We start from the raw sequence: 56303 nt of genomic DNA on the forward strand, positions 1-56303 counted from the left end.
GGATAAACAGCTCATCAGACGTGCAAGCGCGTGACGGAGTACGCCATCCGATGAACAGTCAGCGCCGTGTTGTGTCGCTTCCCGGCATACACAACAGTTTTCGGCCTGCAGTACGCCGTGTCCGACATCGGTCCCGGTTCAGTTTCAGTAAGCATCACCGGCAGGGGGTTGGTTCTTAGCCGTACAGCCCTAACACCGCAGTACAGGAACACCAGATGGATATTGTTAAAGAACTGTTGAATGCACTCTGGCATCAGAATTTTGACGTCCTGGCTAATCCCAAACTGGTCTGGACAATTTACATTATGCTGTTTTTGATCTTGTTTATGGAAAATGGCCTGCTGCCCGCGGCGTTTCTGCCGGGCGATAGCCTGCTGATTCTGGTGGGCGTCCTGGTCGCCAAAGGCACCATGAATTACCCTTTCACTATTGTACTGTTAACCAGTGCGGCCAGTCTGGGATGCTGGATGAGCTACCTGCAAGGTAAATGGCTGGGAAATACGCGCGTTGTTCAAGGATGGTTGTCACATCTTCCTGCACACTATCATCAACGGGCACACCGGTTGTTCCATCGTCACGGACTGTCTGCCTTGTTGATGGGCCGGTTTCTGGCATTTGTGCGCACATTGTTACCCACGATTGCCGGGTTGTCTGGATTGAATAACGCTCGTTTTCAGCTCTTCAACTGGATGAGCGGTTTTTTGTGGGTCACTATTCTGGTTTCTCTCGGTTTTGCGCTGGGGAAAAGCCCGGTATTTCGCAAGTATGAAGACCAGTTAATGTCCTGTTTGATGCTGTTACCGCTCGTATTGCTGTTAGTGGGGTTAGCGGGTTCTCTGCTTGTTCTATGGCGGAAAAAACGCATGGTGCCTCGCGAAAAAGGAAATTAACGATGATCAACCGTCGGATGAAAACTGGATTTGTTTTCCATCTATTGCTGCTTCTGCTGCCATTGGTCGTGCTGGTGACATCATCTCGCCGTACAGCGGATGACGTCACGTTGCATATCATTCCACAGCATCAAGGCGCAGCCTTGCCGGACGGTTTTTACATCTATCAGCGCCTGAACGAACACGGCATCGGCATTAAAAGTATTACACCGGAAGACGACAGTATTATTGTACGGCTCTCTTCTCCCGAGCAAAGCCGTGCCGCCAGTGAGGTGCTAAAATCAGCGCTTCCCCAGGCCAGCGTGATAGCCCGGCAGCCCGACGCCATCCCGATCTGGCGCCAAAAATTAAGCCAGCAACCATTCAAACTAGGGTGAGTTTTTCAGCACATCAGCACATCAGCACATCAGCACATCAGCACATCAGCACATCAGCACATCATTTCCTTGCTTAGGCAAAAACTGCTATCAGTTAAATAAATTCATTATTTATTACAATGCGTTATCAGAATAATCCACACGCGCACTCCTTCCAGAGAGGAAAATTTACACTATAGTTGATGGTGATACTCACCAAACTAAGGAGCGTTCACATGGCACAAGAATCCGATTCAGAACAACTGCGTGCGGAACTCCGCTCGCTGGCCGACACTCTCGAAGAAGTGTTGCGATCTTCCAGTGAAAAATCCAAGGCTGAGATGGAAAAACTGCGTGACAAAGCCGAGGCAGTACTCAAAGAGTCACGGGAAAAACTGGATAACACTGGTGAACAAATTATCAACCAGACACGCGAAGCCGCCCAATCCACAGAGACCTATATTCGCACCAACCCCTGGACCAGCGTCGGGTTCAGCGCTGCAGTGGGCATCGTGCTTGGTCTGCTGCTGAGCCGCCGGTAATCCACGATGACGGAACCGCAACGCCAAGGGCCAGCCAGCGCAGCTATCGGATCGTTACAAAGGATCCTCTCTTTACTGGTCGGGATAGTAGAAACCAGAGTCAGGCTGGCTGTTGTTGAACTGGAACAGGAAAAAATTCTACTGGTTCAGTTGTTGTTGATGGTCGGTTTGACGCTATTGCTGGCGACCCTGGGTTTGATCAGTCTGGTCGCTCTGATTATCTGGAGCCTGGATCCAGCGTGGCGTCTGGTTGCGCTAGGGGGGATCACCGCCGCGTTCCTGATGTTGGCGTTAATCATCGGCGGCTGGACAATAGTGCGCGTGCGCCGCTCCACCCTGTTGCAGGCAACACGTAATGAACTGGCCGCAGACCGTTCCCTACTGGAGAACAAACCGGAATGAACCGACAACGGCAGCTTGCCACAGAGAAATCCTTACTGCTGCAAGCTATTCAGCAACAACGTCTGGAGCTGACGAAAGAAAAAAAACGCTATCTAACTATTACCGCGCCTTACGACTACTGCTGGCAGCGCTGGGAAAGAGTTTGCCGTTATTTACCGCTGGCGCTGCCGCTCTTGGTGCTGCTGGGGTTGCGCTCACCGCACCGGACATTACGCTGGTTACGGCGAGCCGGTAATCTATGGAGCACGATAAAACTGGTACAGCACTTGTTGCCCAGACCTTAAACACTCGCCTGCCGCCACAGACATCAATTTTTCTGACATAAAACAACAATTTTACTTGCTGGAACCCACTCTCCTTTCTCCATAACATGTGTGCAACCAAGATTAGTTACGCTGAATTAACGTAATTTTATTGCCATTTCCATTTAAGAGATGATTGGAGAAAATTAATGAAAAATTTTGAGAATGCCCTGTTACTGCTCGCTCGAATCCTGATGCCTATTCTGTTTATTGCCGCCGGGTACGGGAAACTCGGAGCATCTTATGCCGCGACACAACAATATATGCAGGCTATGGGCGTTCCCGGCGCGCTGCTACCGTTAACCATTCTGCTGGAACTGGGCGGCGGGCTGGCTGTACTGTTCGGCTTGCTGACCCGCACGGCTGCAATTGCTACCGCTGTATTCACTTTGCTGACCGCATTCATTTTCCATAGTGACTTTTCCCAAGGCGTCAACCAGCTGATGTTCATGAAAAATCTCACCATTGCCGGCGGCTACGTACTGCTGTTTGTCAGTGGCCCTGGCGCATTGAGCATCGACCGCTTACTCAACAAAAAGTGGTAATACGCCGCCAAGCTGTAATGCACCGATGCGGGTTCACCATGGTGATAACACGGTTATCACCACCGTCGTTTCCTAAAGGAGCTGAATATGGGATTACTGGTTGATGGCGTATGGCATGACGCGTGGTATGAAACGCAGTCCACCGGTGGGCATTTCAAACGCCCTCAGACGCTTTTTCGCAACTGGATCACTCCCGATGGAGCCCCCGGCCCTAGCGGACAAGGCGGTTTCAAGACGGAATCGGGACGCTACCATTTGTATGTTTCGCTGGCGTGCCCATGGGCACACCGCACGCTACTATTACGCTTGTTCAAAAAGCTGGAATCGCATATTGACATATCCGTTGTACACCCGCTGATGCTGGAGCACGGTTGGACGTTCGATATCAATTTCCCTCACACTACCGGCGACACGCTTTATCAGCACGAATTTCTCTATCAGCTCTACCTGCACGCCAAAGCAGACTACAGCGGCCGGGTAACGGTTCCAGTATTGTGGGATAAACAGCAACACACCATTGTCAGCAACGAGTCTGCCGATATTATCCGCATGTTCAACACCGCATTTGACCAGTGCGGCGCGGCACACGGTGATTTCTACCCACAGGCGTTACGCACGCAGATTGACGAGTTGAACGAATGGATTTATCACCAGGTCAACAATGGGGTGTATAAAGCGGGATTTGCAACGACACAAGCAGCTTATGATGATGCCGTTCATCACCTATTCACAGCGCTTGAACGACTGGAGATCATACTGAGTCGACAGCGTTATCTGACGGGGGAACGTTTAACAGAGGCAGATATTCGTTTATGGACCACCTTGATCCGTTTTGATCCGGTGTATCACACGCATTTCAAATGCGATCGTTATCGATTAAGTGATTACCCCAATCTTCATGGTTTTCTGCGGGAGATCTACCAAATGCCCGGTGTGGCGGATACCGTCTCAATCGAGCATATTCGTTATCACTACTACCGCAGCCATGGCACGATCAATCCATACGGCATTATCTCCACCGGCCCGGTAGCGACGCTGGATACGCCGCACGGCCGAGACGGATTCTAAGCCATTCCTGCACCGAGATGTTCACCAACCTCTGTCAGTATCATTACGAGATGCCAGTCGCCGTCCGACAGACGGCACAAGACATAACCGTTGCACCAGACACTACGAGCGTCAGGATGCATTGAAAATTCTGGGGATTTCACGTAAGAACCACGACTTGGCCTCACCCATACTATCCCGCCGCCACGCCATGATAATGTTGCTTTCAAACGTGCTTTCCGGGCTGACCACCCGCAGACGACCCGCAGCAATATCATCCACCACACGATCATAAGGCATCGTCGCAACGCCTTGCCCGGCCAACAACGCGCGGCGTTTGTCATCCATCGAGCTCACCGTCAGACGTGGTTGTTTATCCAACAGTTGAACCGTCAAAACCGGGCGTTCACGAGCAGTATCCGCAATTGCAATACCTCGGTATTTAACACGAGTAGTTTCCGATAATGGCTCAGGTTCATCATGAATCGGGTGATCTGGGCTAGCCACATAGACGTTCTTCATTGAGTAGAGTTTGCGGGTATTGATTTCCGAAGAAGAGCGAAAATGCATATCTGGGGCAATAACAATATCCGCCCGCCCTTGCTCCAGGCGCTCCCAAGCTCCCGCCAACACCTCAGTCAACAGCGACACCTGAGTATTGGCTTTCAGCGACAGTTTATCCAATAGAGGAAACAGACGTTCAGTCGGCACCAGCGCTTCCACCACGATAGTCAAATGGGTTTCCCATCCTCGCGCCAGCGCTTCAGCATCCGTCGTCAGTTTATCTGCCGCTTCAAGCAATATGCGCCCACGTTCCAGCAACATGCGACCAACATTGGTGAACTTGGTTCGATGGCCTGAGCGATCGAACAACACGACATCCAGTTCTTCCTCCAACTTCTGCATGGTGTAACTCAGCGCGGAGGGAACCCGGCCCAATTCATCCGCCGCTGCGGCAAAACTGCCTCGACGATCAATAGCGTCCATAACCCGTAAAGCTTCTAATGTTAATGCTCGTTCTTTTGCCATTTCTCCACTCATTCAGGATTTTTGAATGTACCCACCAGATTAACTGGCTAACAATCCATCGTCCAGCCAATTACCATCTCAGCATTAACAATTCCAAGGGTCTGAAATACCATGATCATTAGCAGAGTTGCTGAACAGTGCGGCCAGGCTGACTATGGCTGGTTACAGGCTCGTTATACCTTTTCCTTCGGCCACTATTTTGATCCTGATTATCTCGGGTTTGCGTCATTGCGCGTGCTGAACCAGGAAGTGTTGTCACCCAAGACCGCCTTTCAGCCGCGTACCTATCCACGTGTTGATATCCTGAATATTCTGTTGCAAGGGCGGGCCGAATACCGTGATAGCAACGGCGCCCACATCCGCGCCGATGCAGGCGACGTATTATTGTTGGCAACACAGCCGGGCATTAGCTATAGCGAACACAATATCGACGACACGACCCCGCTGACTCGTCTTCAGTTATGGCTGGATGCGTGTCCGACGCGCGAGAATTGCCCCCTACAGCGGCTGACGCTGCAAGCGTCTGGCAACCAGTTAATCGCCTCACCGGAAGATACCCCAAACGCCCTTCACCTTCGCCAGCAGGTCTGGATTCACCATGTGGACATGAAAACCGGCGAGCAGCAGACTCTGCCATTGAAAGGTAATAGCGGTTATCTGCAATCTATCTATGGCAGCATCCGCGTTTGTGGTTGCGCCGATGAGAGCCGGGATTTGCACTGCGGAGATGGCGCATTCATCAAACAGGAAAAGAGTCTCACTTTACAGGCCGACTCCGATACGCGGGCTTTACTGATCGACCTGGTCGTCTGACCTACCCAACACAACCTAAGGCAAATAGACGCTAAAGCGGCGCATTTCAGTGTTTTAACCCTGTCATGTTAAGATGACCGCATGATCCCAAACAGGCTTCAGGGTTATTGCCATGGATTCAGTCAATCCGGACAAACTTGTCATTCAGGCTGAACAGCTTTGTCAGCAGCGCAATGTGCGTCTTACACCCCAGCGTCAGGAAGTGCTGCGTTTAATCGCACAGCAAACCGGCGCCATCAGTGCATATGACTTACTCGATCTATTGCGTGCATCAGAGCCGCAAGCCAAGCCGCCCACAGTTTATCGCGCACTGGATTTCCTTCTTGAGCAAGGATTTATTCATCGTGTCGAGTCCAACAACAGCTATGTGCTGTGCCACCACTTTGAAGAACACAGCCATACGTCCGCGTTGTTCATCTGTGACCGGTGCGGACAAGTGACTGAACGCCAAACTGAAGGCGTGGAAGAAACGCTGCAGCAATTAGCGCAACAGTCAGGGTTCGTTATGCGGCACAGCGTTGTGGAAGCGCATGGTTTCTGCCGAGAATGCCAACAGGTGGAGTCCTGCGAACAGCGGGATAGTTGCAATCATGATCACAGCCTGATCGTGAAGAAGCGTTGAACATCGGCTACCTACGAGGTTCAACTTCGACCGTCACACATCAAAAGGGATTTTACAGGTCACGGCAGGCACTCATCGGTAAAAAAAGCGCCAGCCAGACTGTATAAGTAGTAGCAGGAATCAGAATCAAACTGGCGGGAAAAATCAGCTCCAGTCGCCGTTACGAATTACGCCGACAGCCAAACCTTCAATCGAGAAATTCTGTTCGCGCAAATCGACGACAATGGGCTCAAAAGCCTTGTTCTCTGCCAGCAGCTGCACAATATTCCCCTGTTTTTTCAGTCTCTTGACTGTCACTTCATCTTCAATACGTGCAACGACAACCTGACCATTACGCACATCTTGGGTTTTGTGAACAGCTAATAAATCGCCGTCAAGAATACCAATATCTTTCATCGACATACCGCTGACGCGCAGCAAAAAATCCGCGTTAGGCTTGAACATGGCGGGATCAACCTGGTAATGACATTCGATATGCTGCTGTGCCAGTAAAGGCTCGCCAGCCGCCACACGACCAATCAACGGTAGCCCTTGATCTTCTTCCTCCATCAGCAACCGGATTCCACGAGATGCGCCGGTAACGATCTCTATGACACCTTTGCGCGCCAACGCCTTAAGATGCTCTTCCGCTGCATTTGGCGAGCGGAAGCCGAGTTGATTTGCAATTTCAGCACGGGTCGGTGGCATCCCGGTCTGAGAGATATGATCGCGAATAAGATCATAGACCTGCTGTTGTCTGGTGGTTAATGCTTTCATCCCGCCCCCTGGTTGTTTATACAGTTTCGCTGTGAGTATATACAGGGATACCAGCAATGGGAACCCGGAAGAACGCTATTGCACGGAATTTTCTGCGAATATTCGAAGCCTCACGCAAAATGGCTCCACAGCAAGCTTCCCCACACACATGCAGCCAGTAAACAGGCAACAAACACCGCCGCCGAGCCAATATCCTTCGCCCTGCCGGACAATTCGTGGTAGTCCATCCCGACACGATCCACAACCGCTTCTATCGCGCTGTTAACAAGCTCAAACAGCACAATCAACACCACTGAACCGATGAGCAACAACCGCTCAATCGTTGAAACCGGTAGCCAACACGCAATAATAATCGCTGCGAGAGTCAGTAACGATTCTTGACGAAATGCCGCTTCGTGCAGCCATGCCTGTTTCAATCCTTGCAACGAGTACCCTGTTGCTTTGACGAGCCGGGTGAACCCCGTTGTTTTATTCATACTTGTTCCGCCTGTAATTTGTGATTGAACGCAATTTTAACGTGCCCGCACGAACGTATCACCACAGATATCCTGTCGGGTTTCTGGTATCCTTTCGGCGCGTTGCTAACAGGAGGCTTCTGGTTGTTATGTCAGGTTGGCGTAGAATTTACTATAAATTACTGAATATTCCCCTTAAATTCCTGGTGAAGAGTAAAGTTATTCCCCAGGATCCCGTTGCTGAACAACAGTTGGATCCGTCCCGGCCGATTTTCTATGTGCTGCCCTACAACTCCAAAGCGGATTTACTGACTCTGCGCACCAAGTGCCGCGAGCTCGGTTTGCCAGATCCGCTGCAGCCACTCCATATTGATGGCAAGACGTTGCCAAGTTACGTCTTTGTCAATGACGGCCCGCGCGTGTTCCATTACTACGTCCCGAAAGAGAAATCGATCAAGCTTTTTCATGACTACCTGGATCTGCACCGTAATGATCCGGATTTGGATATCCAGATGATTCCCGTTTCCGTCATGTTCGGACGCTCACCAGGTCGCGAAGGCCAGCAGAGTCAGGAAACCCCACATTTACGATTGCTGAACGGCATCGAGAAATTTTTTGCCGTTCTATGGCTGGGACGGGACAGTTTCGTGCGTTTCTCAACGCCGGTCTCCCTGCGTTATATGGCTACAGAACATGGTACTGACAAGACCATCGCCCACAAGCTGGCTCGCGTAGCGCGGATGCATTTTTCCCGACTACGACTGGCAGCAGTCGGCCCCAGACTGCCCGCAAGGCAGGATCTGTTCAACAAACTGTTGTCGTCCAAAGCAATAGCTAAAGCCATCGATGATGAAGCGCGGGTAAAAAAGATTTCCCACGAGAAAGCGCAACAGAACGCCATTAGCCTGCTGGAAGAGATCGCTGCCGATTTTTCTTACGAAGCGATTCGCCTTTCCGATCGCGTCCTGAGCTGGACCTGGAACCGGTTATATCAAGGGATTAACGTCCATAACGCCGAACGGGTCCGCCAGTTGGCTCAGGACGGGCACGAACTGGTGTATGTTCCTTGCCATCGCAGCCATATGGATTACCTGCTGCTTTCCTATGTGCTTTATCACCAGGGGCTGGTGCCTCCGCACATCGCGGCGGGCATTAACCTGAACTTCTGGCCGGCCGGGCCGATTTTCCGCCGTCTCGGCGCTTTCTTCATCCGACGAACCTTCAAAGGCAATAAGCTCTATTCCACATTGTTCCGCGAATACCTGGGCGAACTGTTCACCCGCGGTTATTCCGTAGAGTATTTTGTCGAGGGTGGCCGTTCACGCACAGGGCGTTTGCTGGAACCTAAAACCGGAACGTTGGCGATGACTATTCAAGCCATGCTGCGTGGCGGAACCCGTCCTATAACACTGGTTCCTATCTACATTGGTTACGAACATGTGATGGAAGTGGGAACCTATGCCAAGGAATTGCGCGGCGCCGCCAAAGAAAAAGAAGGGTTCATACAGATGGTGCGCGGCCTGAGTAAGCTGCGTAATCTGGGGCAAGGGTACGTAAACATCGGCGAACCGCTATCGCTGACCAGCTACCTCAACACCCACGTACCGCAATGGCGCGATGACATCGACCCGATAGAGCCGCAGCGTCCAGTCTGGCTAACGCCGACTGTCCAGAGCATCGCCGCCAGTATCATGGTGCGAATCAACAATGCGGCAGCGGCCAATGCCATGAATTTGTGCTCAACCGCCTTGCTGGCCTCTCGTCAGCGCTCCCTCACACGCGAGCAGATGGAAGAACAACTGGAATGCTATCTGCAATTACTGCGCAACGTGCCCTATACCGGCGACATTACCGTGCCGACGAAAAGTGCGTCCGAACTGCTGGATCATGCGCTAGGCATGAACAAGTTCGAAGTGGAAAAGGATAGCATCGGCGACATCATTATCCTGCCACGCGAGCAGGCCGTACTGATGACCTATTACCGCAACAATATTCATCACTTGCTGGTGCTGCCATCGTTGATCGCCAGCATAGTGATGCATCATCGTAAAATCACTGCGTCCGAGTTATTGCGGCAGGTCTCTTTACTCTATCCATTGCTGCAGGCCGAATTGTTCCTGCACTACGATAAAACACAGCTTGATAGCGTACTCAATGCACTGACGCAGGAATTGTGCCGACAGCAGTTGATCGTCGAGAGGGGAGATGCCGTCGAGCTGACCCCGGCCAAAATCCGCACGCTGCAATTACTTGCAGCCGGCATCCGTGAAACGTTGCAGCGTTATGCCATTACGTTATCACTGTTGAATGCCAACCCGACGCTTAGCCGGGGTACGCTGGAAAAAGAAAGCCGCAACATGGCCCAGCGTCTCTCCGTACTGCATGGTATCAATGCGCCGGAATTCTTCGATAAGGCCGTATTCTCAACACTGGTCGATACACTGAGAATGGAGGGCTGCATCAGCGACAGCGGAGATAGCGTTCACGACAATGTGCAGGAAATTTACGCCATACTCGGCGATTTACTGACGCCGGAAGTGAAATTGACCATAGAAAGCGCCTGTGTAACGGAAGCCAATGCAACAGCCGACGAGACGAAGGAATCAACCAGAAAGGAAGATGAAGAGGAATAACCGCGTGCCTGGAGCACGGCGGCCCGGCCAACACACCTGAAGAGATGATCCACCCTGCCAGCACACGCCGGCAGGGTGTTTTTTTATAACCCAAACAAAATGCCGAAGAACAACACCATTCCGACATAGTTGTTATTTCTGAATGCACGGAAACAGTTATCCCGCTCACGCCCGGCGATCATCTTCTGCTGATAGGCAAACAACCCGGCGGCAATCAGCACCGACCAGTAAAAAATCTGGCTCAACACCATCATCCTTCCCAGCGCTAGCATCGCCGCTAACGTCATCAGCTGTAAAACGCCGATGATCAACGTGTCGTGGCTACCGAACAGGATGGCCGTGGATTTCACGCCGATTTTCAGATCGTCATCGCGATCCACCATCGCATATTCCGTATCGTAGGCGACCGTCCAGCAGATATAGGCAAAAAACATCAACCAGCAAGTCACCGGGAGCGATTCGCTGACAGCAGCATAAGCCATCGGTATCGACCATCCAAATGCAGCGCCCAACACCAGTTGGGGCAAATGGCTGACCCGTTTCATGAACGGATAGACCCAAGCCAACGCCAGGCCGATCACCGAGAGCCAAATGGTCATCGGATTCAGGGTCAGCACCAACCCGAATGCCAGCAACACCAGCACGACAAACAGCACCTTGGCGGATTGTTCGCTCACAGCACCACTCGGTAGAGGCCGGGATGCCGTGCGTTTGACGTGACCATCGAAATGGCGGTCAGCGTAATCATTAATCACGCAGCCCGCGGCACGCATCAAAAAAACGCCCGCCACAAATACCCACAGCGTCCAAAGCGTCGGTGTTCCACGCCCGGCCAGCCATAGCGCCCATAGTGTCGGCCACAACAGCAGCATCGAACCAATCGGCTTGTCTATTCTCATCAACCGGCAATACGCACCCCAACGTTCTGCCGCAAGCAGTTTTTCCAACGCCTGATTCTCCTTTCTGCTGTTAGTCCTGATGCCTGTCAGGGAAATAAATCGGAGCATCCGGTAAAAAGAGCTCGGTGATTAACAACGGATTGCCCGCAAGAAACAAACGCGAACGCCGCGTCCAAAGTTGCCCGCTCCGCCCCGTATGGATAAAGTCGCGAACCGGCGGCCCTTGCAGGAAGAGATAGCGCCCTAGCGGCGTATTGCCTATCTGGGTCAAATCGATTTCCGCTTCTTTGAGTGTCTGCTCCGGCATGACGGTTCGCCCAAACAGCCAGGGTTGATCATCGCCAAACAGCGTCACTTCACGTAACCAATAGCGCTCGCTCAACGGCAAAAGAGAAGGCTCTTCCGGTATCCTCAGCGAAGCAACGAAGCGTTCGGTATCGACCTGAACGCGCAAACGTCGGCAATAACGCTCCAGGAGACGTGTCATTGAATCTTTGCTGGTCAACCATTCTGCGACTGTCGCAGGTAAAACTTCAGGCGCACACCACTCAACCGAGTGCAGGTGAGCCAACGCCTCATCGGACATGCATCCCACCCGGCATTGTTTAGTAAATAAAATAACCGCGTTTATTGTAGCGCAGAATAGTTCGCCGATAACACGTTCCGAACGTGTCGTTAACGGTTTGTACAGTTTTCATGCAACATTCCGACAGGATAAACCGAGGCTACAACGCAATAAGTTGAATCCGTCAGGAAAGTATCTCGATGTTATTACGTGCAATGCGAAGCACCAACAAAAAACACTACCCGGCGGTTGCCGGGTAGTGTTTTCAAAACGCGGTGTCGGCTCTGGTGACAAAGCCACCTGAACCTGACGACAGAGCATTACATCATGCCGCCCATGCCGCCCATGCCGCCCATACCGCCAGCAGCACCTAAATCCGGTGCATCACTTTTCGGCAGCTCAGTCACCATACATTCGGTGGTGATCATCAGGCCGGCGACGGAAGCCGCGTACTGCAATGCAGAGCGGGTTACTTTAGTCGGATCCAGAATCCCCATGTCGATCATGTTGCCATACTGTTCGGTTGCCGCGTTGTAACCGTAGTTGCCTTCACCCGCTTTCACGTTGTTAGCAACCACAGACGGCTCTTCACCAGCGTTGGAAACGATCTGACGCAACGGTGCTTCCATCGCGCGCTGAGCAACTTTGATACCTACGTTCTGCTCTTCGTTATCGCCTTTCAGGCCATTGATAGCAGTCGCAACGCGGATCAGCGCTACGCCGCCACCGGCAACCACGCCTTCTTCAACGGCAGCACGGGTCGCGTGCAGCGCATCTTCAACGCGGGCTTTCTTCTCTTTCATTTCGACTTCGGTCGCAGCACCGACTTTGATAACCGCAACACCGCCAGCCAGTTTAGCTACGCGCTCCTGCAGTTTTTCACGATCGTAGTCGGAAGTTGCTTCTTCGATCTGCTGGCGAATCTGGGTAACACGACCCTGAATAGTGGCTTCATCGCCCACGCCATCGATGATGGTGGTGGTGTCTTTGTTGATAACCACACGTTTAGCCTGGCCCAAATCTTCCAGCGTCGCTTTTTCCAGCTCCAGACCGATTTCTTCAGAAATCACAGTACCGGCAGTCAGGGTAGCGATGTCCTGCAGCATAGCTTTACGACGGTCGCCGAAGCCCGGCGCTTTCACCGCAGCAACTTTTACAATACCGCGCATGGTGTTAACAACCAGAGTCGCCAGCGCTTCGCCTTCTACGTCTTCAGCGATGATCAGCAGCGGCTTGCCTGCTTTAGCGACAGCTTCCAGCACCGGCAGCATTTCACGAATGTTGGAGATTTTTTTGTCAGCCAGCAGAATGAACGGGCTTTCCAGCTCAACAGAACCCGTTTCCGGCTTGTTGATGAAGTACGGAGACAGGTAGCCGCGATCGAACTGCATACCTTCAACCACGTCCAGTTCGTCTTGCAGGCCAGTGCCTTCTTCAACGGTGATAACGCCTTCTTTACCCACTTTCTCCATCGCTTCGGCAATCAGTTTGCCCACGGTTTCATCGGAGTTGGCGGAGATGGTGCCTACCTGTGCGATAGCTTTAGAGTCAGCGCAAGGAACGGACAGTTTTTTCAGTTCTTCTACAGCAGCGACAACCGCTTTATCGATACCACGTTTCAGATCCATCGGGTTCATGCCGGCGGCAACAGCTTTCAGACCTTCATTAACAATAGCCTGAGCCAGTACGGTAGCGGTGGTAGTACCGTCACCCGCAGCATCGTTCGCTTTGGAAGCCACTTCCTTCACCATCTGAGCGCCCATGTTTTCGAACTTGTCTTCCAGTTCGATTTCACGCGCAACGGACACGCCGTCTTTGGTGATGGTCGGCGAGCCGAAGGATTTATCCAGAACCACATTACGGCCTTTCGGGCCCAGCGTAACTTTCACTGCATCAGCCAGCACATTGACGCCACGCAACATTTTTACCCGAGCGTCATTACCGAATTTTACGTCTTTAGCTGCCATTGGTAGTTTCCCTTGAATTCGTTTCGTTCAGTTCAGATGATTACGTAAGATTAGGCTTCAACAATCGCCAGAATGTCGCTTTCAGACATGATCAACACTTCGTCGTTATCGATCTTCTCAGTCTTCACGCCATAGCCATCATTGAAAATAACGATATCGCCTACTTTCACGTCCAGCGGTTTCACTTCACCGTTTTCCAGGATACGGCCATGGCCAACAGCCAGGACTTCACCACGGGTGGATTTACCCGCTGCAGAACCGGTCAGAACAATGCCGCCAGCAGATTTTGACTCAACTTCTTTGCGCTTGACGATCACGCGGTCATGCAATGGACGAATTTTCATTGATAGCTCTCCTTTGAGAAAGTCCATATCGGTTTAGGTTAAATGCCGGATGAACCCTGACACCCGGCCTTGTGGTGAACTAGATGGGGACGTATCCGAGCGCTTCAAGGGAACAAATAAATTTTTTTTCTTTAAGCGTCATTTTTTACATAAACAGGGCAAAACGCCGGGAACATTTTCGACGGCGCCCCGCGTCGGCCCGCAGCAGAAGGTAAGGGATGTATGCCACAGCAAGAACCGCTGTAAATCAGCGGTTTTTTCGATCGTCCTGATGCTCGATATGATCCTGATCCGAATCAGGTTCCTTGCGTTGGAACTCACCATCGAATGTATGGCCGCCCGATGCGCCGCCAGGAGAGCTGCGCCAAACGCGCAGATGCGGCATCAGCTTCATCGTCAGGTGTTTCTGTACGGGAGGCAACAGCAGTAGCAATCCCAGAAAATCGGTGAAGAAACCGGGCAGAACCAGCAGAAACCCCGACAACACCAGGGAAACGCTTTTCACCATCTCAGCCGCCGGGCTTTCTCCCGTTTGCAGGCGCTGTTGCATCTGAATGAGGGTTTTCATGCCCTGATTACGCACCATTGATACTCCAACGCAGGACGTCAATACGACCAGCAGCAACGTCGGCGCCACTCCCAATACTTCGGACACCCGAATAAAAATGGAGATTTCGACATAGACCAGAAGGAAAATCAGCAAAAACGGTATCCAGCGCACCCAGTGCTCCTGTGGTTCAAATTCAACGCATTCATAAAAAATATGCTTCTCCGACAACTCGCCGTCTTATCCTACCCGAGCATCATTCAGGCAACTGGCCTGAAGATACGACCAGTTGTAGCGAGACGCATCCTATAATGCAGCAGATGGTAGCGATTGCCGCTATTTTCAACTGATAGAACGACAGATTTTTTACTTAGTAACAGGTCGTGACTATTATCACAAATTCCACAGAACAGGGGGGACAGACCTTCATCTGTGATCAGCACAACGGAAATCTCGCCATGTAGCAGAATATCATAACAACAGCTGGAGACATAATGGTCAAACATTCTGCCTCAGCTATCCACGGTGAGACGATACATCATATAAATTCCAAATAAGTAGAATATAAGAGAAATAACTCATGTCAGAAAATATCCGTATTGAAGAAGATTTATTGGGTACGCGCGAAGTGCCTGCTGATGCTTATTACGGCGTTCATACGCTACGTGCTATCGAAAATTTCTACATTAGTAACCAAAAAATCAGTGACATACCGGAGTTTGTGCGTGGAATGGTGATGGTCAAGAAAGCGGCAGCCATGGCTAATCGCGAATTGCAGACCATCCCGCGTAAAATTGCAGACGTCATCATTCGTGCCTGCGACGAAGTGCTGGTGAACGGCAAATGTCTGGATCAGTTCCCAGTCGACGTGTTTCAGGGCGGCGCAGGTACGTCCGTCAACATGAACACCAACGAAGTGCTGGCCAATATCGGGCTAGAGTTGATGGGGCATCAGAAAGGGGAATACCAGTACCTGAACCCCAATGACCACGTCAACAAGTGTCAGTCTACCAACGACGCTTACCCGACCGGTTTTCGCATCGCGGTTTACAGCGCCATTCTAAAATTGGTGGATTCCGTCACCCAGTTGGGCGATGGCTTTGAACACAAAGCCAAAGCATTCGAAAACATTCTGAAAATGGGCCGCACTCAACTTCAGGATGCAGTGCCGATGACGCTAGGCCAGGAGTTCCACGCTTTCAACGTGTTGTTGAAAGAAGAGAATAAAAATCTGCTGCGCACCGCCGAACTGTTGCTGGAGGTGAACCTGGGCGCAACCGCCATCGGTACTCGCCTTAACACGCCGGAAGGCTACCAGCATCTGGCGGTGCAAAAACTGGCGGATGTCAGCAAGCTGCCCTGCGTGCCGGCGGAAGACCTGATCGAGGCCACATCTGACTGCGGCGCTTATGTCATGGTACACAGCACGCTGAAACGCTTGGCGGTTAAACTCTCCAAGATCTGTAATGACTTGCGTTTGCTTTCCTCTGGCCCGCGCGCAGGGCTGAACGAAATCAATCTGCCGGAACTGCAGGCTGGCTCATCCATCATGCCGGCCAAGGTCAACCCGGTGGTGCCGGAAGTGGTGAACCAGGTCTGTTTCAAAGTCATCGGCAACGATACCTGCGTCACCATGGCGGCGGAAGCTGGCCAGTTGCAGTTGAACGTCATGGAACCGGTCATCGGTCAGGCCATGTTCGAGTCTATCTATATTCTGACCAACGCCTGCCGTAACTTACTGGAAAAATGCGTAGAAGGGATCACGGCGAACAAATCCGTCTGTGAATCCTATGTGTTCAATTCCATCGGCATTGTGACCTATCTGAACCCGTTCATCGGCCACCATAACGGCGACATCGTCGGCAAGATCTGCGCCGAAACCGGCAAAAGCGTTCGCGAAGTCGTGCTGGAACGCGGCCTGCTGACCGAAGCCGAGCTGGACGATATTTTCTCCGTACAAAACCTGATGCATCCGGCCTACAAAGCCCGACGTTATACCGAAGATAACGACGCATCGTAACTTCGCTTTCTCTTCATTGAAGGCACGCCAGCCCCGCCAGGGACTGCGTGCCTTTATTGTATCCGCGCCATTCGGCGCTCACGGCACGCAACCATAAAAACAAATCAATATTGGCAACAAAAATAAAAGGAGCATGATCATGCTTACCCTGGAACTCATTATCGTTTTACTCGCCATCTACCTCGGCGCAAGACTGGGGGGAATCGGCATCGGCTTTGCAGGTGGTCTTGGCGTTCTGGTACTGACGCTAGGCTTTCATATCAAGCCGGGATCCATTCCGTTTGATGTTATCGAAATCATCATGGCGGTCATCGCCGCTATCGCCGCTATGCAGGTGGCAGGCGGCATGGACTACCTGGTGAGCCTGGCGGAAAAACTGCTGCGGCGTCATCCGCGCTATGTCACTTTTCTGGCGCCGATGGTCACTTATGCCATGACACTGATGGCCGGTACCGGCCACACTGCGTTCTCCACCCTACCGGTCATCGCCGAGGTTGCTAAAGAGCAAGGGATCCGGCCGTCTCGTCCGTTATCTATTGCCGTCGTCGCCTCCCAGATAGCCATTACCGCCTCGCCGATCTCTGCGGCAGTGGTATTTGTCGCCTCGCTGCTGGAGCCCAAAGGCGTTAGCTACCTGACGCTGCTGGGCATTTGCATCCCGACCACCCTGGCCGCCATTTTGTTGACCGCCATCATCACCAATTTCCTGGGCAAAGAGTTGAAAGACGACGACGTGTATCAGGAGCGCCTGCGCAAGGGTGAAGTGGTTCTGCGTGGCCAAAGCGACATGCAACTGAAGCCCGGCGCGAAACTTTCGGTGCTGTTATTTCTACTCGGCATTGTTGCAGTAGTGTTCTATGCCACCGCCATCAGCGACGCAGTCGCATTGATCCGCAACCCAGTGCTGCCGCGCAACGAAGCCATCGTGGTCTTCATGCTAACAGTCGCCACGCTGATCTGCCTGAGCTGCAAAATTGAAACCGCACGCATCCTAACTGCCAGCACGTTCAAATCCGGTATGAGCGCCTGTATATGCGTCATGGGGGTCGCCTGGCTGGGCGATACTTTCGTAAAAGCACACATCGCCGACATCCAGAGCACCGCCGGCGCATTGTTGCAGAGCTACCCGTGGATGCTGGCGGTTGTGCTGTTTTTCGCCTCCACGCTGCTCTATTCACAGGCTGCAACCGCTAAAGCGCTGATGCCCGCCGCACTGATGCTGGGCGTCGCCCCTGCGACGGCCATCGCTTCATTCGCTGCGGTTTCCGCGCTTTTCGTGTTACCCACCTACCCCACGTTGCTGGCGGCGGTAGAAATGGATGACACCGGCTCAACCCGTATCGGGAAGTACGTCTTCAACCATGCGTTTCTGATCCCCGGCGTCATTGCGATCGCGCTATCGGTACTGTTCGGGTTCATCCTGAGCAGCATTCTGTTGTAACCCATAGCCGGATCGGCATCCTATGTCGATCCGGCCTTACACAACAGGGGAACGCAGAGTATAGTGAGGCAGATTATGTTCCCCGTTACCCAGCGCCGAGGTCACGATGCCCGAATCGACGAACCGCGATGCAATCGTCATTCTCTGCACCGCTCCGGATGAGACCAGCGCAAAAGCGCTGGCGACATCTGTTCTGGAAGCCCGGCTGGCAGCCTGCGTTACGCTGCTGCCCGGCGCCGTTTCCCTGTACCATTGGGAAGGAAAACTGGAACAACAAACGGAAACCCAACTGCTACTGAAAACCGAACGCCGTCATCAACCAGCGTTACTATCCCATCTAAAACAACATCACCCTTACCAGACGCCGGAACTACTGGTTCTACCGGTACTGGACGGCGATAGCGATTATCTCTCATGGCTCAACGCATCCTTACGCTGATCCTGATTGGCATCGGTCTACTGTTTACCGGTCAGGCTGTTGCACAGAATCCTTTCGAGCTCGGCTCAAGGTCATCATCGCGCTTTCTACCGGTCGATCAGGCATTTTCCTTTGATTTTCAACAACAAGGCTCGCAGCTAACGCTCCAATGGCAAATCCACGACGGCTATTATTTATACCGCCAACAGATCAAGCTGATCGGCAATAACGCCGACGTCGCCAACGTCGAACTGCCGCCAGGAACGCCGCACCACGATGAATTCTTCGGCGAAGTCAGTATTTTTCGCCAGACGTTGTCGCTGCCGGTCACGCTGCTAAGCGCGGAGAGCAATGCCACCCTGAACGTCACTTATCAGGGCTGCGCCGACAACGGTTTCTGCTACCCGCCGGAAACCAGAAAAGTCCCCCTCAGCGCCGTCAGCCAAACGCCTGCAGCCATCATGGCGATGCCCGTCGACACACCGTCAATTCCGCTGCCATTCTCACCCTTGTGGGCATTGCTGATAGGCGTCGGCGTCGCATTCACGCCATGCGTATTGCCAATGTACCCGCTGATTTCCGGTCTGATTCTCGGGCAACGGCAACGCCTCTCATCCCGCCGTACGCTGCTGCTCTCGATGCTGTACATTCAGGGTATGGCGCTCACTTACACCCTGCTCGGTGTGTTGATAGCTTACGCCGGGCTGCGTTTTCAGGCCGCCTTGCAGCACCCCTATGTGCTCACCGGCATCTCGGTGCTGTTCATTGCGCTGGCACTGTCTATGTTCGGGCTTTACAACCTGCAACTGCCCTCATCCCTGCAAACCCGGCTGACGCTATGGAGTAACCGTCAACAGGGCGGTTCCACCATCGGCGTATTCATGATGGGCGCGCTCGCCGGGCTCATCTGTTCGCCCTGCACAACCGCGCCGTTAAGCGCATTGCTGCTGTATATCGCGCAAAGTGGCGACCTGCCCGCCGGCGCCGGCACGCTCTATCTGTACGCGCTGGGTATGGGGCTGCCGCTACTGGGCATAACCTTGTTCGGCAACCGTCTGCTGCCGAAGCGCGGTGCCTGGATGAATCACGTCAAAGAAGGGTTTGGTTTCGTCATTCTGGCGCTGCCGATATTTCTGCTGGGCCGGGTCGTGGGGGATATCTGGGAAATGCGGATGTGGGCGCTGTTGGGCGTGGCTTTCTTCAGCTGGGGATTTGTATTGAGCCTGGCTCACCGTTCCGGGTGGATGCGAATAATACAGGTCATCATGCTGGCCGGCGCGCTGCTGACGGTTCGCCCATTGCAGGACTGGTTATTCATGCCAGTTCAGGCCGCACAGGATCGCCCTCGACCGCTCGCCTTCTCGCCCGTCGGCAATCTGAACGAGCTCAACCATTCGCTATCGGGTGCGGGTCGCATCACTATGCTCGATATGTACGCAGACTGGTGCGTCGCTTGCAAAGAGTTTGAAAAATACACCTTCAGCGACGCGCAGGTTCAGCAACGATTATCACAATTGCAGTTGCTGCAGGCGGACGTTACCGCCAACAGCGACGCCCATCAGGCACTGCTGCGACATTTTCAGGTGCTAGGGCTGCCCACCATCCTGTTTTTCGACGCCAACGGCCGGGAGATTCCGGGTTCGCGAGTGACTGGCCTGTTGAATGCAACCGACTTCGTCGGGCATTTGCAGAAACTGCCCCGCTAAACCACACTAGGCTGTGTTCGACACACGTCTTGAATGAAGGCCCGTTCGCCACCGTTCGGGCCGCAGATCGATAAGGAGCCCTCCATGCAACGGGAAACGGTTCTGGAGCAGGCGCTGTCCCTGCTCGAACAACAGGGGTTCGGTGCCGCCACACTGGAAACACTGGCGAACCGCCTACAAATCGCGCCGGATGTTCTGTGCGATTACTGGCCGAGCCGGGAAGCACTGCTCTACGATAGCTTGCGCCATCATGCCCAGCAGGTAGATGCCTGGCGACGGCATGTCCAGCTTGACGACCATCTGACTATCGAACAAAAACTACTGACCCGCTATCAGGTTCTGCGGGAAGCCGTACAGCATCAACGTTATCCGGGTTGCCTGTTCATCGCGGCCTGTTATTTTTTTCCTGATCCCGAACACCCGATCCACAGCATCGCCGAGCAGCAAAAACAGGCGTCGCTGCACTATACCAAAGCACTGTTGGATGAGCTGGACATTGAAGATACCGACATGGTGGCATTGCAAATGGAGCTGATTCTGGAAGGATGCCTGAGCAAACTGCTGGTTAAACGTCAAATTTCCGATATTGAAGTCGCTCGTCGGCTGGCGGAGGATGTTCTGCGTATGGCACTATGCCGTAAAAATGGCGCATTGACCTGACCGCTTCCGTACCTGTACAGACCAATACGCCTAGCAAGGAACACTTACCACTACGCCATCTTGTTTGCGGCGCTTCCTTTATTAGTACTAGAAATTGGCCAATATTAAAATAATATCAACAGTATTCCTGCCGAAAACCACCATAACACACCGATTTTATTCGATATAACAGCATACCAAACACACGCTTTCGCTATTTCTCTGCGGGTCTGGCGCGAGTTATTTGTTCAAAAAACACGTAAGTGCTGAAAAATCAGGCAACCCGTTTAAAAATGCATGAATTCACATTGACGCACTCAGTCTAATCCGGTTTAATGCGCCTCGTTGCCCGGATAGCTCAGTCGGTAGAGCAGGGGATTGAAAATCCCCGTGTCCTTGGTTCGATTCCGAGTCCGGGCACCACTTATTCAGAAAAACCAGCCTACGGGCTGGTTTTTTGCTTTTGGGGAACAGGGTAAGTATCCCACTAAACCGAACCATTCACTTTTTGAGATTTACGGGCACAGCATCAATTTCAAATTGATAAACTCCCCACCAAATCCCCCAGCGTCACCATCAACATCATCGGATCGATCGGCGAAGGCTCAAACCCAACTCGTAGGTAAAATTCCCGCGCTTCATCAGACAGCGCATGAACCAACATCCCGCGAATACCTATAGTATCCGCCACCTGAATCACCCGCAGCCCAGCATCACGCACCAGCGCTCGGCCAACACCCTGACCATGTAACGATTGATCTACCGCCAGACGCCCCAGCACCACGACCAGGAGCGGATCAGGCATATTGCGGCGAAAGCGTCCGGGCGCAGCGTTTGTCATCACAGCACTGGAAGCCAATGAGTAATACGCCAACACTTTTGAGCCATCGCAACTGACAAAAATTCGTGATGCGCCAGTGACCTGATTTTTCATCGCCCGTTGTTTCAGCCAGTTGTCCATAGACTCCACGCCGCAACAGAACGAGGAAAGTACATGTTCGGCGCGAAGTGGCTCAGGGGCGGATATCATTTTTTCAATTCCCACGGTGCAGGCGTCTGCATGGTTTTGCGCAGCGCAGCATTCGGCGAAGGAGCCTGATCCAAGCGAGCAAGGAATTCCTGATAAGCATCGGGATCTGCCATGATGATGCGCTGATCGATCAACACTTCCTCTGCGGCGGCACGCGCAGCCTCAAGGACAAAATCAGTACGATTTTTTCCTCTGGCCTTAGCAGCACGATCAATAAGATCGCGTTCGGCGGGTTTGATGCGTAAGTTTAGTGTTTCGCGTTTAACAGAAACGCTGTTCGTCACTGGCATGATGTTATCCTCCGGCTTACTCTCTGGATATTAATCATGCAGCGACTGTAACGCTAATGTCATTACGATTTATCGGCATCATAGGGAATCGAACCGAAGAAACGAACGGGTGTTTCTTTACTGCATGTGGCCCATCATTCTGATCCAAGCTCTGGCATCTCAAGTACCGCTGCGGCGACAAGGGCGTTTGGCGCTTACCCGACTGTCTCACTTGCCAATACCCGTAAACTGCGTGAAGAAGCCCGTTAGGTACTCAACGCCGGAGACGATCTCGGCGTTAAGAAACAGCAGGACAGGCAGGCTAAGAAAAAACGGCAATCCCTTTGAAGCCGTCTCCCGTCAATGGGTGGCCGCGAACATTCGCTGGAGTGAGGCACACGCCGCCAACGTATTGCGCTCACTGGAATTGCACGTTTTCCCGCTCATCGGTAATGCCCTTGTCACCGACCTGAAAACCGCCGATCTGTTGATCTCGCTACGGGCGGCAGAAAAAAGGCTGTCTGGAAACGACTGCACGGATATGCCATCCCTCCGGTTCTAGTCCCATCACCATGATGGATACGTTGCTAATGATCCGGCATCAATGCCAGACTATGGCCAACGCAGTAAACGCATTTTTACAACCATCTATTCCCCCGACAGAGACGCAAACATGGCCCGACCTAAAATTCCGCGCACTATCTGTGGTCAGCCAGCAGATAGTTGTTTTAAGCCCAACAGAATCCCGATGACAGAACTTGAACGCATCACGATGGAGCCTGACGAATTTGAGGCGATGAGATTAGTGGATCTGGAAGGTATGCAACAGATTGAAGCTGCGGCGGCAATGCATGTATCTCGTCAGACACTGGCCAATCTGGTCAAATCCGCTCGCGCCAAAGTGACCGACTGCTTAGTGAATGGCAAAGCACTCATCATGACAAACGCCTTGGAATAGTTATTGGATTATGCCAATAACGATGCTATATGTAGCATATGCTATATATGCATTCATGAAGCGCTGTGTTAATGGGCATAACGTGAATGCTTTTTCCTTAAGGAGCTTATGATGATTATTGCAATCCCCGTAATCGGCGAACGTCTTTCTTCACATTTCACGAAAACCGAGTGGATTGATTTTTACGACGGTCAATCCATGTTCGTTGCTCGTTGCGTCAATCCAGCCAAGACCCAGGACACCTGTGCCGGCAAAAGTGATCTTTTGGCATTACTTATCGCTCGTAACACCGAATACGTCATCGTGCGTAATATCGGCCAGAACATGCTGGAGAAATTGCTGGCCGCCGGGATCAAGGTATTCCAGGCGACAACCAGTGATATGAAAACTATTCTTTTGCAACTGGCGCAAGGGTATTCAGAATTCCTGCCGTTGACTGACGCAATACAAGGACGCCCATCCGTTAATCATCAGCAATGTCAGCAGCATAATGAACATCACCACTGTCATCATGCCGCCGGATCTGAAACCGCACATGTCCCTTGCTGCCAGAAGAGCGGAGAGCCGTCGGGGAAAAACCGCTGTTGCCATCAACACCATGGGCACTGAGCCCTTCGGCGTTAAAACCGTCAACCTGGCAGCGGAGGCGGCTGCCAGGCCAGCACTATCCGGATGCCCTTTATTTTCTCGCGACGAACTCAGTGACATCCGCCATCCCTGTATGAAGTATTCCCTCTTTTATTTCCCGTTCATGGGTACATGCATGTAGAACATGCATGGGAGAAAAACTGTCGGTGAGTTCGTTTAATGACACCAGCATGTCTACGTCCCCCGGCCCCCCCGTACCATAGCGCAGCTGATTGGGCGAATAGGCCTGATAAATCAGCCACCCTCCCGGATTAAGCCCAGCGAAAATCTGCTGATGAATGTTTGCTCTGAGCGTAGAGGGCAGATGGCAAAAAATCATAATGATCAGATCATAGGTTCCATTGAGCTGATACGTCGCCAGGTCACAGACCTGCGTAGTGATTTTCACGCTCCGCGACGCCGCTAACTGGCTCGCCTTATCCAACCCTACCGCCGAGCCATCCACGGCATGGACATCGTGCCCCAGTTCAGCCAGATAGGTGGCATTACGTCCCTCCCCCTCTCCCAAACTTAAGACACGCAGCCGGTTTGGCGGCAAGAATCGAGCAGCCTGTTCAACCAAAAACGCATTAGGTTGCAGGCCATATACATATTCAGTGTTACGGTAACGTTCATCCCACTTGTTCACACGCCATCCCTCTATAATCCAGCCCTCTCAGAAACCCGATAATATCAGCCGGCTTCATTGAGCAACACCGCAATCCCCCGTTATCCTCGCCATGCGTCAAACTACAGGTACGCTAGCGGCGTTCGTTCACCCACATTCCTGACCGTAATAAGCTCATCAGGGCTCACTGTTCGGCCGTTTGCCGGCAACTCGAATAATTTAGGATATACAAGCACCCGCTACTGCTTCGAGTAGTCGGCATGACCTTTACATCATCACTATAAGGATATTCAAATGATTGTATTACGGCGTTTTTTCGCCATCTTATGTTTTCTTCTCTCTCTATCGGCGTTCCCTTCGGCTGCATCATCCCTTAAAGCGGATTTATCCTACGTCGCCAACCAACTGACGCTCAATTTTGACGGCGGCGCATCTGGCGGCGGCGAAGACATCGTTAGCTATAGCTGGATTTTCGGCGATGGTGATACCGCTAATGGAACGCGCGTCGCACACACCTATGCTGCATCCGGAAACTACACAGTCACGTTAACTGTCACCGACAGTACCGGTAACAATGCAACACAAACTGCCACGGTATACGCCGGTGAAGTCCGTACCGGCTTCGAAGATGGAATGATGTCACCGATGACCGTTTGTACGACTCAGGGCGCCAATTTTGTTGCCCCGGCGCAGGTCTATGATGAAGGGCTCAATACCGTCGGCGCAGGTGGAGAAACCGCCATCAAAGTGAAATGGTTTCAGTCCGCATACAATGGCACCCGCATGACCAAAGGGGCCGAAATGTGCTCACCGATCAATATCTACAAGGAAGCCTGGATCGGTTTCATGTTCTACCTCCCCGCCAACGGCTATCCCACGGATAAAGAAGCCGGTATGTTCCAGATTTTTGAAGCGGGTGGTTGTAGTTCCTGGGCTGGAATGCTGACCATCGTCAACAATAGTCTGCGTATTGCGCATCGTGGCGCCTGCGGCAGCGCCACGCAAAAAATCATTGTTGCCGATCTAACACGCGATGCCTGGATCCCGGTAGTCATACATCTGGTAGCCTCACACCAGTCAGAGGGGCAACTTCAGATCTGGGTGGGTGACGCCGCGCAAAATGCCCCGACTTACAGCGTTACCGGTATCAATCTGGGCTTTGGCGACTGGAACGACGACGAACTTGCCAGCGGTAGCCAGCTTTACTTCAAATTTGGTCAGTACGATTACGACACATCAAACTACACTGACGGAGAAACTCGCACATCGTACTACGACAATGTGCACATCCTCGGTACCGCCGCCGACAATGGCTGGAGTGCCGTTCATCCTACCGCCAGCAGTTTCGCCTATTCCGGTACTGCCTATGCGGCCAGCACTCAGCCGGTCGTCACCCGTACTGCCGAATACGCTTTCGACGGTTCCGCCGATACCAAATGGCAGGGCAGCGGCCAGAGCGGCTGGCTGCAATACCGCTATGCCGATCATGCAGCCACGGCGATCACCCACTACACGCTGACCAGCGCCAGTTCCGCCGCCGCCCGAGATCCGCTCGACTGGGCATTGCTGGGATCCAACGACGGCAAAACCTGGACCACACTGGATACACGCAGCGGTCAGACTTTTTCAAGCCGCTCCATGGCACGTTCATTCTCCATTACTTCGCCTGGCAGCTACGCTTATTACCGTCTGCGGGTCGACGCTAACCATGGTGATACCGCCGCTACCCACCTGGGGGAATTGACACTCACGCCCTGATTGACGAGAGGACGCAAAACCCCAAATGCAAAGCGGGCCGATGACAGGCCCGCTGATTTTTCACCCTCACTCACGGCGCCGCCGTCACCAGGCAGGTGATATCGGTGTGATTAGGGGTGCTTCGCTTTCATCCATTCCGGTTTCTGGAACGCGGTAAAAATGGTGTCTTTTCTGTCGAAGAATGCGGTGAACTCATCAGACTCCACTGCCGCCTTCAGCGCTTTGGCGAAAGGTTTCTCGGCGTCGTCCTCACGCACCACAATCATATTTTTCAGGTCTTCCGGCAGCACATCCAGTTGAATGGCATCGGACAGTTTCAGCCCGGAAGCAAGAGCAAAGTTAGCATTGATCAACGCACCGGTAACGCCGCCCATGGCGCGCGGTAGCTGTGCCGCCTCCAGCGGTTTGAAAACCAACCCTTTCGGGTTTTCGCCAATGTCTTTCAGCGACGCTTTAGTGGGAGAAATCCCTGGATTCAGCGTGATCAAGCCATACTTCTGCAAAAACTCCAGCGAACGCGCCAGATTGGAAGGGTCATTCGGCAGAATCACCACATCACCGGCTTTCAGGTCGCCCAGCGATTTCACCTTATTGGAATAGAACCCCATACTGGCAGTCGGGACGGTAATGATTTCCGATAACTTCAGCCCTTTATCCGCGCTGAAACGGTCAAGATAACGTCGGTTCTGGAACAGATTCGCGTCGATGCTCTTGTTAACCAACGCCATGTTCGGTTGGATGTAATCACTGAACTCCTTGACGCGGACATCATACCCTTGCTTCGCCAGAATCGGCTTGATCGCCTGCGTGACCATATCGCCATACGGCCCCGGCGACACGCCGATCAGGATGTTCTTTGGCTCGTCCGCATGTGCCTGCGCTACCAGCAAAAACAGGAAAAAACAGCCTTGCATAATCTTTTTGAACAGCATTGTGTGCTCTCTTATTGTGGTACCGATGTTGTGCCAGCCCGACCGACAACCACCGCCGTCGGCCTTCCATGAATAACATTTTTTTCTCCGCATAAAATCAGCAATAGAAACAGCAATCCATCAGTAAAAAGACAAACCAGCATTCGCGATTTTAGAACACTGAAACTCAGAAGCACGGCTACTGCATCACAGCGCCGTCGCGCTAAATTCCCGTTCGCATCGCCCGTGAAACGCGCTGACTCATTAACACCGATGGTGATTGGCACCAAACATCGCCTTAAAACCAAAAACGCATAACCCAATCTGTTTTTGTTATTTGAAAATAAGCGACGGATTTTTCCGCCCCCTACGTTTAAGTCATAAAGCAGCCACCCGACACGATTCGGAACAAACCCGGTACGTACTTTTTCCGTCGCAGAGTAAATTTCAATCAATCCGGATGGGGCGGCACAAGGTGAAACAGCTATTCATGAAACGGCGGAGCATTGAGCGTTGAGCGAACGTGATCCGGATGCGGAACTGGTTGCGGCGGTCGGCCGGGGAGAACCGGCGGCGACAAGCCAACTGGTCGCACGCAAGCTGCCGCGTCTGCTGGCGCTGGCGCTACGTCTGCTGGGCGATCGCATGGCGGCGGAAGATGTGGCCCAGGAGGCATTTATGCGCGTCTGGAAACAGGCGCCGAGCTGGCGCGAAGGCGAAGCGCGTTTCGATACCTGGCTGCATCGCGTCGCGCTCAACCTGTGCTATGACCGGCTGCGCGCCCGCCGTGAAGAACCGCTGACGGATCAGCTCGAGGAGACAGAACCCGCCGATCGCCCTGACATACGCTTTGATGCCCAGGTGCGCCATGCGAATGTCCAGGCGGCGCTGGCGGCACTGCCTGCACGCCAACGTGAGGCACTGGTGCTTAATTACTATCAGGAATTGTCAAACATCGACGCCGCAGCGCTGATGGGGATCACAGTCGATGCGTTTGAAAGCCTGCTTGCCCGGGCGCGTCGCAACCTGCGCGCTCAATTGTCCGAAGGGGATGGGGATAAATCATGACACCAGAAAGATTTCGCAGCATCGTCGACGCCTATGGCGCGGATGCGCGCCGCTGGCCTGCGGCCGAACGCGAGGCGGCTCAGGCATGGGCGGATACGCATCCCGACACGGCCGTCGCGCTATTGACCCATGCGGCACAGCTTGACGCATGGCTGATGACGAGCCGTATCGCGCCGCCGCAGGACAGGCTAGTCGCCCGCATCATCGCCTCGGCGCCGGTTCGGAAAGCTCGGTTATCGGGTCATTCGGGCCTCTGGTGGACCGGCACGTTGGCCTGCGCCGGTCTGGCGGGCGGGTTGACCGGCGCCTTCGTCGTCTCGTTTTTCCTGCTGGCTAACGTGCCGGCGTATCCACACCTCCCGGCGCATTTGGTCACGGCGTTTAGCGCCGCACCAGCAGATATGGAAGGAGACGCCGAATGAATGTCCGTTCATGGCCAGTTCTGCTGGTCGCGTCGCTGGCGCTGAATGTGTTTCTGCTGGGGGGTATCGCCGGCGCCGCCTGGCAGTGGCACGCCGCGCGCGAAGCGTCGACAACAGGTTCGACGCCGCAGTCACACTCGTTACGCTTTGCCGCCACCCCGTTATCGACGGAACGGCAAAAAGCATTTACCGATGGTCTCAATGCCGCACGCCGCAATGCACGCGAAGCGGTTCAACAGGGGCGCGACGCGCGACGCGACGTGTTGCGTCTACTGGCGGCACCGCAATGGGATCGCGCGGCGTTGGATACGGCGCTGCAACGCACCCGCGACGCTGACCTGGCGCTGCGCACGCGCGTTGAACAGAGCGTAGTGGATTTCGCCGCCGACCTGACGCCGGATGAGCGGGCTCAATTCGCACAGTCTCTGGCGGTATACAGCGAATGGTGGCAACCCCCACCGTCGCCAGCCGTCAACGCGGGGCCAAAGCCGAGACCTGCCCAATAGCTACACGATCAATAACAACACGATCAATAACGACACGATCAATAACAACATGGGCCAACGCGGCCCAGCAAAAGGAGAGCTGATATGGCAACCCCCTCCGCCCCAACGATGAACGCCGCACCGCCATCAGCAGGGTTCGCGACAACATCGCAATCCGGGCTCGCCGCTATCGCCTTAAACCGTTTCGGTCTGGGCGCTCGACCCAACGATACGCCGCCCACCAACCCGAAAGGCTGGCTGCGCGCCCAGTTCGCCGCATACCAGCCACGGCCCGATATCTGGGCCGCACAGCCGGATTCCGGTGCGATTGCCGCGCTGCTGGATCAAAAACGTAAACAGGCCATGGAGGGAGCGGCAAGCAACAGCGACCCGGTGCAACGAGAAAAAGACGCACGTCGCGCCGCGATGGACGCGGTGAATATGACGTCCCGCGATCTTTACCAGCAGGCGGTGAATGCGCGGGTTATGAGCGCACTGACCACGCCGACGCCGTTTGTCGAACGGCTGGTGCACTTCTGGTCGAATCACTTTGCCATCTCCGTCGACAAAGGCGAGGCGGAGCCCTACGCCGGCGCGTTTGAAGCCGAGGCGATCCGCCCGTTTGTGCTCGGTCGTTTTGAAGACATGCTCCTCGCCGTCGAACGCCATCCCGCTATGCAGCTGTTTCTCGATCAGGTCAACTCTATCGGCCCCAACAGCCCCGCAGCGCTGCGCGCCAAACAGCGTAACGCGCCGCGCAGTCAGGGACTAAACGAAAATCTGGCGCGAGAGATCATGGAATTGCATACGTTGGGAGTACGCAGCGGCTATACCCAGGCGGATGTGACAGAATTTGCCCGCGCCATGACAGGCTGGAGCGTAATGGTGAAACCGCCCGCCAAACCCGGCGACACCCCGCCCGCCGGCGCATTCGTGTTTCGCCCGCCCCAGCATGAACCCGGCGATCGAACCATCATGGGGCGCAACTACGCGCAGACAGGCGAAGATCAGGCGCAGGCGGTCATGCATGATTTGGCGCAATCTCCAGCCACCGCCAGGCACATCGCCACCAAGCTGGCGCGCCACTTCATCGCCGATACCCCTCCGCCGGAAGCCGTCGAAGCGCTGACTCAGGCGTTTACCCGCAGCCACGGCGATTTACCGACGGTCTACGACGCGCTTATCGCGTCGGAAGCGGCCTGGCGGCACGCTGTCGCTAAATTCAAAACACCGTGGGAATGGGCGATCTCGTCGTTACGCGGGCTGGGCATACAAGACCCGGTCGCGGAAACCGGCAATCAGCCGATGGCCACGTTGTTCATAAAACTCGGCCAGCCGGTGTGGCGCCCCGGCTCCCCCGCCGGCTATGACGACATCGCGGCCAGTTGGGCGGCGCCCGACGCGCTGATGCGGCGGGTTGAATTCGCACAGCGCGTCGCCGCTCGTATCGGCGATCGGCTGGATGCGCGCCAGCTTGCGCAGAAACTGCTGCCCGGCGTGCTGAACCACGCGACCGGGCAGGCCGTTTCCCGTGCGGAAAGCGCGCCGATGGCACTGGCGTTGCTGTTAGTCTCACCCGATTTCCAACGGAGATAAACGATGATTACCCGACGTGGTTTTATTCAACTTGCCGCCGCAGGCGCGGCAATGCTCATCGCGCCGAGGATCGTCTTCGCGCGCGCCGCCACCGACAGCCGTTTCATTTTTATCATTCAGCGCGGCGCCGCCGACGGGCTGAACATCGTCATTCCCTATGCTGATCCCGGTTATACCGCGATGCGCGGCGAACTGGCGATAGATACCGCCACGGCGATAAAACTCGACGGCACATTCGCGCTGCACCCGTCGCTAAGCCAGATCAGCAAGATGTATGCGCAACGTGAAGCGCTGTTCGTTCAGGCTATCGCCTCGCCCTATCGCGACCGTTCGCATTTCGACGGCCAGAATGTGCTGGAAACCGGCGGCTCCGCACCGTTTCAAATTCGGGATGGCTGGCTCAACCGACTGGTCGGCATGATACACGGCGCCCCCCCCACGCCGCATGAAAACGCCATTGCTTTCGCCCCAACGATACCGCTGGCGCTGCGCGGCACAACGGATATCGCGTCCTATGCCCCATCGGGGTTGCCCCGCGCGCCGGAGGATTTGCTGATGCGTGTATCGCAGCTCTACGCGGAAGATGCGCAGTTGCATGCGTTGTGGGAGTCAGCGCTGGAGACCCGCGGTCTGGTGGGTAACAGCGAACCGCGTCAGGATCCGGCAAGCATCGGTAAAATGGCGGCGAATGTTTTGTCCCGCGCCGACGGGCCGCGCATCGCCATGCTGGAAACCAGCGGCTGGGATACGCACAGCGCGCAGACGCCCCGGCTGGCTTCGCAACTCAAAGCACTGGATATGTTGATCGCCGCCCTACGCGACGGACTCGGCCCGGTATGGAACAACACGGTGATACTGGTCGCCACCGAGTTCGGTCGCACCGTCGCGGCCAATGGCACCGACGGTACCGATCACGGTACCGCCTCGGCGGCAATGGTCATCGGCGGAGCGGTCTCGGGCGGGCGGGTCATGGCTGACTGGCCGGGACTACGACCGGGCGATCTGTACGAATCGCGCGATCTGAAACCCACCGCCTCGCTGGACGCGCTGATCGCTGGCCTCGCCAGCGAAAGTTTTCACATCGATCCTGGGCGCATCACCCGAACCTTATTCGCCCGCTCGCCCGGTATCACGCCGATGACGGGGTTGCTGCGCTCGTCGTAGCGCCGCCGGGCATTCGGATCCTGACGATACCGGGATAAATCACGGCGCGGGGCAGCATGATCCTCCTCGCGCCGGCCGTCCCCTTCCTCACCCCAAATGGGTATGGCCGGTTCTGCCCTCTTCCGTCATCTCCAGTGCCGACAACCCCTGCAAAATGCCGCAACCATCCACCGACTGGGCAACCTGACAACGCTGACTGATATGCAACAGTTGCGATTTGAGTTGTTGCAGTTCTGCAATACGCGCTTCGACATGCCCGATATGTTCATTGAGCAAGGTATTCACCCCTTCGCAACTGGCGGCGGGTTGATCCGCCAGCGCAATCAGCGCGCGAATCTCTTCGTGGTTCATATCCAGCGATCGACAATTGCGAATAAAACGCAGCCGATCGACATGAAACTGGTGGTAGTGCCGATAGTTGCCTTCGGTACGTTCAGGCGCCGGCAACAGCCCTTTCTTCTCATAAAAACGGATGGTTTCTGGCGTGGTATTGGTCACGCCGGCCAGTTCACCAATCTTCATAAATACCCCTTGACCCTAGAGTTACTACAGGGTTTTTACTACAGCAAAACCCGGAACAGGAATCAACCATGTCACATGAACATCCCCGCTACACCTTATTCAAGCACGACGCCGCACACTGTGCCGGAAAAGGCGCGTTGCAGCCGATATCGCGCGTATCCGGCACGCATCCGGATCACCATGAACATGAACATGAACATCATCGGCTCGACACCGGGCACGGGTTGCCCGGTACGGACGGCTGCCACTGCCACGGCACTGATCCTGCACATAGCGTTCAGTCTTGCTGTGCCGCGCCCAATGAACCCTTGTCGCCGTTAAACGGCGGCGAGCGCCAGGGCGATCAGCAGCGCACGCCGATACGGATTATGCAGATGGACTGCCCGACGGAAGAGGCGATGATCCGCAAGAAACTCGCCACCCTGAACACCGTGCAATCACTGGAGTTCAATCTGATGCAGCGCGTACTGACCGTCACCCACCAGCACGATGCGCTGGACAGTATTCTGGCCGCGATTCGCTCGCTGGGTTTTGAGCCGGAAATCAACCTCGCCGGTCGTGCGGCAGAACACGCTCAGCCGAAAAAGGCCTGGTGGCCGCTGGGCCTCGCCATCGCAGCTGCAGGCATGGCCGAAGTCGCAGAATGGATGGGGTGGCCGTGGTGGACAGCGGCCCTATTGGCCATTATCGCCGTCGCCGCCAGTGGGCTGACCACCTACCGCAAAGGCTGGGTGGCAATACGCAACGGCAACCTGAACATCAATGCGTTGATGAGTGTGGCAGTCACCGGCGCATTGTTGCTGCAACAATGGCCGGAGGCCGCCATGGTGATGGTGTTGTTTACTATCGCCGAACTGATTGAAGCCCGCTCGCTGGATCGAGCCAGAAACGCCATCGCCGGCCTGATGGCCCTGACGCCGGAAACCGCGACAGTACAACTGCCGAACGGCGATTGGCAGGATGTGGACGCGAAAACCCTCCAGCCGGGCAGCATCGTGCGCGTCAAACCCGGCGAGCGTATCGCGCTGGACGGCGAACTTGTACGCGGCAGCTCGGCGGTAAATCAGGCGCCGATCACCGGTGAAAGCCTGCCAGTAGACAAAAACGTCGGCGATAGCGTGTTTGCCGGCACCATCAACGAAAGCGGCTCGTTTGAATACCGGGTGACGGCCGCCGCCGCCAATACCACGCTGGCGCGTATCATCCATGCCGTTGAAGAGGCGCAGGGCGCCAAAGCGCCGACGCAACGCTTCGTCGACAGCTTCGCCAAAATTTATACCCCTGCAGTATTTCTGGTGGCGCTGCTGGTCGCGCTCATTCCGCCGTTGTTTATCGGTGGCTGGCTGGATTGGGCATACCGAGCGCTGGTGCTGTTAGTGATCGCCTGCCCCTGTGCACTGGTGATTTCTACACCGGTGACTATCGTCAGCGGGCTGGCCGCCGCCGCACGCCGCGGCATTCTGATCAAGGGCGGCGCGTTTCTGGAAAAAGGACACGCGCTGTCTTGGCTGGCGCTGGACAAAACCGGCACTCTGACGCTCGGTAAACCGACGCAGACCGGCTTTATCAACTGCGGCGAGCTGGATGAACACCACAGCCAGGCACTGGCCGCCAGTCTAGCCGGCCGCTCCGACCATCCGGTATCGCAGGCGATCGCCAGCGCGGCGCAACAGGCGCAGATTGCGCCGATCGCGGTCGATACGTTTACCGCGCTGGGCGGCCTTGGCGTCACCGGCGTCATCGACGGACATACCTATTTTCTGGGCAGCCCGCGGTTGGCACGGCAACGGCTGGGTGATGCTGCGGCCCAACACGCCGACCGGATGGCGGGCCTGGAACGGGATGGCAATACGGTCGTGGTGCTTGGCGACGAGCGCCGCGTGCTGGCACTGATAGCGGTGGCGGATACCGTCAAACCGAGCAGTCGCGACGCGGTGGCCAGCCTGCACCGGGCCGGCATCAAAACCCTGATGCTGACCGGCGACAATCCGCATGTTGCCCAGGCCGTCGCCAAGGATGTGGGCATCGACGAAGCGCGCGGCAACCTGCTGCCAACGGACAAGCTGTCCGTCATCGAACAACTGGCGGGTCAAGGCGTGATCGGTATGGTGGGCGACGGCATCAACGATACCCCGGCGCTGGCGCGGGCGGATATCGGGTTCGCCATGGGGGCGATGGGAACCGATAGCGCCATCGAAACCGCCGATGTGGCACTGATGAACGACGACTTGCGCAAGATCCCCGAATTCGTAAGGATTTCAACATCAACCCGCCGCATCCTGATCCAGAACATTGTGCTGGCGTTGGGCATCAAGGCGGTATTCCTGCTGTTGACGCTGATAGGGCTTGGCACCATGTGGATGGCGGTCTTCGCCGATGTCGGCGCCAGCCTGCTGGTAGTCGGCAACGGCCTGCGGCTACTGCGCCAGTCCTACACCCACGAGCCGCCCGCACCGGCGGCCTGACGCCGCCCGTTCGCGAATCAGGCGGTGTCGGTGCAATCCTCTATTCGGCGCAGAAGTGCGCCACAAATGCGGCGACATCCTGCTGGAACCACGGCAGGTTGTCGCGCAGTTTTTCATCCGGCCAGTCCCACCATTGCAGTTGTTCCAGCTTTTCCGCCACCGACTCGTCTGCAAAACGCGGGCGCAATATGCGGGCCGGGTTGCCCACCACCAGCGTCCAGGCTGGCACCGGTTTAGTCACCACGCTGCCCGCGCCGACAATCGCCCCATTGCCGATACTGACGCCCGGCAGCACGATGGCGCCGTGGCCGATCCACACATCGTGCCCGATAACGACCTCATCCTGTTGACGCCATTCAAAAATATCGCTGTCTACCGCAGCGGGGTTATCGCGCATCTGATATTTGCCAGGCCGGTAGGTGAAATGATGCAGCGTCGGTCGCCACCAAGGATGATTGCTGGGGTTGACCCGTACATGGGAAGCGATGGAAGTGAATTTGCCTATCTGGGTAAACATCAGGTCACAGTCATTCATGATGTAGCTGTAATCCCCCAGCGTCACATGATTGAGAATGGTGCGTTCGGCCACTTCGGTCCAGCGTCCCAATTCAATATGGAACGCATTGACATCATCGGCGAGACGGGGTGTCGGGCTGAGTACCGACGAGGGCGGTTGACGAAGCTTCATACCTTTTCCTGCGCGTTGACTGACGAAGCGGGTAACAAGTGTTTATTTTTTCACCCACGTATGACAAAGGCATGTCAGCGGCTTTAAACCCCGTTCCGATTTCCCCTTTCCATGTTGTGGTGAAATTCGCCGGTCATCAGAGCGTGCCTCGCTGTCCAATACGGCTATTGCCGACGACGGTAGAGAACAATTCGCGACTATGCGCCCGACGGGTTCCACCGCGCCGTGTTGGCGCTTGGCGTGCCGGAGTTCTGCACATTCAATGATATGTTTGCGTTTGATACCTGGCTGAAGCTGGGGCAGCCCTTGCAACAGGTACCATTGAGCGCGGTCGGTTAAACGTGCGACGGTAAAAAATCGGACGAGTTTTTCATCGACAGACACGTCAGGGTATACGCCAAAAAAAACCCCCTTTCAGCGGGGGCTGAAAGGGGGAAAGCACAGAAGAGAATGCGGTAATGTCACAACGTTAAAGGAGGGTTGATAAAGCCAGCGTTCGGTTCCACCGACACACCGGGCAACGGCAACGCCATCGCCCAATCCCCTGACGACATCAGGCCGATGCCGGGGTTCTGATCAGATAATCAAAGGCGCTGAGCGACGCTTTAGCACCTTCGCCGGTGGCGATAATGATCTGCTTGTACGGCACCGTGGTGCAGTCCCCGGCGGCAAACACCCCTTTGACGGTGGTTTCACACTTAGCGTCGATGATGATTTCGCCGATACGGTTACGCTCCACCGATCCTTCCAGCCAGTTGGTATTCGGCAACAGACCGATCTGCACGAAGATCCCTTCCAGCGCCAGTTTGTGGGTATCACTGGTGATGCGATCCCGGTATTCCAGGCCCGTCACCTTCTGGCCGTCACCGATCACTTCGGTGGTCTGGGCATTCACGATCACATCTACGTTCGGCAGGCTGCGCAATTTGGCCTGCAGCACCGAGTCGGCCTTCAGTTCCGGCGCGAACTCCAGCAACGTCACGTGTTTCACCACACCCGCCAGATCGATAGCCGCCTCCACCCCGGAGTTGCCACCGCCGACCACCGCCACATGCTTGCCCTTGAACAAGGGGCCGTCACAATGCGGACAGAAAGTGACGCCGCGGGTACGGTACTGCTCTTCCCCTGGCACGTTCATATTTCTCCAGCGCGCACCGGTTGCGATGACGATGCTGCGCGATTTCAGCACCGCGCCCGATGCTGTTTCAATCTGGTGCGGCATACCCGGCTTGCTGGCCGGAATCAGGCGCTGTGCGCTTTGCAGGTCGATAACGTCTACTTCATAGTCGTCTACATGGCTTTTGAGCGCCATGGCCAGTTTGGCCCCTTCGGTTTTCGGGACGGAAATGTAGTTTTCAATGTCCACGGTATCCAAAATCTGGCCACCGAAGCGCTCGCCCATCAGACCGGTACGGATCCCTTTGCGGGCGGCATACACCGCCGCCGCCGCACCGGCCGGGCCGCTACCGACGATCAGCACGTCGTATACCGGTCGGTTATTCAGTTTTTCCACCAGCTTGTCGCCGGCGCCGGTATCCAGTTTGGCGACGATCTCGCCGAGGGTCATACGCCCTTGTCCGAACTGATCGCCGTTCAGGAATACGGTGGGAACGCCCATGATATTGCGATCCTTGATTTCATCCTGGAATACGCCGCCATCAATCGCGGTATGCGTGATGTTCGGGTTCAGGATGGACATCAGGTTCAACGCCTGCACCACATCCGGGCAGTTGTGGCAGGTCTGGGAGTAATAGGTTTCAAAATGGAACTTGCCATCCAGCTCGCGGATCTGATCCAACAGTTCCTGCGCCTCTTTCAACGGATGGCCACCGACCTGCAACAAGGCCAAGATCAACGAGGTGAACTCATGCCCCATCGGCGCGCCGGCGAAACGCGGGCCGCTGGCGGAACCCGGATTCGTCACCAGAAACGACGGTTTGCGTACCGGCAGATCGTTATTCTCAAAGAAACTGACTTTATCGGATAACCCGGCGATGTCGGCCAGCAACCCTCTGACGTCCGAAGACTTTGCGGAACCATCCAGCGTCGCCACTAACTCAACAGGTTTGGTTAATTTTTCCAGATAGGCTTTCAGCTGGATTTTCATAGTATTGTCGAGCATAGATTATCCTTGAGTGCGAAAAATCGGGTGCGGCGCACCCGATAAAGATGTTCTTTGAGTAACGGCGAACGGTCTTAGATCTTGCCAACCAGATCCAGAGACGGCGCCAGAGTCGCATCGCCTTCCTGCCATTTGGCCGGGCAGACTTCACCTGGATGGGCCGCCACGTACTGAGCCGCTTTCACTTTACGCAGCAGGTCGGAAGCGTCACGGCCGATACCTTCGGCAGTGATTTCAACTGCCTGAATGATGCCCTGCGGGTCGACGATAAAGGTGCCGCGGTCAGCCAGGCCCTGATCTTCACGCATATTGTCAAAATTGCGGGTCAGCGCGCCGGTCGGGTCGCCGATCATGGCGTATTTAATCTTGGCGATGGTTTCAGAACTGCCGTGCCATGCTTTGTGGGTGAAATGGGTATCGGTAGAAACCGAGTAGATATCTACGCCGATTTTCTGGAACTCGGCATAATGATCGGCAACGTCACCCAGTTCGGTCGGGCATACGAACGTAAAATCGGCCGGGTAGAAGAAGAACACGCTCCATTTGCCTTCGATGCTCTGCTCGGTTACTTCAATGAACTGACCGTCTTTGAAAGCCTGATTTTTAAAAGGTTTAACTTGAGTATTGATCACTGACATCGTTTTTTTTCCTCTATAGGGTTGGCGTGATTGGCCATGTGCTTGGCATGGGGCTAAAGGTACAGAAGTGTGATGTAGGTCGCTAATGCGTTGTCCATATCGAATCGATAAGCAATACCGAACGAACCGCCAGCCGACACCATAAACACCACGATGTGGGGGAACGTCCTGCCATCGATACCGGCGGCGTATCGGCATAGCGGGCTGTCACGAATGCTTACAAAGCGTGCGCAATGGTGAGGATTTCGGTTTACGCGCAGGAATATTGTTATGTTATAACCAATCAACGTTTCTTCTTCGGTTCACGACAGGCGTAGTCATGAAACTCAACATGTCGCTGGTTTTTCTCTCGTTCGCGGCGGCCGATGCCTCGGCCTTTCAGGCCAGAATCGCGCCCGTCGAGCCCAACGGCGCCGTCATACTGGCGCAGGCGGAAAACGCATTTCGTTATGGTCACGGTGTGAAAACCGCAACGCCGGGCCTATGCGATGCCGTTTCCGTGAACGGATGCAACTGCCCGTTTTGTACCCAGTTGAGAAACCTGGGTCGCTGACATTCGGCGCAGCTGCCGTTGCACCCGGCAACGGTGTTCACGCTGCTGTCAAATGAGCATGAAAATCTCAGCGCCGGACAATCGCCTGCTGAATAATATCGGGAGGAATAGCAGCCATTCGCCAATTCGTCATTATTAGGAATGCGCGCATCATCAGGGACGGCGCATTCCCACGCGGATCCTATTGCATCATTCATATTAAGAAAAAAGATCCGGACACGAAAATAATAAGCCCGTCGCTGTTCATTATTACTGAATTGAATGAAGAAATAACAAGCGAATGATTTAACAGAAAATAAAATTTAAAACCCAAGAAAACAGGCACACTAAAGCGTTATTATTTTTTATTACTCATTCGCCAAAATTGCGCTACCGATGATATTTTTCGGGTTATTTTCCCGTTGACATCACCTAGGTAAAAATAACGTTTCCGCCACAGGCATTCCCACAACATCGATCCCGGATAAAGTATTCGCCGGGGAGCATTCCCCCACTCCCCGTCGTTTCACTATGCGGTTTCCCGCACGCCCGCCAACACCGTATCCAGCGGCAGATGCGCCTCATACTGAAGCCACAACTGTTGATACCATTCCTCATCGCCCAGCGACTGATGAATACAGGCGATATTGTTGCTGCACTGCTGACTGGCGATGCCATAAAGACGGGGATCGCCGCGCCTCAGCACATACAGCAGACGCCGCATTTCCACCATATAAGGCCGGGCGAAAATCGGATCGTGGTCGAAAATATTGCGGCTGTTGTCGATCAGATCGCACAGTTTAATGCTTTGCGCCTCCGGGCAGGCGGCGGCACTGTGCAACAGGTTAGCGTTCTTGCGGTGAATGCGCTCGCCACCGCTTTTACGGGTGCGCACATCGGTGAGCATTTCCACATAACGCCCCACCTGTTCACCAAACAGCGCCGTCACCTGCGCCAGCGTAACATCCGTATCTTCGACAGTATCGTGCAGCCAGGCGGCGGCGATCATCTCGGGAGTCGGGTCGATCTGCATCAGCAGCGTCACGACCGATGCGGGATGAATAATATAAGGTTCGCCGGTATATTTTCTTATCTGCCCACAGGCGGCGTGCGCCTCGGTGGCGAATGTTCTTGCACGTTCAATGAGTTTCATATTCCGCTCCTTCAGCCGCGGGCCGCGTCGGTAAAATAGCGATCATAACGGTTCAGGCAATCACATCTTATTCCAACTTCACTGGCGATATTCCCGGCGTAAATATATCAACGGCTGCTCCCCTAAATCGGCAAGGACGGGATAACAGGGCATACGCGGCATTTTTATTCGACGCATCTAATTCTGCGCGTCGACGTCCACTTTCATCGCGGCTTTTTGAAGCAGCACCCGCGACACGAATAATTAACGGGAGACGACCTGATATTCAGGTCGTATTGAGCCACACTGCCTGACTCATCGGCAAAAAATGCAACGCCATCTCTTGGTATATAAAGGGATGATCCTTTCTCCATGAGGTTATTCCCATCAGATTAATGCCAGAAATGGGAATAGAGGAGCATGAGAGTATTGATATATACCCAAAATAATTCGAGTGGCAGGCAGACGGCAACCGAGTGAATCCCCAGGAGCTTACTCAAGTCAGTGACTGGGGTGAGCAAGGGCAGCCAACGCACCTGCGACTTGAAGTATGACGGGTATATCGATAGCCCAATCCACCCTGCCCGACGTCACCTACAACGCGCGGTAAACCGCGGCGGGATCCGCAAGGACACCGGTATGCCGACCAGAATATGTTGCAAGTATGGCACAGCATTGCCAGTTCGCTGCGAACTCAGTCAAACTCTGTATAGCTGAAACAGGCATGAGTCACTCAACGATCGCGACGCCCGCCATCCGGATTTGCGCCCACCCGAAAGGTGACGTCGGCCACTTCACCGGCGCCCGGCCTTTCACCGGTATTAATGACAACGGGCAGCTAGAGCTGCCCGTGTCCTGAAACCTCGCATCGACAATGATCAGAATGTTTCCCAATCATCCTCACTGCCTGATTTTACTTTCGCCACACCTGCTGTTTTCGGCAATGCGGCTGCTTTGGGAGCAACCGGAGCCGGACGTGGCGTGTTGATGGCGCCCAACGTGCGAGGTTGGTTGCTAATACGGAATACCGATACCGCTTCGTTCAGCCCTGCCGCCTGCTCCGCCAGCGATGCGGCGGCGGCCGTAGCCTCCTCCACCAACGCGGCATTCTGCTGGGTGACACTGTCAATCGAATTGATCGCCTGACCGACCTGCCCAATGCCTTTGCTCTGCTCCTGAGATGCCACCGAAATCTCCGCCATGATGTCCGTCACACTCGTCACCGCATTGACGATTTCCTGCATGGTTTCGCCGGCCCGTTCCACCTGATCGGAGCCCGTCTCCACCAGCGTCACGGATTCGGTAATCAACCCTTCGATCTCTTTGGCCGCCTGCGCGCTACGCTGCGCCAGTGAACGGACTTCCCCGGCTACCACGGCGAACCCGCGCCCTTGCTCGCCCGCCCGCGCCGCTTCTACCGCAGCATTAAGCGCCAGAATATTGGTCTGGAAAGCGATGCCATTGATGATATTGGTGATTTCAGAAATTTTCTTCGAACTCTGGTGGATGTTGCTCATGGTTTTTACCACACCATCCACGAGGTTCCCCCCCTGACGCGCTTTGCCGGACGCATTACCCGCCAATTGACTGGCATGGTTGGCATTATCCGCGTTGTGCTTCACGGTGGATGTCAGTTGCTCCATGCTGGCGGCGGTTTGCTCCAGTGCGGAAGCCTGTTCTTCCGTGCGGGAAGACAGGTCGGTATTACCGGCGGAAATCTCGGTAATGCCCTGATAAATCGCTTCAACACCGTGGCGCACATTGCTCACGGTTTTCACCAATGATGCCTGCATGTTCTGCAGGTAGTGACCCAGTTGCCCGATTTCGCTGCGCCCCCATTGCGCCATCGGCATCGTGAGATCACCATTGGCGATATGCTCGATACGAGTAACCAGGGAGCGCATGGGCTGGATCACCACCCGGCGCAAACACAAATAGGTAAACAGGGAGACCAACACCGCCACCACAAAACTGGCCGCCATTACGCTATAGCCAAGACTGGATTCCTGTTGTGCCGTTTTATTCAGCGCTTCCGCCCGCTGGGTGCGAATCGCCACCACCTTCAACAACACGTCGTTGTAGGCCAGATCCAACTTACGAGTCTGCTTCCACTCCAGCGCAGTGACATCGTCGAAACGCCCGGCTTTTACCGCCTCCAACATCGGCCTGACGCCATTGTTGACGTAGTCGTTGTAACGCTGCTGCAACGAATCATCCAACGCCGCATCAGCGGGCGTTTTTACTTCGCGGTTCTGATAGGTAGAGAAGCTGTCGGCGGATTGTTTCAGGCGGCCTTCCGCCTGCTGGATACTGCTGGCGGCGGTATCCTTGTCGCCGTCTTTAGCGGCCGACGCCGCTTGAATAATCATCAGGCGTGCCGTGCGCAGATGGTTGGAGCTATTTGACACGCCGAGGCGTACCTGAATTTCCGCCGTGACGTCATTCAGCGAGTTATTGCTGCGCATAAGAAAATGCACGGAAAAGCTAATCGCCACAGCAAACAGAAGCAGAATAACGACAATAATCGTGCTGAACAGTGGCATCAGTTTCCAGTTATGCCAGAACGATACACGAGGGGAATCGGCAGAAAACGCTACAGTATCCATCATTCTTTTCCTTATGAAGGTGGTTTCTTATCGGCATAAATAAAACACGCCACGGCTTATTATCGGCAAGAGGGAACAGGACGTTAAAAACGGGGAAAAAGGAGCTCATAGGAACAATGAAAAATCAAGGCATTGAATTATAAGTATAAATAGAAAAAACCATAAATATGCCCAGTGAAAATCCTAAAGTGAATCACGACTTTTCAGGCATTTGCCCACCCCGACAACACCAAAGGACACGAAAGATTACATATGAAAACAATCAAACCGTATTAATCATTAAGGCGCGGCGCTCCCCCGTCAGAATGCCCGTTATCCCTCGGCTATTTACGATTAAACTCATGGAATAACTGATGATATTGACCGTTACGCTCGGCAAGGCGAAACGCTCGCGCCCGAGACACCACAATCTCTTCCGCGTTAGGGTATTGTGATAGTAATGAAAAGGTTTCATCAATAAATGCCTGCAGCGGCATTGCATTGGAATCGAACCCCCATTCGCCTTGCAACCCGGTTTGTACCCAGGGCGGAATAATTTCGATCACTTGCAGCGCGCGGCCCTGCAACTGGCAACGCAGCGCCTCGCTATACGCATGCAATGCGGCTTTGCTCGCACAATAGGTGGGCGTGATCGCCTGCGGCACAAACGCCAGTTCAGAGGTGACATTCAGGATCGCACCGGACGGCTGCGCCAACAGATGCGGTAGTAGAGCGCCGGTCAACAGAATCGGCCCCTGCAGATTAGTCGCTAGCGTCTCCGATACAACTTGCTGATCCTGGCGGACAACATCCTCGCGCCGCTGGATGCCGGCATTATTAATCAGCACATTCAACTGCGGGTAATCCGCCGTCAGACGGCGGACAAACATCGGTATCGCTTCCGCATCGCGTTGATCCAGCAACCGGTACGCCATGCCGGGATGCGCTGCCGTTACCCGTTTCAAACGTTCTTCACTACGCCCGGCGATAATCACCTGATTGCCGCAAGCATGAAACGCCGCCGCCAACCCGGCGCCGATCCCTGAACCACCGCCGGTAATCAGTAGGGTATTCCCTGCCATCTTCATCCAGAGACTCCTTAATCATCCATCAGTTATCCATTCAAGCTCGGCGAGTGAGCGCTTCCTTACATCCTCTATTGCCCCACCCGGCATCCCCGAACGTTGTGTTTCCCGGTGAAGCACGGACGACCGGCCCAGGAGCCCCCTATGTGGCACGCACGCCATACTCAGCAAAACAGAAAAGTAGTAACGTCTTTCTCCCGCAGTTGGTAGCTCCCGCTAAAACAGCGCCCTGCCGGATAATCCGACGATAGCGTGATCAACAATTGCAACGTAAAGGATTGCCGGGCAGTATCCAGCGCCACCATTCTGACATCCAAAAAATCGAAATAGCGCCTGACCCGAGGATATAGCGCTTTGTACAAGCTTTCCTTGGCGGAAAAATTTAGTGTCAACACGTCGGAAAACGTCAGCAGAGGGTGGGTGTGCAGCCAATCGTATTCGATCTCGTCGGCGATGCCCGGCCACAAGTTGTTGGCCCGCTCGTCGCTCATCAGCGTTTCAATGTCCAGCCCAATGCAGGATTCGCTATGGTGACGCAAATGGGCGGCACACAGCACATTGTCGACGTTATGACTCAGAGAACCGACGACATGTTCCGGCCACACGGGGGAACGATCCGGAGAATGGGTGAGGATAAAATCGTCCGTCCCTAACCGGGACAATACTTCACGCGCCAGATAGCGCCCCGCCAGATACTCCGCTCTTCGTTTAGGTACCGAGCGCACCATTTCCGGCGTAAAAGGAATACCGGCACGGAAAAACAGATCGTCACGATAGGCCGATAGGTGGAAATTACAGCGGGCGCTGACCCCTGGATAAAGGCTGCCGCCGTCTGTCTGGTGGAATGCCAACCATTCTATTTCTTTGATAAATGAAGACAGCATATCACTACACTCGTCAACCGGGCGCTACACGTCCGGTATTGGCGTACCGCAGGGAAAGTGTCCAACTCCCCGGGATACCGCATCGATTACCGCGCCAGCAAGCGTCCTGCAATCATGATCCTAGCGGGAGCAACAACCGACATAGACGTCCTGACGTGCCGGCGTATGCTCATCGCACTTCACTGACGACCCGGTATTGACTGATAAAAGAAGGTGGTCGTCCTGGCTTCTTTTATTGATACGTCGTCAGGGAATGCCGTCAGCAGGTATGTCCATAACGCTTCCGGCGGCAGCCATCACCGGTGACAGCCGTGGGAACCCAGGCCGGCTCCCCGCTGCGCCGGAGATACCATTAAGTAAAGCAATCGGTGCAATAAATGCCAACAGGCCGGCTTTCGCGCCCGCCATTTTTCGGCCATCCCTGCCGCCAGCCCTTCGCCGCTCGGACATTGTCGCCAACGAATACACGGTAATAAGAATGAATGTCCCCTACCAACCAGACGCATTAAGCATTTCATATCAACGATCCCTCGTACTCTCAACACGTCCGGGGCAATAACGGCACCGCTAGATATACCAATAATGAATAATCGGCTATGCAAGGTAGCCGATTTGCATCACAAATACATACAATTTTGGAGGGATGAAGGAGGCAAAAAATAAACTTTATTACTTTTATCTGCCGATTCCGTCTTATGAATGACATTATTCATTCCCATCACGATTACGCCGGGGATTATTCGGAGCGGAATCATTTTTTTTCATATCATCACACAGACGCAGCGATCCGCTGTTTCACGACACAACGCGCCACACGGTACGTGTCATCGTGCAGGCTCATGCTCAGCATCGGAAAAAGCAAACAGCCGCTGCGAATTGGCCAACAGCGTACCGGCGATGACCTGCGGCCATTCGGGACGCAGCTCGCACAGCGTGGCGAATACGGCAGTAATGCGCTCCGGCCGGTTAGGCTGCCCCTGAAAACCATAGACGGGCATATCCGGCGCATCGGTTTCCAGCACTAGGCTATCGAGCGGCAAACGGGCGATCGCCTGCCGCGTTTTGCTGGCGCGGGGATAGGTGATGGTGCCGCCCACGCCGATGAAATACCCCAAACGGATAAACGCCATCGCCTGCTCGTAGCTGCCGGCAAAACCGTGTACCACGCCAGTTCGAGGCACCAGACAGCGACGCAGCATCCGCGCCAGCGGCTCATGGCTACGTCGGGAATGAAGGATCACCGGCAAATCATATTTCGCCGCCAGTCTAAGCTGCGCGGCGAGCAGTTCCTGTTGCCGCGCGAAGCAGGGCTCCGGCATGTAAAGATCCAGCCCGATCTCCCCCACTGCCACCAACCGCAAAGAACGCTGTTTCAACAGCACTTCCAGTTGGTTCAAGTGTTCATCACGATGATCGGCCACATACAACGGATGTAACCCCAGCGCGGCATACAGCGCCGGCCAGCGTTGGCTCAGTGCCAGAATACGATCGAAATAACCAGCGGCGACAGCGGGCACGACAAGACGGTGAACGCCGGACTGAGCGGCCTGCGCCAGGCTGACGGCTTCATCGCCGATAAAAGGGGGAAAATCGAAATGGCAGTGCGTATCGATAAAATCTGCGGCGATGTTTTGCGCATCATCCGCATTGGCGGTCGCCTCAGGTACATCGTGCAGCAAGGTATGCCCTCTCAGTGCAAAGTGTCATGCTCCGAGGATACCTGTTCCTGCTCTTTTCCGTAATGCTCCTGCATCACACCCGACAGAAAAGCGTTGTTGCCCGAAAGCCAGGCTTCATCGCTGTCCACCCATTCCGCCCACCATTCCCAGAAAGCGCCTTTCCACTGCTTCCATTTTCCCATCACAATGTCGTTATTCATGGATGTCTCCTGGGTGAATTGATGCGACAACGCAAGGAGTGTGTCGCAGCGAGATGACAGCAATATGGCTAGCAAGCGATGCCTGTATGACACCGGCAGCGACCAGCCCGACAAGGCGAAAATATCGTCGGGACAGGCTTGTCGTGCCGAACGTTTCATTCACGGCGATTCAGCATTATCACAGGGAAGCACTCAACGTTGGCGAGGGCTGAAGAACAGGCTAATCAGGAACAACAAGATGCCGACGGCGAACAGAATTTTGGCTACAGTGGCGGCAGTCCCTGCCAGCCAACCAAACCCCAGTACAGCGGCTATCGCCGCAATCAAAAGACATACCACGCCCCAACGAAACATATTTTCTATCCCTGGATCCTCAATGACGTTACGGTCACGATCTCACCGTCAGCGCATTTTTCACGCTTTTCACGCCATCCACCGATTTGGCCAGGGTTTCGGCACGTTCTGATTGGGTACCGTTATTCACCCGCCCCGTCAGCAGCACCACGCCGTCTCGCGTTTCCACCCGTACGTTGTGAAACGGCACGATGTCGTCCGTCAGCAGCTTGATCTTAACGGCGCCGGTGGTCATCGCATCTTCAGTGTAAGCACCCACTGACTGCTCTCCCGTCGTCGTGACCTGCAATTTATCACTCACTGATTGGACTCCTTCAATATGGGAAGCCACCTTCACCGCACGAACCGCCATCGACTGGTTGGCGACGAACCCGCTCAGGGTGACTAAACCTTGATGGGTGGCAACCGAAATTTCGTTGCTATTCAGAATGTCGTCCTCCAGCAACGCGCTTTTCACTTTTGCCGTCACGGTGCTGTCATCCACAAATGCCGATGCCTGTTGTACGGTACGGTTCACACTGTTACCAACGTTATCTGCCGCCTGCCGTACCGCCGGCGGTACGTCCGTCAACGCCGCATTCGCCGCCAGCACTGCGCTCAAAGCAACAACCACCATGGTAGGAATCAGGATTAGTTTCTTCATTGGACAGTTTCCTTATCGTGATACCTGTCGATGACAGGCGTTATAGACAGTCAGCGGTTTTGCTTCGGCCTGCGTTCAATAAACCGACCATTAAAACCATTAATAACAATGCATTACACTGACTACAGAACCTTCAATGGGAAAAACACAGCAGGCTAACTATAAAAAAATGGGGTGGAAAACCCAGACGTAAAGTCCGAAAACCGACGGAGAAGCGGCACTTTAAGAGTTATCTGTCCAAATGAGGATCATGAATAACGCCGCCGGAGCGGCAGCGTGACAGGGGCCCCGCACGAATGACCCGCTAACAGAAGCGGGCCGTCGCGGGCGATTAATATTAATGTTCGCGGGTTTTGTGGAACTGCACGTCTGGGTAACGTTCCTGCGTCAGGTTGAGGTTCACCATGGTCGGCGCGACATACGTCAGGTTGTCGCCGCCATCCAGCGCCAGATGCAATTCGTTCTTACGCTTGAATTCCTCGAGTTTCTTCGCATCGCCGCACTCCACCCAACGGGCGGTGGACACGTTCACCGATTCATACACCGCTTCCACGTTGTATTCGGTTTTGAGACGGGATACCACGACGTCAAACTGCAGCACGCCGACCGCGCCTACGATCAGATCATTGTTGATCAGCGGGCGGAACACCTGCACCGCGCCTTCTTCCGACAGCTGTACCAGCCCTTTCAGCAGCTGTTTCTGTTTGAGCGGATCACGCAGCCGGATGCGGCGGAACAGTTCCGGCGCAAAGTTCGGGATACCAGTAAACTTCAGATCCTCGCCCTGGGTGAAGGTATCGCCAATCTGAATCGTGCCGTGGTTGTGCAACCCGATGATATCGCCCGGATACGCCTCTTCCACATGGGAGCGGTCGCCCGCCATGAACGTCAACGCATCGGAGATGATGACATCCTTGCCAGTGCGCACCTGACGCAGTTTCATCCCTTTTTCGTAACGGCCGGAAACCACACGCATGAATGCCACTCGGTCGCGGTGTTTCGGATCCATATTGGCCTGAATCTTGAACACAAAACCGCTGAATTTCTCTTCATCGGCGCTCACCACACGCGCGTCAGTCTGACGCGGCATCGGCGCAGGCGCCCAGGCCACCAGACCGTCCAGCATGTGGTCGACGCCGAAGTTACCCAGCGCGGTACCGAAAAAGACCGGCGTTAACTCCCCCTCCAAAAACGCATCCAGCTCAAACTCATGGGACGCGCCTTTCACCAACGCCAGTTCTTCGCGTAACTGGGCGGCCAAATCCTCGCCCACCGCTCGCTCCAGCTCCGGGTTATCCAGCCCCTTGACGATACGCACTTCCTGGATGGTATGACCCATACCGCTTTGATAGAGATAGGTTTCATCCTTGTAGAGGTGGTACACCCCTTTGAACAACTTACCGCAGCCGATCGGCCAGGTGATCGGCGCACAGGCGATGTTCAGTTCGTTTTCCACTTCATCCAGCAATTCCATCGGATCGCGAATGTCACGATCCAGTTTATTCATGAAAGTCAGGATTGGCGTATCACGTAGGCGCGTCACTTCCATCAGTTTACGGGTGCGATCCTCAACGCCCTTGGCAGCGTCGATCACCATCAGGCAGCAGTCCACCGCCGTCAGCGTGCGGTACGTATCTTCCGAAAAGTCTTCATGCCCAGGAGTATCTAGCAGGTTGACCAGCGACTCACGATACGGGAACTGCATCACCGAGGTGGTAATCGATATCCCGCGCTGTTTTTCCATTTCCATCCAGTCCGACTTGGCATGCTGGTTGGAACCGCGACCTTTTACCGTACCGGCGACCTGGATGGCCTGTCCGAACAGCAGAACCTTTTCAGTAATGGTGGTTTTACCGGCGTCAGGGTGGGAAATAATAGCGAAAGTCCGCCGTTTCGAGACTTCGCGAGCATATTCACTTGGAGACATGTTATTCAGGCTTCTTCATAGTTAATCACCCAGCGTCAACATCGCGCACACGCCAGGCAAAGCGGAAAGTAAAGACATAATGCTGTCTTATGCCAAATCAGTCAGGCCACAGTGGTATAAACACCTCCATCTATGGCAACAACGCCAATACCGAATTTTACACGCGATGACCCTCAGGCAGGCTTACTTAATGACAGGCAACATAGCCGCTTATTTTCCCCGATTTACCGTCGATACACAATCCACCGCCAGGCAGCCAACCATATTACCGATTGTGTTCAGCGCAGGATGGGGAACATCGACGCGCGACAACAGCCATGGCAAGCGTTTCAGCACAAGCAGGCCTGCGCATGCAACGACGGCGCCGTCACATCGTGCGTCGCTATTTTCCCGTGAATGACAACATCATCACGCTTCATTTATCCTTTGATCTCACCTGCTTGCTCCACATCCTGGAGGATCAGCCATGCAAGACTGGAATCCCGAACTGTATCTGCGTTTCGCCAGCGAGCGCACACGCCCGGCCCTTGAACTCGTCTCCCGTATCATTCATCACGATATTATTCGCATCACCGATCTGGGCTGCGGCCCCGGCAATAGCACCGAACTGCTACGGCAGGCCTGGCCGCATGCCGAAATCACCGGTCTGGATAACTCGGCCGCCATGCTCGAACAGGCTCACCGGCGTTTGCCGGGCTGCACCTTCCAACTGGCAGACATTGCACACTGGCAGCCGGAAAAACCGCAGGATTTGATCTTTGCCAACGCATCGCTGCAATGGCTCGACGATCACGACCGGTTGTTTCCCCACCTGCTACGCCAGCTCGCACCGGGCGGCATACTGGCGGTACAGATGCCGGACACATTGGAACAACCTACGCACCGGTTAATGCGCCAGACCGCGCTGGCCGGCCCGTGGCGGGACAAATTCGCCGATGTCGATCACATCCGCCAGCCGTTGTCTGACCCGGAATATTATTACGATCTGCTCGTCGGTAACGGATGCGAAGCCGATATCTGGCGCACGACTTACTATCACGTCATGAGCGGCCCATTGGCGATTATTGAATGGTTGAAAGGTACGGGATTACGGCCATTTCTGACCCGATTAGATAAAGAAGAACAGCAAGCGTTTTTACAACATTATCAAGTACATCTACAACAGGCTTATCCCGCGCGTCGGGATGGCAGCTGCCTGCTGGCCTACCCCCGGCTATTCCTGACGGCGCGCAAGGGCTAGGCGCCGGGTTTCAGGGCATTTTCGGCGGCTCTGAGGACGATGTTTCCGACACCGGCTCGTCCTCGTCCCGCACCGGTGTATTGGCCGTCAGTAAATAAGGCGATTGTTGCCAGCGAGAGCGGCGGTGTTGCAGCAACGTCCGGGCGAGAATAATACCGATCGCCAGCGCCAGCAGCAGCATTAGCCGCAGAATATTGGTGGTGTTGTCTACCTGCCGGGCTTCCGTCGCCAGCACATGGGTATCAAGCGTAATGCGTAGAAATCCGAGCGGCCCATCCTTGCCGTTGACCGGCTCAACCAGTTGATGATTGAAATAGCTGCCGGCACGATTGCCATCCAGCGCCAGTCGATCACGCACATTTATCTGCTCGCCCGCCCGCGCGATCAACGTACCATCCTGCTGATAGAGCGCCACATCCAGAATCCGGCTATGGGTGGTCAGTTGTCGCAGCGTTTCTTCGATCCGCCCAGTGTTGTCGCCGTTGCCTTCCAGCAGCGGCGTCAGGCTGAATGCGACTTGCCGTGTGAGTGTACGCGCCAGTTCTTCGACCTGCTCCGAACGCGCCATCTGATGACTCAGACTGAAATAGGACACGCCCTGCAGCAAAACCACCAGCAGCGCCAGGCAAATCAACACAATCGCAGTACGATGTAAGCGAAACTTTATCCGAGCCCGAACCATGGGAATACCTGCGCAATTTGGATACTTTAATGTTGCCAGAAGCGTTGACGATAGGATAGCTTGTTGCGTTGATTTATGGGCGCCCAGTGCAGCCATCCACACCTTCAACCCACCGTTACCCGCTGGAAAGGATTTACCCCATGTCGAACCATTTGACCTATCGCGATCTGCCCGATGAGATCTCCTGCTGGCCAAATCTCCCGCTGTCTCTGAGCGGCGACGAAGTCATGCCGCTGGACTACCGTGCAGGCAATACCGGCTGGCTGATGTACGGCGACGTGCTCGACAAGTATCTGCTTTCCCGCGTGCAACGCCGTCTGGACGACCCGCTGGTGATCGTCAGCGCCTGGAACGTCGCGGACTATCAGGTGGTTCGGTTAGCGGGCACCCTGACCCCGCGCATCACCAAAGCCGCCCATGAACTGGGGCTGGATGTCGCGCCGATGGGTGATACCCCCAGCCTACGCGCGCCCGGCCTGCTGGTAATGGATATGGACTCCACCGCGATTCAAATAGAATGTATCGATGAAATCGCCAAACTGGCAGGTACCGGTGAAATGGTGGCGGAAGTGACGGAGCGCGCCATGCGCGGCGAACTGGATTTTTCCGCCAGTCTGCGCCAGCGCGTCGCCACCCTAAAAGACGCCGACGCCAATATTCTGCGTCAGGTGCTGGACACGCTGCCGTTGATGCCGGGGCTGGAAACCATGGTGCGCCAACTGCAAGAGGCGGGCTGGCACGTCGCGATCGCCTCCGGCGGGTTCACCTATTTTGCCGACCACCTGCGCCAAAAACTGGGGCTGGTAGCCGCAGTCGCCAACGAAATGGGCATGCGCGACGGCAAACTGACCGGCGAAGTGGTCGGCCAGATCGTCGATGCAAAATACAAGGCATACACGCTGAAGCAACTGACGGACAAGCTGGCTATCCCATCAGCACAGACAATCGCCATCGGCGATGGCGCCAACGATTTGCTGATGATCAAAGCGGCCGGCCTGGGGATTGCTTATCACGCTAAGCCCAAGGTGAACGAGCAAAGTGCGGTCAGTATTCGCCATGCCGATCTAACCGGTGTGCTCTGTATTCTGAGCGGCAGTCTGCGACACGAAAAAAGTTAACGGGAGAACGCTGTGGCAAAAGCCGTCAAACGCGCCTTCGTTTGTAATGAATGCGGTGCCGACTACCCACGCTGGCAGGGCCAGTGCAGCGCCTGTCACGCCTGGAACACCATTACCGAAGTTAGACTGGCGGCAGCAGTCGGTTCGGCGCGCAGTGATCGTTTTTCCGGCTATGCCGGGGACGGCGGCAACATCAGCAAAGTGCAGAAACTCTCCGAGATCAGCCTGGAAGAATTGCCCCGTTTTTCCACCGGTTTCCTGGAGTTCGATCGGGTTTTGGGCGGCGGCGTGGTGCCGGGCAGCGCCATTCTGATCGGCGGCAACCCTGGCGCAGGGAAAAGTACGCTGTTATTGCAAACCCTGAGTAAACTCGCCGGGCAGATGAAAACGCTTTACGTTACCGGCGAAGAATCGCTGCAACAGGTGGCGATGCGGGCGCACCGCCTCGGCCTGCCAGCCCAGCACATCAATATGCTGTCGGAAACCAGCATAGAACAGATTTGCCTGATCGCCGAACAGGAACAACCTAGGCTGATGGTGATCGACTCCATCCAGGTGATGCATTTGGCCGATATCCAATCATCCCCCGGTAGCGTGGCGCAGGTACGGGAAACCGCCGCCTATCTGACGCGATTCGCCAAAACGCGCGGCGTCGCCATCATCATGGTGGGACACGTCACCAAAGACGGGACACTGGCCGGGCCGAAAGTGCTGGAGCACTGCATTGACTGCTCGGTATTGCTGGATGGCGATGCCGATTCTCGTTTTCGTACCTTGCGCAGCCACAAGAACCGTTTTGGCGCCGTCAACGAACTGGGCGTATTCGCCATGACAGAACAAGGTCTGCGCGAAGTCAACAACCCTTCGGCCATCTTCCTCAGCCGCGGCGACGAAATGACGCCCGGCAGTTCAGTCATGGTGGTCTGGGAAGGAACGCGCCCGCTGCTGGTGGAGATTCAGGCGCTGGTGGATCACTCCATGATGGCCAATCCGCGCCGCGTGGCCGTTGGGCTGGAGCAAAACCGGTTGGCCATTCTGCTGGCGGTGCTACATCGCCACGGCGGGCTGCAAATGGCGGATCAGGATGTCTTCGTCAACGTGGTCGGCGGCGTCAAAGTGACGGAAACCAGCGCCGACCTGGCATTACTGCTGTCACTGGTTTCCAGCTTGCGCGACCGTCCGTTGCCGCATGATCTGGTGGTGTTCGGCGAAGTGGGGTTAGCAGGAGAAATCCGCCCGGTTCCCAGCGGGCAGGAGCGTATCGCCGAAGCCGCCAAGCATGGTTTCAAACGCGCCATCGTACCTTTTGCCAATAATCCCAAAAAACCGCCTGCCGGCATGCAGGTGTTCGGCGTAAAAAAACTGTCGGACGCGCTCGCTATCCTTGATGAACTGTAAGGTTTATTTTGGATCGTCCCAGAGCCTCTATGCTATTTTGTTCAGCGAGTTAAACCGGAGCGTCAGACATGTCCCCCTACGATTACCTGAAAACGGCCATCAGGCAGAAAGGATGCACCCTGCAACAGGTCGCCGACGCCGCTGGCATGACAAAAGGATATCTAAGTCAATTACTTAATGCGAAGATTAAAAGCCCAAGTGCGCAAAAGCTGGAGTCGTTGCATCGTTTTCTAGAGCTGGAATTTCCTTATCACCAGAAAAACGTCGGCGTCGTGTTTGGTAAATTTTATCCGTTGCATACCGGGCATATTTATTTGATTCAGCGCGCCTGCAGCCAAGTTGACGAGCTGCATGTCATTCTGGGATACGATGAACCGCGCGATCGCCTGCTGTTCGAAAACAGTTCCATGTCCCAACAACCCACAGTCAGCGACCGCTTACGCTGGCTGCTGCAAACGTTCAAATATCAGAAAAACATTCATATCCATGCGTTTAACGAACAGGGCATGGAACCCTATCCACACGGTTGGGATATCTGGAGCCAAGGCATCAAAAAGTTTATGACGGAACAAGGCGTCGACCCCAGTTATGTCTACACCAGCGAAGAGCAGGATGCGCCACAGTACAAAGAACATCTGGGCATCGAAACCGTATTGGTCGACCCCAAACGTTCATTTATGAATATCAGCGGTGCGCAAATTCGTCAGAACCCGTTCCGTTATTGGGAATACATCCCCACTGAAGTAAAGCCGTTTTTTGTCCGCACCGTAGCGATCCTCGGGGGAGAGTCAAGCGGGAAATCAACGTTGGTCAATAAGCTGGCCAATATCTTTAATACCACCAGCGCCTGGGAATATGGCCGCGATTATGTCTTCTCCCATCTGGGGGGAAACGAGATAGCTCTGCAGTATTCAGATTATGACAAAATCGCCATCGGTCATGCACAATATATTGATTTTGCAGTTAAATTTGCTAACAAAGTGGCTTTTATCGACACTGACTTCATTTCGACCCAGGCATTCTGCAAAAAATACGAAGGCCGCGAACATCCGTTTGTTCAGGCGTTGATCGAAGAGTACCGCTTTGATCTGGTCATTTTACTGGAAAACAACACGCCATGGGTGGCGGACGGGCTACGCAGCCTCGGTAATGCCGCAGACCGCAAGGAATTCCAGGATCTGTTGAAAAGTATGTTGGCGGAAAATCATGTCCCCTATGTCCACGTCACGGAATCCGATTACGACAGCCGTTTCCTGCGCTGTGTAGAATTGGTGCAACAAATGCTGGGACAGGACGCTCAGGAAAAGACCACTCACCACCGCCAATAGCGAGAAGGCGTAATGATTTCCGGCAGGGGAATATCCCAGCTTTCGGCAGGGAGCGATTCCACTTGCTGGCAATCGTGCGCCAGGCCGATCGGATAAGGGCCGCGTTGCCGCCAGTGCTGCAATGTGCGGTCATAGAATCCGCCGCCCATGCCCAATCTCTGCCCCTGCCGATCAAACGCTACCAGCGGTGTTAATAACACATCTAACTGGTAAGAGGGCAAAACCTGGCGCACATCCAGGCGCGGTTCGCGGATCTTAAGGCGATTGATCACCAGTTCCGTATCAGGCTCGTAGCGCAGGAACAGCAGGTGCCCGGAGCAAAACGGGTGCAATACCGGCAGATAAACCTGCTTACGCTGCTGCCACAACGCCTGAATCAATGGCTGGGTATCCAGTTCACCGTCAAACGAGAGAAAAACCGCCACCCGCTGGGCTTTTGCCAGGCGCTCATGCGCCATAACTTTATCTGCAACCTGTAAAGCGAATATCTGCTGCTGTTCTGCGCTAAGCGCACGCCGGCATTGACGAACGTTCTGACGTATAGACTGACGCGATAACGAAATGGAAAGAACATCCTGAGAAGGGATAGAGCACATAGGCAATGATCGCCGTGTGGAATATAAAGTTGAGAGAAAGCGAGAAGGGAATCTCCGAGATGCCGCCGCAGACTATAACCCTTGAACCCTTGGTTCAAGGTGAACGCAACGCTGCAATTTTAAGGCTTCTCGGACGAACCGAGCATGCTCACCAACTACATTACGCTACATTCTTTAAGTTTGAAATATCGGCTCAGGGGACTCGTCCGCCGACAAACATCTCAGAGAAATTTTGTTCTTTAACTGCCGTTACCCTAACACGTTCGGCAGCATTTTGTTAGCCATACTTTTGTCAAAACGCGACAGACTACTCAAACTGCGAACCTTGACGTTCAGTAATTCGGCCTTGCTCCAACAACGCTTGTTCAATCGTCTGCTGCAGCATGCGAATACGCTGTTCCATGTTGGCGGCGTAATCGCGGGTTTTCATCCGCTCCTGGGCCAGTTCGTGGCACACGTTAAGCGCCGCGATGAACACCAATTGCTCCGTGTTTGTGACTCTAGTGCGAACTTTGAGATCTTGCAACCGCTGGTTAAGATCCTCCGCAGCCTGATTCAGCGCATCCTGCTGTTCTGGCGGACAATTCACTCTTAACGAACGGCCAAAAATTTGAATATCTACCGGTTGTGC

General features: G+C 54.6%; 59 protein-coding genes, 1 tRNA gene and 1 other RNA gene (1 of these 61 running past the window's edge). 32 read left to right on the forward strand and 29 right to left on the reverse strand.

Annotated features, from left to right (window positions below; translation table 11 throughout):
• The first annotated feature begins 215 nt into the window (after positions 1–215).
• From HEP82_RS08860 to HEP82_RS08890, 7 genes are all read left to right on the forward strand, one after another.
• Complete coding sequence (locus tag HEP82_RS08860) at positions 216–890, forward strand: DedA family protein (RefSeq protein ID WP_015855049.1); 675 nt, start codon at positions 216–218, stop codon at positions 888–890.
• 2 nt (positions 891–892) lie between these two features.
• Positions 893–1267, forward strand: coding sequence for an EnvZ/OmpR regulon moderator MzrA (mzrA, locus tag HEP82_RS08865; protein WP_015855050.1), 375 nt, complete (start codon positions 893–895; stop codon positions 1265–1267).
• Between the two features lie 215 nt (positions 1268–1482).
• Positions 1483–1788 (forward strand): DUF883 family protein, encoded by a 306-nt coding sequence (locus HEP82_RS08870; protein ID WP_015855051.1) that lies wholly within the window; start codon positions 1483–1485, stop codon positions 1786–1788.
• Positions 1789–1794: 6 nt separating this feature from the next.
• A complete protein-coding gene (locus HEP82_RS08875) occupies positions 1795–2190 on the forward strand; it encodes a phage holin family protein (RefSeq protein ID WP_192457737.1) in 396 nt (131 codons plus the stop codon).
• Positions 2187–2474, forward strand: a complete 288-nt coding sequence (locus HEP82_RS08880) for a YqjK family protein (RefSeq protein ID WP_192457738.1) — start codon at positions 2187–2189, stop codon at positions 2472–2474. The genes HEP82_RS08875 and HEP82_RS08880 overlap by 4 nt, the downstream gene beginning before the upstream one ends.
• 167 nt (positions 2475–2641) lie before the next feature.
• Positions 2642–3037, forward strand: a complete 396-nt coding sequence (locus HEP82_RS08885; protein WP_192457739.1) for a DoxX family protein — start codon at positions 2642–2644, stop codon at positions 3035–3037.
• 87 nt (positions 3038–3124) lie between these two features.
• A complete protein-coding gene (locus tag HEP82_RS08890; RefSeq protein WP_192457740.1) occupies positions 3125–4105 on the forward strand; it encodes a glutathione S-transferase family protein in 981 nt (326 codons plus the stop codon).
• Positions 4106–4216: 111 nt separating this feature from the next.
• Here the strand turns inward: HEP82_RS08890 and HEP82_RS08895 are convergent, their stop codons facing one another.
• Entirely contained in the window at positions 4217–5113 is an 897-nt protein-coding gene (locus HEP82_RS08895; RefSeq protein ID WP_192457741.1) for a LysR family transcriptional regulator, read from the reverse strand.
• A gap of 111 nt (positions 5114–5224) precedes the next feature.
• Here HEP82_RS08895 and HEP82_RS08900 point away from each other — a divergent pair, with 111 nt between their 5' ends.
• The gene (locus HEP82_RS08900; RefSeq protein ID WP_192457742.1) at positions 5225–5926 is read left to right on the forward strand and encodes a pirin family protein; all 702 of its coding nucleotides are present in this window, start codon (positions 5225–5227) and stop codon (positions 5924–5926) included.
• Positions 5927–6038: 112 nt separating this feature from the next.
• Entirely contained in the window at positions 6039–6548 is a 510-nt protein-coding gene (gene zur, locus HEP82_RS08905; protein ID WP_015855058.1) for a zinc uptake transcriptional repressor Zur, read from the forward strand.
• 144 nt (positions 6549–6692) lie between these two features.
• Here zur and lexA read toward each other — a convergent pair whose 3' ends face one another.
• Positions 6693–7304, reverse strand: a complete 612-nt coding sequence (gene lexA / locus HEP82_RS08910) for a transcriptional repressor LexA (protein ID WP_192457743.1) — start codon at positions 7302–7304, stop codon at positions 6693–6695.
• A 110-nt stretch (positions 7305–7414) separates the two neighbouring features.
• Complete coding sequence (locus HEP82_RS08915) at positions 7415–7780, reverse strand: diacylglycerol kinase (RefSeq protein ID WP_192457744.1); 366 nt, start codon at positions 7778–7780, stop codon at positions 7415–7417.
• A 128-nt stretch (positions 7781–7908) separates the two neighbouring features.
• Here HEP82_RS08915 and plsB point away from each other — a divergent pair, with 128 nt between their 5' ends.
• Positions 7909–10392, forward strand: coding sequence for a glycerol-3-phosphate 1-O-acyltransferase PlsB (plsB, locus tag HEP82_RS08920; protein ID WP_192457745.1), 2484 nt, complete (start codon positions 7909–7911; stop codon positions 10390–10392).
• 83 nt (positions 10393–10475) lie between these two features.
• Here plsB and ubiA read toward each other — a convergent pair whose 3' ends face one another.
• The 5 genes from ubiA to HEP82_RS08945 all read right to left on the reverse strand — a co-directional run bounded on the left by ubiA (position 10476) and on the right by HEP82_RS08945 (position 14888).
• A complete protein-coding gene (gene ubiA, locus HEP82_RS08925) occupies positions 10476–11399 on the reverse strand; it encodes a 4-hydroxybenzoate octaprenyltransferase (protein WP_407938276.1) in 924 nt (307 codons plus the stop codon).
• On the reverse strand, positions 11362–11877 hold the full coding sequence (gene ubiC, locus HEP82_RS08930) for a chorismate lyase (RefSeq protein WP_192457747.1): 516 nt from the start codon (positions 11875–11877) through the stop codon (positions 11362–11364). The genes ubiA and ubiC overlap by 38 nt, the downstream gene beginning before the upstream one ends.
• A gap of 299 nt (positions 11878–12176) precedes the next feature.
• Positions 12177–13823 (reverse strand): chaperonin GroEL, encoded by a 1647-nt coding sequence (gene groL / locus HEP82_RS08935; RefSeq protein WP_192457748.1) that lies wholly within the window; start codon positions 13821–13823, stop codon positions 12177–12179.
• A 50-nt stretch (positions 13824–13873) separates the two neighbouring features.
• Positions 13874–14167 carry a co-chaperone GroES gene (locus tag HEP82_RS08940; protein ID WP_015855065.1) on the reverse strand — a complete coding sequence of 98 codons (294 nt, stop codon included), beginning with the start codon at positions 14165–14167 and terminating at the stop codon, positions 13874–13876.
• A gap of 247 nt (positions 14168–14414) precedes the next feature.
• Positions 14415–14888: an FxsA family protein gene (locus HEP82_RS08945; RefSeq protein ID WP_192457749.1), complete on the reverse strand. Its 474-nt coding sequence runs from the start codon at positions 14886–14888 to the stop codon at positions 14415–14417.
• Between the two features lie 406 nt (positions 14889–15294).
• Here HEP82_RS08945 and aspA point away from each other — a divergent pair, with 406 nt between their 5' ends.
• The 6 genes from aspA to HEP82_RS08975 all read left to right on the forward strand — a co-directional run bounded on the left by aspA (position 15295) and on the right by HEP82_RS08975 (position 21361).
• Positions 15295–16734 carry an aspartate ammonia-lyase gene (aspA, locus tag HEP82_RS08950; RefSeq protein ID WP_015855068.1) on the forward strand — a complete coding sequence of 480 codons (1440 nt, stop codon included), beginning with the start codon at positions 15295–15297 and terminating at the stop codon, positions 16732–16734.
• Positions 16735–16873: 139 nt separating this feature from the next.
• On the forward strand, positions 16874–18175 hold the full coding sequence (locus tag HEP82_RS08955; protein WP_192457750.1) for an anaerobic C4-dicarboxylate transporter: 1302 nt from the start codon (positions 16874–16876) through the stop codon (positions 18173–18175).
• 106 nt (positions 18176–18281) lie between these two features.
• Positions 18282–18614 carry a divalent cation tolerance protein CutA gene (gene cutA, locus HEP82_RS08960; RefSeq protein ID WP_192457751.1) on the forward strand — a complete coding sequence of 111 codons (333 nt, stop codon included), beginning with the start codon at positions 18282–18284 and terminating at the stop codon, positions 18612–18614.
• Positions 18590–20299: a protein-disulfide reductase DsbD gene (locus HEP82_RS08965; protein ID WP_192457752.1), complete on the forward strand. Its 1710-nt coding sequence runs from the start codon at positions 18590–18592 to the stop codon at positions 20297–20299. Before cutA ends, HEP82_RS08965 begins: the two co-directional genes overlap by 25 nt.
• Positions 20300–20383: 84 nt before the next feature.
• Positions 20384–20959 (forward strand): division control transcriptional repressor DicD, encoded by a 576-nt coding sequence (dicD, locus tag HEP82_RS08970; protein WP_192457753.1) that lies wholly within the window; start codon positions 20384–20386, stop codon positions 20957–20959.
• Between the two features lie 326 nt (positions 20960–21285).
• Positions 21286–21361, forward strand: a tRNA-Phe gene (locus HEP82_RS08975).
• Between the two features lie 112 nt (positions 21362–21473).
• On the opposite strand, the gene HEP82_RS08980 is transcribed toward HEP82_RS08975, so the two are convergent.
• On the reverse strand, positions 21474–21968 hold the full coding sequence (locus tag HEP82_RS08980) for a GNAT family N-acetyltransferase (RefSeq protein ID WP_192457754.1): 495 nt from the start codon (positions 21966–21968) through the stop codon (positions 21474–21476).
• The gene (locus HEP82_RS08985; RefSeq protein ID WP_192457755.1) at positions 21965–22258 is read right to left on the reverse strand and encodes a type II toxin-antitoxin system TacA family antitoxin; all 294 of its coding nucleotides are present in this window, start codon (positions 22256–22258) and stop codon (positions 21965–21967) included. The genes HEP82_RS08980 and HEP82_RS08985 overlap by 4 nt, the downstream gene beginning before the upstream one ends.
• Positions 22259–22382: 124 nt before the next feature.
• Here HEP82_RS08985 and HEP82_RS20230 point away from each other — a divergent pair, with 124 nt between their 5' ends.
• From HEP82_RS20230 to HEP82_RS08995, 3 genes are all read left to right on the forward strand, one after another.
• Complete coding sequence (locus HEP82_RS20230; RefSeq protein ID WP_407938277.1) at positions 22383–22799, forward strand: phage integrase central domain-containing protein; 417 nt, start codon at positions 22383–22385, stop codon at positions 22797–22799.
• A gap of 111 nt (positions 22800–22910) precedes the next feature.
• Positions 22911–23195 (forward strand): DUF134 domain-containing protein, encoded by a 285-nt coding sequence (locus HEP82_RS08990; protein ID WP_192457797.1) that lies wholly within the window; start codon positions 22911–22913, stop codon positions 23193–23195.
• A gap of 108 nt (positions 23196–23303) precedes the next feature.
• Positions 23304–23804, forward strand: a complete 501-nt coding sequence (locus tag HEP82_RS08995; protein WP_192457756.1) for a NifB/NifX family molybdenum-iron cluster-binding protein — start codon at positions 23304–23306, stop codon at positions 23802–23804.
• A 70-nt stretch (positions 23805–23874) separates the two neighbouring features.
• Here the strand turns inward: HEP82_RS08995 and HEP82_RS09000 are convergent, their stop codons facing one another.
• Positions 23875–24471 carry a class I SAM-dependent methyltransferase gene (locus HEP82_RS09000; RefSeq protein ID WP_192457757.1) on the reverse strand — a complete coding sequence of 199 codons (597 nt, stop codon included), beginning with the start codon at positions 24469–24471 and terminating at the stop codon, positions 23875–23877.
• A 273-nt stretch (positions 24472–24744) separates the two neighbouring features.
• On the opposite strand from HEP82_RS09000, the gene HEP82_RS09005 reads away from it, so the two are divergent.
• Positions 24745–26208, forward strand: coding sequence for a PKD domain-containing protein (locus HEP82_RS09005; protein ID WP_192457758.1), 1464 nt, complete (start codon positions 24745–24747; stop codon positions 26206–26208).
• A 110-nt stretch (positions 26209–26318) separates the two neighbouring features.
• Here the strand turns inward: HEP82_RS09005 and HEP82_RS09010 are convergent, their stop codons facing one another.
• Positions 26319–27140: a MetQ/NlpA family ABC transporter substrate-binding protein gene (locus HEP82_RS09010; protein WP_192457759.1), complete on the reverse strand. Its 822-nt coding sequence runs from the start codon at positions 27138–27140 to the stop codon at positions 26319–26321.
• Between the two features lie 492 nt (positions 27141–27632).
• Here HEP82_RS09010 and HEP82_RS09015 point away from each other — a divergent pair, with 492 nt between their 5' ends.
• The 5 genes from HEP82_RS09015 to HEP82_RS09035 all read left to right on the forward strand — a co-directional run bounded on the left by HEP82_RS09015 (position 27633) and on the right by HEP82_RS09035 (position 31854).
• A complete protein-coding gene (locus tag HEP82_RS09015; RefSeq protein WP_192457760.1) occupies positions 27633–28187 on the forward strand; it encodes an RNA polymerase sigma factor in 555 nt (184 codons plus the stop codon).
• Entirely contained in the window at positions 28184–28609 is a 426-nt protein-coding gene (locus tag HEP82_RS09020) for a hypothetical protein (protein WP_192457761.1), read from the forward strand. Before HEP82_RS09015 ends, HEP82_RS09020 begins: the two co-directional genes overlap by 4 nt.
• A complete protein-coding gene (locus HEP82_RS09025) occupies positions 28606–29115 on the forward strand; it encodes a periplasmic heavy metal sensor (protein WP_192457762.1) in 510 nt (169 codons plus the stop codon). The genes HEP82_RS09020 and HEP82_RS09025 overlap by 4 nt, the downstream gene beginning before the upstream one ends.
• An 84-nt stretch (positions 29116–29199) precedes the next feature.
• Positions 29200–30690, forward strand: a complete 1491-nt coding sequence (locus tag HEP82_RS09030; RefSeq protein WP_225622385.1) for a DUF1800 domain-containing protein — start codon at positions 29200–29202, stop codon at positions 30688–30690.
• A 3-nt stretch (positions 30691–30693) separates the two neighbouring features.
• Positions 30694–31854 (forward strand): DUF1501 domain-containing protein, encoded by a 1161-nt coding sequence (locus HEP82_RS09035; protein WP_192457763.1) that lies wholly within the window; start codon positions 30694–30696, stop codon positions 31852–31854.
• Between the two features lie 87 nt (positions 31855–31941).
• Here HEP82_RS09035 and cadR read toward each other — a convergent pair whose 3' ends face one another.
• A complete protein-coding gene (gene cadR / locus HEP82_RS09040) occupies positions 31942–32376 on the reverse strand; it encodes a Cd(II)/Pb(II)-responsive transcriptional regulator (protein WP_192457764.1) in 435 nt (144 codons plus the stop codon).
• Positions 32377–32444: 68 nt separating this feature from the next.
• On the opposite strand from cadR, the gene HEP82_RS09045 reads away from it, so the two are divergent.
• Complete coding sequence (locus HEP82_RS09045; RefSeq protein WP_192457765.1) at positions 32445–34841, forward strand: heavy metal translocating P-type ATPase; 2397 nt, start codon at positions 32445–32447, stop codon at positions 34839–34841.
• Positions 34842–34881: 40 nt separating this feature from the next.
• Here the strand turns inward: HEP82_RS09045 and HEP82_RS09050 are convergent, their stop codons facing one another.
• The 3 genes from HEP82_RS09050 to ahpC all read right to left on the reverse strand — a co-directional run bounded on the left by HEP82_RS09050 (position 34882) and on the right by ahpC (position 38289).
• Positions 34882–35529 (reverse strand): DapH/DapD/GlmU-related protein, encoded by a 648-nt coding sequence (locus HEP82_RS09050; protein ID WP_192457766.1) that lies wholly within the window; start codon positions 35527–35529, stop codon positions 34882–34884.
• Between the two features lie 553 nt (positions 35530–36082).
• Positions 36083–37651 (reverse strand): alkyl hydroperoxide reductase subunit F, encoded by a 1569-nt coding sequence (gene ahpF, locus HEP82_RS09055; RefSeq protein WP_192457767.1) that lies wholly within the window; start codon positions 37649–37651, stop codon positions 36083–36085.
• Positions 37652–37725: 74 nt separating this feature from the next.
• Positions 37726–38289 carry an alkyl hydroperoxide reductase subunit C gene (gene ahpC, locus HEP82_RS09060; protein WP_192457768.1) on the reverse strand — a complete coding sequence of 188 codons (564 nt, stop codon included), beginning with the start codon at positions 38287–38289 and terminating at the stop codon, positions 37726–37728.
• A gap of 319 nt (positions 38290–38608) precedes the next feature.
• Between ahpC and HEP82_RS09065 the strand changes: the two genes are divergently transcribed.
• Positions 38609–38842 (forward strand): hypothetical protein, encoded by a 234-nt coding sequence (locus tag HEP82_RS09065; protein ID WP_192457769.1) that lies wholly within the window; start codon positions 38609–38611, stop codon positions 38840–38842.
• 508 nt (positions 38843–39350) lie between these two features.
• Here the strand turns inward: HEP82_RS09065 and HEP82_RS09070 are convergent.
• On the reverse strand, positions 39351–39974 hold the full coding sequence (locus HEP82_RS09070; protein WP_192457770.1) for an HD domain-containing protein: 624 nt from the start codon (positions 39972–39974) through the stop codon (positions 39351–39353).
• Between the two features lie 703 nt (positions 39975–40677).
• Here HEP82_RS09070 and HEP82_RS20110 point away from each other — a divergent pair.
• Positions 40678–40812, forward strand: a complete 135-nt coding sequence (locus HEP82_RS20110; protein WP_269150418.1) for a hypothetical protein — start codon at positions 40678–40680, stop codon at positions 40810–40812.
• 19 nt (positions 40813–40831) lie between these two features.
• Here the strand turns inward: HEP82_RS20110 and HEP82_RS09075 are convergent, their stop codons facing one another.
• From HEP82_RS09075 to prfC, 8 genes are all read right to left on the reverse strand, one after another.
• On the reverse strand, positions 40832–42559 hold the full coding sequence (locus tag HEP82_RS09075; RefSeq protein WP_192457799.1) for a methyl-accepting chemotaxis protein: 1728 nt from the start codon (positions 42557–42559) through the stop codon (positions 40832–40834).
• Between the two features lie 323 nt (positions 42560–42882).
• Positions 42883–43626, reverse strand: coding sequence for an SDR family oxidoreductase (locus HEP82_RS09080; protein ID WP_192457771.1), 744 nt, complete (start codon positions 43624–43626; stop codon positions 42883–42885).
• A gap of 161 nt (positions 43627–43787) precedes the next feature.
• On the reverse strand, positions 43788–44507 hold the full coding sequence (locus HEP82_RS09085; protein WP_192457772.1) for a 4'-phosphopantetheinyl transferase family protein: 720 nt from the start codon (positions 44505–44507) through the stop codon (positions 43788–43790).
• Between the two features lie 824 nt (positions 44508–45331).
• Entirely contained in the window at positions 45332–46183 is an 852-nt protein-coding gene (locus HEP82_RS09090; protein WP_225622396.1) for a TatD family hydrolase, read from the reverse strand.
• Between the two features lie 14 nt (positions 46184–46197).
• Positions 46198–46386: a CsbD family protein gene (locus HEP82_RS09095; protein WP_015855121.1), complete on the reverse strand. Its 189-nt coding sequence runs from the start codon at positions 46384–46386 to the stop codon at positions 46198–46200.
• Between the two features lie 192 nt (positions 46387–46578).
• Positions 46579–46740, reverse strand: a complete 162-nt coding sequence (locus tag HEP82_RS09100; RefSeq protein ID WP_192457773.1) for a DUF1328 domain-containing protein — start codon at positions 46738–46740, stop codon at positions 46579–46581.
• Positions 46741–46774: 34 nt separating this feature from the next.
• Positions 46775–47383, reverse strand: a complete 609-nt coding sequence (osmY, locus tag HEP82_RS09105) for a molecular chaperone OsmY (protein ID WP_192457774.1) — start codon at positions 47381–47383, stop codon at positions 46775–46777.
• 337 nt (positions 47384–47720) lie between these two features.
• Positions 47721–49310, reverse strand: coding sequence for a peptide chain release factor 3 (gene prfC, locus HEP82_RS09110; protein WP_192457775.1), 1590 nt, complete (start codon positions 49308–49310; stop codon positions 47721–47723).
• A 466-nt stretch (positions 49311–49776) separates the two neighbouring features.
• Between prfC and tam the strand changes: the two genes are divergently transcribed.
• A complete protein-coding gene (gene tam, locus HEP82_RS09115) occupies positions 49777–50550 on the forward strand; it encodes a trans-aconitate 2-methyltransferase (protein ID WP_192457776.1) in 774 nt (257 codons plus the stop codon).
• A 10-nt stretch (positions 50551–50560) separates the two neighbouring features.
• On the opposite strand, the gene HEP82_RS09120 is transcribed toward tam, so the two are convergent.
• The gene (locus tag HEP82_RS09120) at positions 50561–51232 is read right to left on the reverse strand and encodes a YtjB family periplasmic protein (RefSeq protein ID WP_192457777.1); all 672 of its coding nucleotides are present in this window, start codon (positions 51230–51232) and stop codon (positions 50561–50563) included.
• A gap of 140 nt (positions 51233–51372) precedes the next feature.
• Between HEP82_RS09120 and serB the strand changes: the two genes are divergently transcribed.
• The 3 genes from serB to nadR all read left to right on the forward strand — a co-directional run bounded on the left by serB (position 51373) and on the right by nadR (position 55076).
• The gene (gene serB / locus HEP82_RS09125) at positions 51373–52350 is read left to right on the forward strand and encodes a phosphoserine phosphatase (RefSeq protein WP_192457778.1); all 978 of its coding nucleotides are present in this window, start codon (positions 51373–51375) and stop codon (positions 52348–52350) included.
• A gap of 12 nt (positions 52351–52362) precedes the next feature.
• The gene (gene radA / locus HEP82_RS09130) at positions 52363–53748 is read left to right on the forward strand and encodes a DNA repair protein RadA (protein ID WP_192457779.1); all 1386 of its coding nucleotides are present in this window, start codon (positions 52363–52365) and stop codon (positions 53746–53748) included.
• 68 nt (positions 53749–53816) lie between these two features.
• Positions 53817–55076 carry a multifunctional transcriptional regulator/nicotinamide-nucleotide adenylyltransferase/ribosylnicotinamide kinase NadR gene (gene nadR, locus HEP82_RS09135; RefSeq protein WP_192457780.1) on the forward strand — a complete coding sequence of 420 codons (1260 nt, stop codon included), beginning with the start codon at positions 53817–53819 and terminating at the stop codon, positions 55074–55076.
• On the opposite strand, the gene HEP82_RS09140 is transcribed toward nadR, so the two are convergent.
• From HEP82_RS09140 to zapA, 3 genes are all read right to left on the reverse strand, one after another.
• A complete protein-coding gene (locus HEP82_RS09140; RefSeq protein ID WP_192457781.1) occupies positions 55061–55672 on the reverse strand; it encodes a 5-formyltetrahydrofolate cyclo-ligase in 612 nt (203 codons plus the stop codon). The genes nadR and HEP82_RS09140 overlap by 16 nt on opposite strands.
• A 47-nt stretch (positions 55673–55719) precedes the next feature.
• A non-coding RNA gene (ssrS, locus tag HEP82_RS09145) (6S RNA) lies at positions 55720–55903 on the reverse strand.
• Positions 55904–55979: 76 nt separating this feature from the next.
• Positions 55980–56303, reverse strand: the 3' portion of a protein-coding gene (gene zapA, locus HEP82_RS09150; RefSeq protein WP_015855131.1) for a cell division protein ZapA. Its footprint extends 6 nt past the window's final position; only the last 324 of its 330 coding nucleotides appear in the window; the start codon falls outside the window, past its right edge; the stop codon is at positions 55980–55982.

Origin of the sequence: Musicola keenii, from assembly GCF_014855505.1 — a bacterium.
GTDB lineage: Bacteria > Pseudomonadota > Gammaproteobacteria > Enterobacterales > Enterobacteriaceae > Musicola > Musicola paradisiaca.

Excerpts from the sequence above, each read along its gene's own strand:
- HEP82_RS08860 (WP_015855049.1), top strand. The coding sequence starts at position 216 with ATGGATATTGTTAAAGAACTGTTGAATGCACTCTGGCATCAGAATTTT.
- HEP82_RS09030 (WP_225622385.1), top strand. The coding sequence starts at position 29,200 with ATGGCAACCCCCTCCGCCCCAACGATGAACGCCGCACCGCCATCAGCA.
- dicD (WP_192457753.1), top strand. The coding sequence starts at position 20,384 with ATGCAACGGGAAACGGTTCTGGAGCAGGCGCTGTCCCTGCTCGAACAA.
- HEP82_RS08955 (WP_192457750.1), top strand. The coding sequence starts at position 16,874 with ATGCTTACCCTGGAACTCATTATCGTTTTACTCGCCATCTACCTCGGC.
- HEP82_RS08985 (WP_192457755.1), bottom strand. The coding sequence starts at position 22,258 with ATGCCAGTGACGAACAGCGTTTCTGTTAAACGCGAAACACTAAACTTA.
- plsB (WP_192457745.1), top strand. The coding sequence starts at position 7,909 with ATGTCAGGTTGGCGTAGAATTTACTATAAATTACTGAATATTCCCCTT.
- aspA (WP_015855068.1), top strand. The coding sequence starts at position 15,295 with ATGTCAGAAAATATCCGTATTGAAGAAGATTTATTGGGTACGCGCGAA.
- HEP82_RS09075 (WP_192457799.1), bottom strand. The coding sequence starts at position 42,559 with ATGGATACTGTAGCGTTTTCTGCCGATTCCCCTCGTGTATCGTTCTGG.
- HEP82_RS20230 (WP_407938277.1), top strand. The coding sequence starts at position 22,383 with ATGTGGCCCATCATTCTGATCCAAGCTCTGGCATCTCAAGTACCGCTG.
- HEP82_RS08990 (WP_192457797.1), top strand. The coding sequence starts at position 22,911 with ATGGCCCGACCTAAAATTCCGCGCACTATCTGTGGTCAGCCAGCAGAT.
- HEP82_RS08890 (WP_192457740.1), top strand. The coding sequence starts at position 3,125 with ATGGGATTACTGGTTGATGGCGTATGGCATGACGCGTGGTATGAAACG.
- HEP82_RS08940 (WP_015855065.1), bottom strand. The coding sequence starts at position 14,167 with ATGAAAATTCGTCCATTGCATGACCGCGTGATCGTCAAGCGCAAAGAA.
- HEP82_RS09070 (WP_192457770.1), bottom strand. The coding sequence starts at position 39,974 with ATGAAACTCATTGAACGTGCAAGAACATTCGCCACCGAGGCGCACGCC.
- lexA (WP_192457743.1), bottom strand. The coding sequence starts at position 7,304 with ATGAAAGCATTAACCACCAGACAACAGCAGGTCTATGATCTTATTCGC.
- HEP82_RS08980 (WP_192457754.1), bottom strand. The coding sequence starts at position 21,968 with ATGATATCCGCCCCTGAGCCACTTCGCGCCGAACATGTACTTTCCTCG.
- nadR (WP_192457780.1), top strand. The coding sequence starts at position 53,817 with ATGTCCCCCTACGATTACCTGAAAACGGCCATCAGGCAGAAAGGATGC.
- HEP82_RS09025 (WP_192457762.1), top strand. The coding sequence starts at position 28,606 with ATGAATGTCCGTTCATGGCCAGTTCTGCTGGTCGCGTCGCTGGCGCTG.
- HEP82_RS08875 (WP_192457737.1), top strand. The coding sequence starts at position 1,795 with ATGACGGAACCGCAACGCCAAGGGCCAGCCAGCGCAGCTATCGGATCG.
- HEP82_RS08870 (WP_015855051.1), top strand. The coding sequence starts at position 1,483 with ATGGCACAAGAATCCGATTCAGAACAACTGCGTGCGGAACTCCGCTCG.
- HEP82_RS09095 (WP_015855121.1), bottom strand. The coding sequence starts at position 46,386 with ATGAATAACGACATTGTGATGGGAAAATGGAAGCAGTGGAAAGGCGCT.
- HEP82_RS08880 (WP_192457738.1), top strand. The coding sequence starts at position 2,187 with ATGAACCGACAACGGCAGCTTGCCACAGAGAAATCCTTACTGCTGCAA.
- HEP82_RS09065 (WP_192457769.1), top strand. The coding sequence starts at position 38,609 with ATGAAACTCAACATGTCGCTGGTTTTTCTCTCGTTCGCGGCGGCCGAT.
- ahpC (WP_192457768.1), bottom strand. The coding sequence starts at position 38,289 with ATGTCAGTGATCAATACTCAAGTTAAACCTTTTAAAAATCAGGCTTTC.
- HEP82_RS09085 (WP_192457772.1), bottom strand. The coding sequence starts at position 44,507 with ATGCTGTCTTCATTTATCAAAGAAATAGAATGGTTGGCATTCCACCAG.
- HEP82_RS09045 (WP_192457765.1), top strand. The coding sequence starts at position 32,445 with ATGTCACATGAACATCCCCGCTACACCTTATTCAAGCACGACGCCGCA.
- HEP82_RS09050 (WP_192457766.1), bottom strand. The coding sequence starts at position 35,529 with ATGAAGCTTCGTCAACCGCCCTCGTCGGTACTCAGCCCGACACCCCGT.
- osmY (WP_192457774.1), bottom strand. The coding sequence starts at position 47,383 with ATGAAGAAACTAATCCTGATTCCTACCATGGTGGTTGTTGCTTTGAGC.
- HEP82_RS08895 (WP_192457741.1), bottom strand. The coding sequence starts at position 5,113 with ATGGCAAAAGAACGAGCATTAACATTAGAAGCTTTACGGGTTATGGAC.
- HEP82_RS09010 (WP_192457759.1), bottom strand. The coding sequence starts at position 27,140 with ATGCTGTTCAAAAAGATTATGCAAGGCTGTTTTTTCCTGTTTTTGCTG.
- ahpF (WP_192457767.1), bottom strand. The coding sequence starts at position 37,651 with ATGCTCGACAATACTATGAAAATCCAGCTGAAAGCCTATCTGGAAAAA.
- ubiA (WP_407938276.1), bottom strand. The coding sequence starts at position 11,399 with ATGCTCCGATTTATTTCCCTGACAGGCATCAGGACTAACAGCAGAAAG.
- HEP82_RS09140 (WP_192457781.1), bottom strand. The coding sequence starts at position 55,672 with ATGTGCTCTATCCCTTCTCAGGATGTTCTTTCCATTTCGTTATCGCGT.
- tam (WP_192457776.1), top strand. The coding sequence starts at position 49,777 with ATGCAAGACTGGAATCCCGAACTGTATCTGCGTTTCGCCAGCGAGCGC.
- zur (WP_015855058.1), top strand. The coding sequence starts at position 6,039 with ATGGATTCAGTCAATCCGGACAAACTTGTCATTCAGGCTGAACAGCTT.
- serB (WP_192457778.1), top strand. The coding sequence starts at position 51,373 with ATGTCGAACCATTTGACCTATCGCGATCTGCCCGATGAGATCTCCTGC.
- HEP82_RS08965 (WP_192457752.1), top strand. The coding sequence starts at position 18,590 with ATGGCTCAACGCATCCTTACGCTGATCCTGATTGGCATCGGTCTACTG.
- HEP82_RS09005 (WP_192457758.1), top strand. The coding sequence starts at position 24,745 with ATGATTGTATTACGGCGTTTTTTCGCCATCTTATGTTTTCTTCTCTCT.
- HEP82_RS09035 (WP_192457763.1), top strand. The coding sequence starts at position 30,694 with ATGATTACCCGACGTGGTTTTATTCAACTTGCCGCCGCAGGCGCGGCA.
- mzrA (WP_015855050.1), top strand. The coding sequence starts at position 893 with ATGATCAACCGTCGGATGAAAACTGGATTTGTTTTCCATCTATTGCTG.
- HEP82_RS08915 (WP_192457744.1), bottom strand. The coding sequence starts at position 7,780 with ATGAATAAAACAACGGGGTTCACCCGGCTCGTCAAAGCAACAGGGTAC.
- HEP82_RS08900 (WP_192457742.1), top strand. The coding sequence starts at position 5,225 with ATGATCATTAGCAGAGTTGCTGAACAGTGCGGCCAGGCTGACTATGGC.
- HEP82_RS08885 (WP_192457739.1), top strand. The coding sequence starts at position 2,642 with ATGAAAAATTTTGAGAATGCCCTGTTACTGCTCGCTCGAATCCTGATG.
- HEP82_RS09120 (WP_192457777.1), bottom strand. The coding sequence starts at position 51,232 with ATGGTTCGGGCTCGGATAAAGTTTCGCTTACATCGTACTGCGATTGTG.
- HEP82_RS08995 (WP_192457756.1), top strand. The coding sequence starts at position 23,304 with ATGATGATTATTGCAATCCCCGTAATCGGCGAACGTCTTTCTTCACAT.
- ubiC (WP_192457747.1), bottom strand. The coding sequence starts at position 11,877 with ATGTCCGATGAGGCGTTGGCTCACCTGCACTCGGTTGAGTGGTGTGCG.
- groL (WP_192457748.1), bottom strand. The coding sequence starts at position 13,823 with ATGGCAGCTAAAGACGTAAAATTCGGTAATGACGCTCGGGTAAAAATG.
- cutA (WP_192457751.1), top strand. The coding sequence starts at position 18,282 with ATGCCCGAATCGACGAACCGCGATGCAATCGTCATTCTCTGCACCGCT.
- HEP82_RS09020 (WP_192457761.1), top strand. The coding sequence starts at position 28,184 with ATGACACCAGAAAGATTTCGCAGCATCGTCGACGCCTATGGCGCGGAT.
- cadR (WP_192457764.1), bottom strand. The coding sequence starts at position 32,376 with ATGAAGATTGGTGAACTGGCCGGCGTGACCAATACCACGCCAGAAACC.
- HEP82_RS09100 (WP_192457773.1), bottom strand. The coding sequence starts at position 46,740 with ATGTTTCGTTGGGGCGTGGTATGTCTTTTGATTGCGGCGATAGCCGCT.
- HEP82_RS09080 (WP_192457771.1), bottom strand. The coding sequence starts at position 43,626 with ATGAAGATGGCAGGGAATACCCTACTGATTACCGGCGGTGGTTCAGGG.
- HEP82_RS20110 (WP_269150418.1), top strand. The coding sequence starts at position 40,678 with ATGAGTCACTCAACGATCGCGACGCCCGCCATCCGGATTTGCGCCCAC.
- prfC (WP_192457775.1), bottom strand. The coding sequence starts at position 49,310 with ATGTCTCCAAGTGAATATGCTCGCGAAGTCTCGAAACGGCGGACTTTC.